Origin of the sequence: Sulfurovum sp. TSL1 (assembly GCF_019972135.1) — a bacterium.
Classification (GTDB): Bacteria; Campylobacterota; Campylobacteria; order Campylobacterales; family Sulfurovaceae; genus Sulfurovum.
The window spans coordinates 1-57,671 of the sequence record NZ_BPFI01000004.1; the positions used below are offsets into that span (position 1 = coordinate 1).

Consider the following 57,671-nt stretch of genomic DNA (forward strand, 5'->3'; position numbering starts at 1 on the left):
CATCGCCGATAATACTGCAGGCTACGTCTGTGGAAATGTAGGTCGCTGCCACTTTGAGTTTTATAGCACTCCTTCAATCTTTTTCATCAATCAAATTCTTAACAATAATCATTAAGATCTTATCTTTTTAATGTTTCTCTTATCTTCCATTTATTGTATGTTAGTCATTTAAATCTTTGATTAATGCTCTATTTACTCCTGGTTAACTCCCATCGTTTATAATGTCCTTAGAAAGGTAACCAACTCCCTTTCCAAGAGATTTGTTTTACTCCTTGTCCAAAATTTGTAATAACTTCCTTGTTTCTCTTGGTCCCCGGTTGCCTTTTTTACCGAAGAGCCTATCCCTCCCGATTTAACTCCCTTCCTTGGGCTCTTCGCTTTTTTCTATGACGGACAATCCTTCTTAAACGTACTTTACGATAAAATACTTTTAATTAACTACATTCAGGAAACAATCATGTCTAAAAAAATTGCCTCTGCAAGAATCTCTGAAAAGAGTTCACAACTCCTACAAGATCTCAACAATTCACTGCCGTTTGATAAAGTGCTTTATAAAGAAGATATCGAAGGGTCACGTGCACATGCCTATATGCTTTGTGAGCAGGGTATCATCTCCGAAGAGGATTATGAGAAGATAGAAGGCGGACTGTATGAGATTCTGGGTGAGATAGAATCCGGTACATTTACATTGGATGGTGATGATGAAGACATACACATGGCCATAGAAGGAAGACTGACTGAAAAGGTCGGTGATGCAGGGAAACGCCTGCACACAGCACGTAGCCGTAATGACCAGGTGGCACTTGATTTTAGAATGTATGTACAGAACAACACAAAAGCCATCGCTGATCTGCTTTTAGAGAACATTACAACGCTAGTAAAGGTCGCAGAAGAGAATGCAGAGACGATGCTTCCGGGTATGACACACCTGCAGCATGCACAGCCTATAAATTTCGGTTACCATATGTTGGCCTATGCCAGTATGTTCAAACGTGATTATGAGCGTTTTATGAGTTCTTATGAGCGTAACAACTATTCTCCTATAGGATGTGCTGCATTGGCAGGTACACCACACCCGATCAACCGACAGACCACTTCAGATAAACTTGGTTTCAATGCGCCGACTCTGAACTGTTTGGATACGGTAAGTGACAGAGATTTTGCCTTAGAGATACTTTTTAACATCTCTACGATGATGATGCATATGAGCCGCTTGAGCGAAGAGCTCATTTTGTGGTCTGCAAGTGAATTCAGATGGGTAACGCTTTCTGACAGACATGCCACAGGTTCTTCCATCATGCCACAAAAGAAAAACCCGGACATCCCTGAACTTCTCAGAGGAAAAACAGGGCGTGTGAACGGTAACCTTGTCGCACTCCTTACAGTGATGAAAGGGTTGCCACTTGCATACAACAAAGATATGCAAGAGGACAAAGAGGGAGTCTTTGACTCTGTAAGAACAGCAACACTTTCACTACAGGTGCTTGAAGAGATGATCGCAGAGATGACTGTGAACAAAGAAGCCATGGAAGCTGCATGTATGATAGGCCACCTCTCTGCAACAGACCTCGCAGACTACCTCGTAAAAGAGCAGGGGCTTCCATTTAGAGATGCCTACCACATCACAGGTAATGCCGTGAACCTGGCAGAGGAGAAAGGGCTTGACATTTCTGAACTGAGCCTAGAAGACCTACAAAGTGTAGATGCACGAATAGGTGAGGGTGTGGTAGCACTACTTGATAACCGTGCTTCGATGAATGCCCGCCAGTCTGAAGGTGGAACTGCCACTGTTAGGACTTTGGAACAAGTGGATAGTATGAAGGCTTGGTTGGAGAAGCAAAACTAAAACCATTTTTTGTATAGAAAAAAGTGCTAATAAATAGTTATATATTATAAGATATATAGTAAAGGAAAATCATGTTTATTATTAGTGATAGTAGATGGAATAGATTACCCATATCTGATTTTAGAGGAAGGTTTTTTGTAGAAACTTGTTATGAATTACTCCATACTGAAACACCACCATTTCATCAATCAAGATTAATGAACATTATTTCTTCAGTTGAAGAAGTTTTATTTTCTATTGAAGATTTTGAGTATGAAGTAAAAAACTTTAGTAATTTACAAAATGCAATTGATGAACTAAAATCGTGCTTTCAAATTGATTTTATTGCTAAGGAGATTTTATCAGAGGATATATTAAATCTTAATGGAGTATTTTCAGATATTAAGACTTATAATGAAGCTACTTTAAGTAGGTTAAAAAAAGTAAAATTATTATGTAATAATATATTATATAAAGAAGCAGATTATTCTCAACGTCTTACACAAAAACTACAAGAGATTGTTATTGGAGATTCTGTGAATGTGGAGCAAAAACATCGTCTTACAAAAGAGATATATAAAACTACGAGTTTATATATCACATACCTGCTATCTAAGGGGTATTCACCTAAATATTTATATAATAGAACAGAGTCTTTTACAAGATTAAATAATTATAGACGTGGTAGAAACTTTAATGAACAATTTTCAAATGTTATTGCTAAATTAAATAGCCGTATTGATAAATATACTATTTGTTTTGCATTATATACAAGTCATATTAGTGACATTGATACTTATAGTGAAGTATTTGGAGTTAGCATTTTAGATGATGTTAGTCATCTCTTTAATGCTGGAGATATACGGAAGATTAATCCTGAAAATGAATATAATATGTATATTTTAATTAATGTTGAAACAACAGACTATGTTAGTGCCTCATTTGAGGCAAAAGAAATTTTTAATTCAATTATTGATAGTTTTAGTTTTAATGATTTAATATATAATAAAGATATAAATGATGTATGTTTAACTCATGTTACTATTAATAGTAACATATATAGGCGAGAACTTGATTTGGGTACATTATGGCACTTTGTAACAATCAGCCCAAATAAAGAATATTATAGACACCTTGATTTAATGTTAAATTTAGATACTTATTTAGAAAAAACAAGTTCAGAGAAACTAAAACGTTCATTACGTTATGTACGATTAAGTAAAGATGCAAATTCACTAGAACAAAAGTTATTAAATCTTTGGATTGCTCTTGAATCATTGTTTGATAATAAACAAAATACAATAATAGGTAATGTCTTAGATTATATACCTGAAGTATATGCTGTTAATTCAATTGAAAATAGATTAAAATATATTCTTGAACTTCTATCAAAATATAAAGTCACCGTTCCTATCGATGTGAAAAATAAATATACTATTATAGACAGTATATTTTCAGAAGATATATCTTTATCAGTGTTTACTCGACTCTTTTATGATGAAGATTCAATGGTTAAAGTATTTGATTCTTGTGGTGAGAAAGAATTTTTAAAATATAGACTTTTGACAATATATGAGGAATTAAATAACACTAAAAAAATAATAGCAAGAATAAAGAAAACGAGTTTAGATGTACGTAGACAATTGAGAAGAATATATGTTATACGCAATAAATTGACACATCAAGCTTATCATAGAGATATTAAAGGTCAAATTGTGAATCACCTTTTTGAATATACAATGATGTGTTATAACGCTATTTTTATTACAATGAAGAACTCTCAAGAAGCTAGGAAGATAACAATTGATGATGCTTTATTAGCATATAAGTTGGGTAGTCAAAATATATTTAAACATTTAAGTGAGATTGATGATGAAACAACTACTATTGATTACTCTCTGATAAATGTAAAACCTGTGATATAATATTTTATTTTTTACTGTTCCCTCTCTGTACGTGGGAATGAATGCATCAGTTTAAACTTCTTTTACACCTGACAGTTAATTAATCACTTTTATATTTTTTTACAAATTTCAATTACTCCATCGCTAGATGGCAGGAACACATTTTACTATTCATTCTAATTTAAAGTATGGGAACGACCGAAAGGGAAAAAGATGAAAAACAATATGCTTCTCATCGTCCTCACGAGGAGCAGGAGAGACAGATATTTTTGTGTTCCTCTGGTGTCTCCCCAGCAAAATGTTCAAACTCCGGTAGTTCATCATACGGATGCATTGCGATATGTAGCAGTGTTTCTACCATAGAGAAGTCTCCTTTTTGAGCAAGGTCTATCGCTTCTTGGAGCATATAGTTTTTTAGCACATATTTTGGATTTGTCTTTAGCATTGCTTTTTGGCGCTCTGACTGTGTGCATATCTCTTTTGCTAAACGTTTGTCATACAATTCAAGCCAGTTGTGAATGACCACTGGGTTCATGGCGATGTCATAGAGAGGCATTCTGTCACCATCATAGTGACTGAGCGTTCGAAAGAAATTGGTATAGTCGACATAGGCATCTTGCAGTGCACCTACCAGATCTGTGATGAGTTCAACATCCTCATCCAGTTTCAAAACCAATCCCAGTTTTTCACACATGACATCAATATAGGCATCAGGGTAGAGGAAGTTGCCAAAATCATCGAGTTTCTTCTGCATCCTGTTTTGATCGATAAGCGGGGTGAGTGCTTTGGAGAGCATGGTAAGGTTCCAGTAGGAGACATTGGGCTGGTCACCGTAGCTGTAGCGGCCTGCTTTGTCGGTTTTGTTGCAGACAAAGCCGTAGTCAAAATCATCCAGCATCGCATACGGCCCATAATCGATGGTAAGACCTGCGATGGACATGTTGTCTGTATTCATCACGCCGTGGTTAAAGCCTATCCCCTGCCACTGTGCGATCAGCTTTGCCGTACGCTCAACGACCTCACAAAAGAACTTGTAGTAGCGGTCTTCATCATCCTGCAGGTGCGGGTAGGATTCGGCGATGACATAGTCGGCAAGGGATCTGAGTTTGTCGTACTCTTTAAAGTAGTAAAAGTATTCGAAGGTACCAAAACGCACCCAGCTCGGCGACATACGCATGACGATCGCCCCGCGTTCTATCTGGTTTCGTAAGATTTTTGTTTCAGACCCGATGATGCCAAGGGCACGTGTTGTGGGAATGCCAAGATGGTGCATCGCTTCGCTCATCAGATACTCGCGTATGGAAGAGGGGATGGCCGCACGGCCGTCTGAGGTACGTGAGTAGAGTGTCTCTCCACTCCCTTTGGTCTGGATGTGCCAGCCATTGATGCTTCCCAGGTTGATAGCCCTACCGTCTCCCAGACGCGGTGCATAATTACCGAACTGGTGCCCTGCATAGCACATGGAAAAAGGACGTGCCCCTTTGGGAAGGTAGGTACCGTTGAGCAGTGCTACAAAACGGGGGTCCTCTTTGGTACTGCTGTCAAGACCGATCAGTTCTGCCGCATTGGGATTGAAACTGATCAAGTAGGGATCATCCAGTGGTGTGGGTTCGGTCAAGTCGTAAAATTCGCTGTCGAGCGAAAGATACGGGGTTTCAAAATTAAGGTTATCAAGTGTCATACAGAGGTTTTACATTTCTTATCCTTAAGATCAGATAAGCTTTGATCTTTGGAGGTGATTTTCCTTTGCGTATTCTTGTATAGGTTCCTATATAAATACGGAAATGATAGAAATACTTTACCAGGATGTATAGGGGTTCTCCACCAAATTCGCATTAAAATACCGCACATCCTCCGTTACCTCTTTAGCGGTCCACTCGGGCAGAGAAAACACTTCCTCTTCACTCTCCAGCTCTATTTCGGCGATGAGGAGTCCTTGATTGGATCCTTCAAATATATCGACCTCCCATGTATGACCCTCATGCGCTACAAGGTAGCGAGTTTTTTCGACGAGTGAGGCGTGGCAGAGGTTTGTGAGCATCTCCTGTGCATCATTCAGAGGAATGGGGTATTCAAACTCCAACCGTGTGGCACCTTCGCTTTTGCCTTTGATGGTGAGAAAGGCTTCTGTGTCACGGATGCGTATGCGTACGGTGGTTTGATCTACCGTTTGGATGTAGCCTTGTTTGATGGTGTATCCATTGTTCAGCGTGGGCAGTTTGGTTTCGTCTACGAGGAATTTGCGTTCTATTTCTACACCCATGATGTGCCTTTTGCAGTAAAATATAAGTCATATAGTGTACACTATCGCAAATAAATCTTAGGAATGAATATGAACGTATCAGTAGAGTATCTTGGCGATAAAAAATTTAAAGCGAACACCATAAAGTCTTCTTTCATTTTAGACTGCAAAGAGATCACCCCTGTGGAGTATTTTGCAACGGGTATCATAGGGTGTACAGGGATCGACCTTGTGATGATGGCGGAGAAGGACGGGTATGAAGTGAGTAATTACTCAGTGAAAGCTGAGATAGAACGAACGGAATCTGTACCGATGAAATTTGCATCTATGCACATCATTTACGCGTTTGACGGAGCGTTTGATGCCATGAAAGCAAAACGTTATATAGGGGCATCTTTGGAGAGTTACTGTACTACGGTCAACTCTATCCGCGATTCGGTAAAAGTAAGTTATTCGATCATTCAAAACGGTGAGAAGATAGCTGATAAAGAAGAGCTCATCTCTATGAGCGTGACGCTTGAAGATGGATTCGGGGGCGCTTGCTGTTCATAGGTTTCAGAGCGCCTCTATCTTTGAGATGAGCTTTGAAATGCGTTTGGCCGTCTGTTTCTTTCCATCTACTTTTGCGACAGGCTGATGCTTACACACTTTGCACATATCGATACATGACTTCACGACGACCGTATCATCAGGAAAAGCTTCGGTAAGTTTTTTCTGAAGCTTATCGACTTTCGAGAATTTTTTACATAGTTGTATCTTCATAGTTTACTATAGCATATTTTTTCTGCTTCAGATACTTTTTACTGTAAGGGGAGTATCATAATAGTAGAGCATAGACTAAAAGGACATAGTATGAAGCCTGAAGAACAAGATATTGCAAGAAGAAAAAATGAGATCATAGCAGAAGTGAATGCACTGTTTAAGGCCAATATGAAGTTTACCGACTGGGATGTTCCCGAAGCGGATGATGCACTTGCGGCAAAACTGATCATAGAGATCATGCAAGAGGCGCTTGACGGGTTGAAAGCAAAATTGGATGCGGGTGAGTTCAAATAATGATCCTATCAACAATGCAGGATATCATTTGATTTACTCCTGTTGATACAGGAGTGAAGATTTTAGAGAAGTCCCAGTTCTGCAAGCAGCGCTTTGATCGTGGGTGAAAGTTTACTGAGATCCTGTATGAAAGTACCTGAGGACATATCTTCCCTGTACCACTCTTCAATGCGTTTCATGGAGTCACTTTTCTCTTCTTCTGTGAGCGCATCTGATCTATCGATACTCTCTTTGATCTTTTCCAGGTGTTTTAAGTTACTGCCACTCATTGTGTATCCTTTTAAAAGATGTCGTAGATTATTATAGAACGATAATACTTTCAAACATCTATGATACGGCCTAATACACATTTCGCTATAATGCTGACCCAAATAATGTCATAGGAATTATAAAACTAGCATTTGTCATTGCGTCTAGGATATTTACAAAAAATCATCACTTAACCTATGGGTTAACCTCAAATTTTTTGCAAGCACCCTAAACACAAGCCCAAACACTATTTTCACAATGCCATGACATTATTTGGGTTAACAAATTCCCCATAAATGGATATGCATATGATACAACTTACAAACCTCTCAAAAAGCTTTGGGGGACAAACCCTTTTTAAAGATGTCAATCTCAAACTTTCACAGGGACAGAAGATCGGATTTGTCGGACGCAACGGGTCTGGTAAATCGACGCTTTTCAAGATCATCCTTGGTGAAGAGAGCTATGATTCCGGAGATGTGAGTATCCCCAAGAACTACATGATAGGCACACTTCGCCAGCATTTGGAATTTACAGAGCCTACGGTCCGTGAAGAGTGTGCACTGGTACTTCCTGAAGATGAACAGTGGAACTTTTACAAGATAGAAAAACTGCTTTTTGGACTGGGGTTTACGGCAGAAGATCTGGAGAAGGACCCTATGAGTTTTTCAGGGGGGTATCAGATACGTATCAACCTTGTCAAACTTTTGGCAACAGAACCGAACATGTTACTGCTCGATGAGCCTACCAACTACCTAGACCTCCCTTCATTGCGTTGGCTGAGAAGCTTTATCAAAGAGTTTGAGGGTGAAGTGATACTCATTACACATGACCGTGACTTCATGGACTCTGTCACGACCCATACAATGGGTATACAGCGTAAAGGTCTTCGTCTGGTGCAGGGTGACAGCTACAAGTACTACGCTACACTTGAGATGGAAGATGAAACCTATGAAAAAACGAAGGCAAATCAAGACAAAAAACGTAAAGAACTTGAAGAGTTCGTCGCACGTAATAAAGCCAGAGCCTCGACCGCTGCACTGGCACAGTCCAAGCAAAAAGAACTGGATAAAATGGATGACATGGAAGATCTGCAGAACGATGCGACCTTATCTTTTAATTTCAAATATAAAGAGACCCCCGCAAAAATTATTTTCCGTGCGGAGGATCTGGGCTTTGGGTACAACCCGGAAGAACCGCTGTTCCAAGGCATTACTTTTGCTTTGGAGAAGGGTAAACGTCTGGCGATCATCGGTAAGAACGGTAAGGGTAAGTCAACACTGCTGAACTACATCGCGGGAGAATTGCCGCTCCAACAGGGCAAGCTTGACTTTCATCCTGCCACCACATTCGCGCACTTTGGACAGACAAACATCGAAAGACTGAATGTCAAAGCAACGATCATTGAAGAGATCGCTTCGGTCCATAAAGATATAGGTATACCGGAATCACGCAGTATCGCCGGGCGTATGATGTTCTCGGGTGACCTTGCCGATAAAAAGATAGAGGTACTCTCGGGTGGAGAGCGCAGCCGCGTCATGCTCGGAAAGATCATCGCAACCCCTGCAAACCTTCTCTTCCTTGATGAACCTACCAACCACCTGGATATGCAGTCCATTGATGCGCTGGCAGATGCCATAGAGGAGTTTGAAGGCTCACTTATCATGGTGACGCACTCAGAGATGCTTTTAAGAAGGTTGGCTGACGCGCTGATCATCTTTCATAAGGGTGGTGCAGAGTATTTTGACGGTACCTATGATGAATTTTTGGAAAAGATAGGTTGGGAAGAGGAAGAAGGGGCAGCGCCTAAAAAGAAAAAACCTAAGATCAACCATAAGGAACGCAAGAAACTGCGTAAAGCCGTGACACAGGAACGTAATGAACTGCGTAAGCCATATACCAAAGAGATCAAGCTGTGTGAAGAGAAGATTGAAACGCTTGAAACAGAGCTTGAAGCTAAAAATGCAGCACTTGAAAAAGCATCAAACTCCGGTGACAACGATGCTATTATGGAACTTTCACGTGAAGTAGGTCTGGTACAGCAGGAAGTGGATGCACTCTTCGAACGTCTCGCAATAGCTGCGGAAAAAGATGATGAGATCGTGGCTGAGTATGAGCTCAAGCTTGAGGAGATTGATGCATAATTAATCTGCGTATCAGTTAGTTTTGCAGATTGCCTTACCTCTTACTTGTGGTGTTGTTTCTCTCTTCATTTTTTTAGAAAAAACGAAGCAAAAAAGCGTCGTGGCTCTCGAATCGCTTTGCTTACGAGGGCGTTCGCCACGACATTATTTTATTAATGCATAGACTATCGTTATGTATTGACTATTTTTATTTAGAAATTTTATTGAATCATACATAGTGTGCTCTGTCACTGTGAACACCCTTGAAAGCGAAGCGATTTGAGAACAGTGACGACTTTTGTTTACTTTTCTAGAAAAGTAAGGAGAGAGGCAATTTCACAAGTAAGATGTTGAGGTAGTATGTGAGATGCAGGCAATAAATCCCCCAAGAGTTTTTACAAACTTTTGTGCGGGTCTTCGTGGCTGTGATCCCAGGTGAGTTTTCCTCCGCCTAACAGGTGGAAATGTAAGTGGTAGATCTCTTGTCCTCCGTCTGGACCGTTATTGGTGATGAGTCTGTAACCTGATTTATCAATACCGACTTTATTCGCTACTTCCTGTGCAAAACGGGTGAGTCCTGCCATGGTCTCGGGTGTTACATCCTGAAAAGAATCTACATGTGTTTTAGGAATGATGAGAATATGGATAGGTGCCTTAGGATAGAGGTCATGAAATGCTAAAAAATGTTCACTCTCATGGACAGTGTTATTGGGGATTTCTTTGTTTACGATTTTGCAGAATATGCACATGTCGTGATCCTTTGATCGGTTGATTTAGTTTCTTTTTGTTTTATCATATCAACTTGTGTATACGCATGTCAAGCACGAATATGACGGTGGTATGATCAAGTTTAATATAGGCAAAGTATAGCACAGATAAGTAGTAATAAATCCCATTGTTAGTAATTTTTAGATAAAATCACAACAATACACAGAAGTCATATAGAGGTTAAATGGAAAATTTAGAAGAGAAGATCATTCAGGCCGATTCGCTTGAAGCATTGGAAAAAGTACGTGTTGAGCTTTTTGGGAAGAAGGGTGTTTTGGCAGCAGAGTTTGCCAAGATGAAAGATGTACCCGGTCCGGAGAAAAAAGCATTTGCAGAGGGGTTGAACAAAAACAAAGCCGCACTGCAAGCAAGTTTTGATGCACGTTACGCAGGGCTGAAATCTGAAGAGATAGAAAAAGTACTGAAAAGTGAAGCGATAGATGTTTCACTCTATGGTACATTGGCTCAAAAAGGTGCACTCCATCCGGTGATGGAGACGATGGACAAGATCATTGACTATTTTGTGGCATTGAACTTTGCTGTGGAGAGCGGTCCTATGGTTGAGGATGATTTCCATAACTTTGAAGCACTGAATTTGCCAAAATACCACCCTGCCCGTGACATGCAGGATACATTCTATTTTAAGGATGGCGGACTTTTGCGTACCCATACCTCTCCTGTGCAGATACGTACGATGATGGAGACCAAACCACCTATTCGTATGATCGCACCGGGGTCAGTCTTCAGACGTGATTATGACCTGACACATACACCTATGTTCCATCAGGTTGAGGGGCTTGTCGTAGATGATAAAGGCAAAGTGAGTTTCGCAAACCTCAAGTCTATATTGACAGATTTCCTACAGTATATGTTCGGGGATGTTGACGTGCGTTTCAGACCTAGTTTCTTTCCGTTCACCGAACCGTCTGCCGAAGTGGACATCTCTTGTATCTTCTGTGAGGGTGAAGGATGCAGGGTCTGTTCACATACGGGGTGGCTCGAAGTACTTGGATGCGGGATCGTTGACCCGAATGTCTTTAAGGCAGTGGGATACGAAGATGTGAGTGGTTACGCCTTTGGTTTGGGGGTAGAGCGTTTTGCCATGCTTATGCATAAAATACCTGACCTGAGATCTTTATTTGAAGGTGATATTCGTTTGTTGGAGCAGTTTAGATGATAGTAACAAGAAGTTGGTTAAGTGAATTTATAGACCTTAGCGGTGTCTCTAATGAAAAGCTTTATGAAACGTTTAATGCTATAGGACTTGAAGTTGACAGTCTCACACAGATAGAGGTAGCGGAAAAAGTGGTGATAGGAAAGATCCTTTCTTGTGAAAAACATCCTGATGCTGATAAGCTCAATGTCTGTAAGATCAATGTGGGAAGCGGCACAAGACAGATCGTCTGTGGGGCTGCCAATGTGGTGGATGCGGAGTATGTGGCAGTAGCGACCATAGGTGCTGTGCTGCCTGGCGACTTTACCATCAAACATGCGAAGCTTCGTGGTGTTGAGAGTGAAGGAATGGTATGTGCCTCTTCGGAACTTGGATTACCTGATACAGGCAAAGGGATCATGATACTCGATGAAAGTATCGGTGAACTTGAAGTGGGTAAAGAGTTACGTTCTTATGAAACGATTGCAGATACGATCATTGAGCTTGAACTCACAGCCAACAGGGGTGACTGTCTGAGCATCTATGGTGTGGCAAGAGACTTGAGCACAGCACTTGACATTGAACTGAAACCTTTCGAGTACAAACAGGAAGAGAAGATCAAACTCGGTATCGCCAGAGAAGCAGAGCTTCACCATACAGGTGAAATGGATGCAGATCTGCATTACAAACTTGCAACGATAGAGCAGATATCCAATAGTTTTCTTGTACAGTTACGCCTGGCTATGGTAGGTATAGAAGCGGAAGGAAAACTTGCAAGTATGCTGGCGTATGCAACACACACAACAGGGGTAGTGTTACGTGCATATAACAGTAAAATGTTCCGTAATGATGAAAATAAGATCTCTGTACAGACGGTAGGAAAAGCAAAAGGGATCATCGAGATCACCGGAAAGGAGAAAGTACTTTCTGTTGTGGGTGTGCAACAAGAAGCAGAGTGTATAGCCAATGATCAGACGAAAGAGCTTTTGATCGAAGCCAGCTATATCAATCCTGATACTTTGGTTGAGGCGGTTGCAGCCACTTCTTTAAAAACGGATGAGCTTTATTATAAGACATCCAGGGGTTCCAATCCTGATCTTCAATTCGGGTTATCGTTCCTGGCTTCTATGATGGACAATTATACGGATATCTCCTGTTATGAAGGTTCACTGATCGTAAGTGCTGAAAAAGAACATGAAACCGTTATCGTAGATGCAAAAGAGATCTCTGCTATCATCGGTATGGATATTGAAATAGGAAGGATCGTAACGAAACTTCAAAAACTTGGATTTGAGATCAATTCTATGGGGCATGATCTTATCGCAGCAGTGGTACCGCCTTTTAGACATGATATCAAACATTTACAAGATATTGCAGAAGAGATCGTGCGTATTATCGGTATCAATAACATAGAAGCCAAACCTTTTGTGTTTGCTGAGAAACCGCGTCTTAACGCGACAACCGATAGATATAAGACAAAAAAAGCGTTCAAGAATCGTGCAGTAGGTGTCTCATTCTATGAGAATGTATCATATGTCTTTTCTGAAAGAGCACTTTTGGAAAAATATGGTTTTTCTACGCTTGATGAAGCATTGGAACTGGCAAATCCTATCGCAGAAGAGCTCAATACATTGAGATCTACGATACTGGTCAATTTGCTCAATGCAGCGAAGCGTAATGTGAGTTACAGTAAAAAATCGATCCCTCTGTTTGAGATAGGTGCAGTGTTTGGAAGCCAAAGAGAACAGAAAGAAGTGATCTCATTTGTGTTCTCCGGACAGGTTGAAGGTGAAAATGTAAGAAATGCGGGTAAACCGCAGATGATCGACTTTGCCACTTTTACACAAAAAGTGGGCGCAGTTGTCGGTGCCTTTGAACTGGTACCCTGTACGTATGAAAATGGGCTTATCCATCCCTATCAATCTGCCAATATTGTTGTAGATGGTAAAGTGTGCGGATTTATTTCAAAGCTGCACCCGACGGTGCAGGAAAGTTTTGATCTCCCTGTGACATTTATCGCTGAACTTGATTTTGATGTGTTTTTACCGACACATATCAATGCGACACCTGTCTCCAAGTTCCAAGGTGTCTATAAAGACCTCTCTGTAGTGATCGATAAATCTTTGAATTACTATGAAGTGGCTAAAGTACTCAATGCACTGGAACTTCCAATGCTTAAAGATACCTATCCTGTAGATATCTATGAGGATGAAAAATTGGGTGATAAGAAAAGTCTTACGGTACGTTTCTTCATCCAATCTATGGAAAAAACACTTGAAGAGAGTGATATAGAAGCAGTGATGGGTCAGGTCATGGCTGCACTTGAAACTGAATGTAAAGCAGAATTGAGATAAAGATGAAAATACAATTAGCTTCAAGTTATGGATTTTGTTTTGGTGTGAAAAGGGCTATTGAGATAGCGGAAGAACACCGAGGTTCTGTCACATATGGTCCTCTGATCCATAACAAAGATGAGATCAACAGGCTCAAAGAAGGGTTCAACATCGGCCTTGCTGAACGTCTTGAAGATATAGAGACGAACGGTGCAGTGGTGATCCGTACACATGGGATCCCAAAAAATGAACTGGCTGTCTTGAAAAGTCAGGACCATAAAGTGATAGATGCGACCTGCCCTTATGTCACAACTCCGCAAAATATTGTGCAAAAGATGAGTGTTGAGGGGTATAGCATCGTGATATTCGGTGACAAGGACCATCCGGAGATCAAAGGTGTTGTGAGTTATGCGGAAGATCCGGAGGATGCGTTTATCGTGCTTGAACCGGAAGAGCTGGAAGCACTTCCTCTTAAAGGGAAGGTTGCCGTCGTTTCCCAAACCACAAAAAAACCTGAAGATTTTGCCAAGATCGTAACAGCCCTGATGGCAACACGTAAAGAGGTCAGGGTATTCAATACGATCTGTACTGCAACCTTTGAAAACCAGGATGCAGCAGCAGAACTGGCTAAAAAGGCTGATGTCATGATCGTCATTGGAGGAAAACACTCTTCCAATACCAAACAGCTGCATAGTATCTGTGAGCGTGATTGTAAAGAGAGTTACCTTATAGAGAATGAGCAAGAGCTGGAAGCCGGCTGGTTTGACGGTAAAGCGCTTTGCGGTATCTCTGCAGGTGCTTCTACCCCTGACTGGATCGTACAGAATGTGATCAACAAGATCCAGAAAATGAAAAAGGTAGATGAGGTTATATGAACACATTAACACTCAAGCCTATTTCCAAAATAGAGGGAGAGATCAATCTTCCGGGATCTAAAAGTCTTTCAAACAGGGCTTTACTGCTTGCAGCCTTGGCAGAGGGAACCACCAGGATCACCAATCTGTTAGAGAGTGACGATACAAGACATATGCTCAATGCCCTGAAGCAGCTTGGCATTCAGTATACCCTCTCTGACGACAAAACAGAATGCACCGTGACCGGTAATGCAGGGGCGATACACAGTACTACCCTGCAGGAACTCTTCCTGGGGAATGCAGGTACCGCTATGCGTCCGCTCTGTGCGGCATTGTGTCTGGGGTCAGGTTCATATCTGCTTACAGGCGAACCTCGAATGAAAGAGCGACCTATAGGGCATTTGGTAGATGCTTTAAGAGAGGCAGGTGCAACGATCAGCTACCAGGAGAATGAAGGGTATCCGCCGCTTTTGATAGAAGCGCATGGTCTCTCTGGGGGTGATGTGAAGATCGATGGCGCTATCTCAAGTCAGTTCTTAACGGCATTGCTGCTTGCGGCACCTCTTGCAAAAGAGGATATGACCATTTCTATTATCGGGGAGCTTGTCTCCAAACCTTATATCGATATTACACTGCATATTATGAAAACGTTCGGTGTAGAGGTAGAGAATGACAAGTATCAAACCTTTAAGGTCAAAGGCGGACAAACCTATAAAGCGGTAGAAACTTTCATGGTAGAGGGAGATGCTTCTTCTGCTTCTTATTTTTTAGCGGCTGCTGCGATCAAAGGCGGTACCGTAAAAGTGACTGGTATAGGAAAAAAGAGTATCCAGGGGGATGTACAATTCGTTGATGTACTTGAAAAAATGGGTGCGATCGTAGAGTGGGGTGATGATTTTGTAGCGGTAAGCAGGGGTGAACTGCATCCCATAGATATGGATTTCAACCATATTCCTGATGCCGCAATGACCATAGCTACCACAGCACTTTTTGCAGAAGGTACTACGACACTGAGAAATATCTATAACTGGCGTGTAAAAGAGACAGACAGGCTCTTTGCCATGGCAACGGAACTGCGCAAGGTCGGAGCAGAAGTAGAAGAGGGTGAAGACTACTTGAAGATCACTCCGCCTAAACAACTTAAACATGCCGCGATTGATACGTATGACGACCATAGAATGGCCATGTGTTTTTCTCTTTTGGCACTCGATCCGGTCTCTGTAACGATCAACGAACCTGAATGTACTGCCAAAACTTTCCCTACTTATTTTAAAGTATTAGAGAGTATTTCTTCTTAAAAAAACCTGCAAAAAACAGTAGTACAGACATCCCTAAGTAGCAAGGAATGTAGGCAAAGAGCCTATATTCGCCTGCTATGGATACAGGGTGTGACACTTTCCCCTATAAGCCATATTTATGGTTAAAATAGTATAATAACGCAAAATTAGGCACACATAAGGATAGGTATGAAGTTCGAAGATATCGAAATAGAAGATGTAGATTTTGAGGCGATGCTTGAGGAATCGTTTAAAAAATCAGAGTCAAAAAGTGATTTGGTTACAGGTACAGTTGTTAAAATAGATGAAAAAGATAATATATCGGTCATCGACATTGGTGGTGGTAGAGATGCAACACTTTCACTTGATGAGCTAAGAGATGAAGAGGGTAACATCACGTTTAAGGTAGGTGATACAATCGACGTTGTGAACCTTGGAAGAGGTCGTATTTCTCATAAAGCTGCATTAAGCAGAGTGGCATTGAATGAATTTATCGCTGAGTATGATGAAGACCAAGAGTATATCATCGAAGGTGTTATCACGAAAACAAACAAAGGTGGTTATGTTGTGGACTGTGACGGTCTGGAATTCTTCATGCCACGTACACTCTCTTACCTTTCTTCAAAAGTGGATCCTACAGGTAAAAAAGTAAAAGCGGTTATCGTAAAAGTAGATAAAGATAAAGGTTCAGTGGTTGTTTCCAGAAAAGAACTGATCGAACGTGACAAAGCAAAAACTGATGAGATCGTTGCTGAACTTCTTGAGAAAAAAGAACCGGTAGTCGGTACGATCAAGAAGATCACTTCTTACGGTATGTTCGTAGATGTTGGCGGTATTGATGGTCTTGTCCACTACTCTCAGATCTCTCACAAAGGGCCGGTGAACCCATCTAAGTATTTCTCTGAAGGTGATCAGGTAAATGTGATCGCTTTAGATTATGACAAAAAGAAAAGACACCTTTCATTGTCTATTAAAGATGCAAACCCTGATCCTTGGGCAGATATTGATTCAATTATCGGTGTGGGTGATACAGTGACTGCTACAGTTTCCAACATTGAACCTTATGGTGTATTTGTTGACCTCGGTGAAGATCTTGAAGCATTCCTTCATGTATCTGAGATCTCTTGGGATAAAAATGTGAAACACCCGAAAGATTACCTTGAACTTAATTCAGAGATCAATGTTGAAGTGATCGAAATCGACAAAGAGGGTAGAAGATTAAGAGTGAGCCTTAAAAATCTTCTTCCTAAACCTATGGACGCATTTACAGCTGAACATAAAGTAGGTGATGTAGTCACCGGTACAGTCACATCGATCACTGATTTCGGTGCATTTGTAAAAGTAGGTACAGTGGAAGGTCTTCTTCACAATCAAGAGATATCTTGGGACAAAGCTAAGAATGCAAAATCTGAACTCAAAGTGGGTGATGAAGTTGAAGTGAAGATCATCAAAATTGACAGAGATGCAGGTAAGATCTCATTGAGTAAAAAAGCACTCGAAGATTCACCGGTAAAAGCATTTGCACAAACGCATAAAAATGGTTCTATCGTAACAGGAACTGTCAAAGATAAAAAAGATTTCGGTGTGTTTATTTCACTTGAAGACAACATCGATGCACTTATCAGAACAGAAGATCTTCATCCGCTTAAATTTGACGAGGTCGAAAAAGGTCAGGAGATCAAAGGTGTGATCAGCTTTATCGATCCTGACAACGACAGAATCAGAGTTTCTGTAAAAAGACTTGAGCGCCAGGAAGAGAGAGATGCAATGGAGCAGCTTAATCTCGAGCAAGATGACAGCATGACCCTTGGTGATGCATTTGGTGATAAGTTTAAAAAATAATTCTAAAATAAAGTTTTAAATTCTCAAAATAAGGGATGTGTACTTGAACACATCTCCTTCATTTTGATTCCTAATATTGAGTTGCCTTCAGTAGGTGGTTCATACGATTCATCGTATCCTCCCGTACTTTATGGTGCTTAAATTTCACAAAATAAAGGTTATAAGATGTCAAAAAAGACGATTGTTGTTTGTGACCATATCCACCAGGATGGATTGGATATTCTTGCTAACGATAGTGAAATAGAATTTATCAATGCAGCAGATGAGCCTAAAGACAAGCTTCTTGCCGAGTTCATCCCTTTAGCAGATGTTGCTATCACGCGTTCTTCTACAGACGTTGATGAAGCGTTTTTGGCACAAGCTAAAAAAGTAACAGCAGTAGTACGTGCCGGTGTGGGTGTGGATAACGTAGATATCCCTGGATCAAGTAAACAAGGTATCGTTGTGATGAACGTGCCTACGGCAAATACGATAGCAGCGGTGGAACTTACGATGACGCATATGCTTTCATGTGTCAGACAATTTCCTTATGCGCATAACAACCTTAAGCTCGATCGCGTATGGAGAAGACAGGACTGGTACGGTACGGAACTCAAAGATAAAAAACTCGGTGTGATCGGTTTTGGTAACATCGGTTCACGTGTGGGAAAAAGAGCGAAAGCATTTGAAATGGATGTGATTGCCTATGATCCATACATTGATTCAAGTAAAGCAACAGATCTTGATATCGGGTATACGAAGAATTTTGAAGATATTTTGGCATGTGACATCATTACGATCCATACACCTAAAAACAGTGAAACGATCGGTATGATTGGTAAAGATGAAATAGCGAAGATGAAAGACGGTGTGATCCTTATTAACTGTGCTAGAGGTGGCCTTTATGATGAAGATGCACTCTTAGAAGGTCTGACTTCCGGTAAGATCGCCATGGCCGGTATCGACGTGTTTAACAAAGAGCCTGCTACGGACCATCCGCTTCTTGATCTTGATAATGTAACTGTGACACCTCACCTTGGTGCCAATACAAAAGAATCTCAAAAAAACATTGCGATCCAGGCAGCTGAAAATGCGATCGCAGCGGCCAAAGGTATTTCATACCCGAATGCACTCAATTTGCCTATTAAAGAACATGAACTGCCTGATTTTGTAAGACCGTACCTTGAACTTATACAAAAAATAGGTCATTTGTCTGCACAGATCACAAAAAGTGCTGTGAAGTCTATTAAAGTGAGTGCAGCAGGTCCTGTGGCCGATCATTTGGAATCTATGGGAACTTTTGCAACGGTAGGTGTGCTTACAGAGTCTTTAGGTGACCAGATAAATTATGTCAATGCGGAATTCGTTGCAGATGAACGTGATATAGAGCTCACCAAGGAAGTGAAGCCGAATAACAGCGGATTTACCAATAAAGTAGGTGTCAAACTGACAACAGCTGCGGGAACCATTTCTATCGCAGGTACTGTATTTGATGACACTGAACAACGTATTATTGAGATCGACGATTATATCCTGGATGTTGATCCAAAAGGAACCATGATCTTCTTTAGAAATACAGATACTCCGGGTGTGATCGGTGATGTAGGTAGGATCATAGCAGAGAACGGTCTGAATATATCTGACTTTAGACTGGGACGTGACAGCAAGAAACAAGCACTTGCTGTTGTACGTGTGGACGGTCAAGTCAAGAAAGCACTTCTCGAACAACTTGCTTCACTGGAAGCATGTATCAGCGTTGCGCACGCAACACTTTAAAAACTAAGTGGGTCCTCCACTTAGTCTCTTTTCCCTCTCCTTTTTATTTATAGATACGCGATTCCCTGCACTTTCACCCGATAGGGGCTTGATTTAAATATATTAATTATTGTATAATCTTATGTATATTATAATACTAACTTATTTTATTTTTGATTGTGGTAATCATGTGCTACTTTAGTTATAATATAGGAAATCTTGGATAAATGGAGTCTCTCTTATGAAAAAATATCTCATTTTTCTTGTGGCATGGCCCTTATTTGCCGGTTTAGAGAATCTGGGCATCGATCAGGCTATTTCCATGCTCAAAAACAAGAATCTGGAATTAAGAATTTCCCATTTCAATGAACAGATGAAAGCCTATGAAACTGCTGCTGCCAAAGGGAATCATTATGGAAAACTGGATGTGTCAGTTTCAGGGATGCGATCCAACGATGCGGGGAATGTATTTGGATTTAAGTTACAAAGCAGAGAGGCTACATTTGGAGATTTTGGTGCCGAAGAATTTGTGATTAATTCTACTGCATGTCAAAATGGAGATAATCAAGCATGTAGTGATATGTTTAATAAGCCTCCAAGTGCTTTGAATTACCCGGAAGCAAGAAATCATTATCAGACAAAAATTTCCTATATGCTGCCACTCTATACGGGTGGAAAACTTTCAGAGTATGGACGTATCACAGAAGCCATGCAGCGTATGAGCCAATGGGATACACAAAAATTGATGAATGAAAAGATATTTCAGACGAAAAAAGCATTCTATGATATCTCGTTGGTAGAGAACTATATCGTAAATCTTTCCAAGATCATTCAAAACATCAGCCGTTTGGAAACGATCGTCAAAAGTATGGGCGAAGAAGGGTACGCACAGGCGATTGATCTGCTTGAAGTTCAGGCCCGTAAGGCAGAGGCAGAGAGCATGTACAACCAAGCCAAACTCAACAAAGACCTTGCTTACCAATTTCTTTCATTTTTATTGAACACGGAAGTCAGTTCCATCAAGAAGGTCAGTGAAATGGCACCTCTACCTGAGGTGAACACTGCAGCGGTAGAAAATCATAATATAGATATACAAAAAGCACTCTTGGGGTTGCAGATCAGTGAAATGGCAGTCAACGTTGAAAAAGCAAATTATTTACCTACGATCGGTGCCTTTGGGGAGTATGGAAGTGCAGATGATGAAATGTGGAATGAATTCAGGGACAAAGACGCTTACACGGTTGGGATCCAGTTGAAGTGGAATATATTCAATGGCGGAATCGATGCAGCAAATCTTGAAAAAGCAAAAGTGAATCATCTTAAAGTGCAAAATGAAGTTTCACTGGCAAAATCCGGTATTGCGTTGAAAGTCAAAAAGCTTGAAACGGAGATCCTGAGCAGGAATGCAGATGTAAAGAGTTACCAAAAACAACTCAGTTTTGCAAGAAAAGTCTATGAAAACTACCGTTCAAGATACCAGGAGGGTATTGTTTCTATTTCAGATGTACTGATGAAGCAATCCAAAGAGCTGGAAGTATTGCTCAAGTTGCTTACGTTAAAGAATGAACGTAATACCAAGATATTTGAGCTTAACAGTATCTTGAACAGAGGAGGAAATGTATGAATCACTTTATGAGGCTAATCGTTTTGGTATTGCTGGTCACATCCGCGAATGCTATAGAGATCGAATTAAGCGGTTCTGTTATTTCTGATAATCAAAAGATACTCACCAGCCGCTATATGGGGTATGTAAAACATATGGCCGTATCCGAGGGTGACATTGTGAAGAAGGGGCAACTGCTTTATGAGATCGATTCAAAAGAGATAGAGTCTGCAGAGAGACAGGTGGACCTGGCCATTTCACAAGCAAGACTTTCTCTACAGATGAATGAAAATCAATATAATAATGTGCTGACCAACCTTGCAAGGCATGAAAGACTCTATGAGAAGAAAATGGTTTCCAAGTATGAATACGAAATGCTGCAGCTTTCTGCCAAAAATCTGAAAGATATGGTTGCCATTGCCGAACAACAGGTGAAACAGGCATTGGCCAAAAAAGATGAAGTATTGAACCAGTACAATTATTTGAAGATCCATGCACCCAATGACGGTGTCATCGTCGATAAGCGTCTCAATGAAGGAGAGATGGCGATTCCCGGTATGCCGGCAGTCATCTTAACAGACCTGAGCAATTTGAGTATCGTAGCAGAACTGAGTGAAACACAGTTAAAGTACATCAATTTAGGTAAAAAGGTTGACATAGAGATACCTTCCATCGGTTTCAGCACGGTGGGTGAAATAAGTTCGATCATCCCAAGTTCAAACCCTATGACCCACAAATTCAAGATCAAAATGAAATTTGATCGCAAGGGAAGTGCTTCCGTTTATCCTGGTATGTATGCCAAGATCATGATCAAGTAGGCATAGATGGAACATACACAAGCGTATAAAATAGTCAATATAGCAGGAAGACTCGCACAAAGTTTTTTACGTAACCCCTTAACGATAGTTCTGGGTGCAATGTTACTCCTTATCGGATATATGGCGCTTACGACAATGCCCAGAGAAGAGGATCCGCAAATTGCTATATCCGGCGGTGCCGTGATCGTTGCGATGCCGGGTGCTACACCTCAAGAGGTAGAAAATGTCATTGTCAATCCATTAGAACGCAAACTGCGTGAAATACATGGGATCGAGCATATCTATGGCATGGCGATGGAGAACGTAGGAGTTGTGAATGTTATGTACTATATTGGTGAAAACAGGGAAGATTCAAATTTAAAGCTTTATGACAAAGTCATGCAGAATATGGATCTAATGCCTAAGGGTGTCATGCAGCCCAGTGTCAAACCTTTTGATATTGATATTGATATCCCGATCGTCACTGTGGCATTCTATCCAAAAACAAAAAGCACTATAGACGAAGTCGAACTTTTTAAAACGGTCAGAAAGGTCCAGCAAAAAATAAATGCTGTTGACAATGTGGCGAAAACATTGCTCAAAGGTGAGAGAAAAGCACAATATAATATTGAGGTTGATATGGGGAAACTCTCAGCCTATCATCTCTCTTTGGGGCAGATCATGCAGGCGGTACAATCTCTGGCTGTTTCCGTACCTGATGTAAAAGGTAGAACGAGAGAGAATCACTTAGTGGTGTTTGGTGTCAAAAATGCCATTGAAAGTGTCGATGATGTGGGGGATGTGATCGTGGCACAGTATATGGGGTCACCTATATACCTCAAAGATGTTGCCAAGGTAACCGAGGGAGTTGATATCCAAAACTTTCAAACAGCGAAGATCTTATTAAAAGAAGAAAAGGGTCAGGAAAACAGCGTAGATCATGCATCGTCATCCTTAAAACAAAGTATGAGTGAAGAGAAAAATCAAATTACACTCACCGTTGCAAAACTTGCCGGTACCAATGCTGTGTTTGTGGCTGAAGATGTGCTGGATGTGCTCAAAGGGTATGAAGCTGAGTTTGAAAGATTAGGTATAGGGTGCCTGATCACAAGAAACTATGGTGTACGGGCAAATGAAGCAGTCACTGAACTGATGCATCATTTGATCATTACGATCGTGATCATTGCTTTAATGCTGGTGTTTGCTTTGGGTTGGAGAGAGTCGATCATTGTAACCTTTACCGTACCTGCCATTTTGGCAGTGACACTCTTTACGGCATGGATGACAGGGCAGACGATGAACAGGATCACACTCTTCGCACTCTTGTTGTCCCTGGGATTGCTTGTAGATGCTGCGATTATCGTGATTGAAAACATTCACAGACATTTACATAGCCATGGGGTTGAAAGCAAAGAGATGGATGCACTATTGGTTGAGGCAACGGATGAGATCGGTGCACCGACAAATATAGCAACATTGGCGATCATCCTAACGATGGTTCCTATGGCATTTGTTGGCGGTATGATGGGGTCCTTTATGAAACCTATACCCTATAATGTACCCGTAGCACTGGTCGCTTCATTGTTTGTAGCCTATATCTTTACGCCTTATTTGAGTTTAAAGTTATTGAAAAAACCAGAGCATGGCAAGCATGATACACCGGATGATGAAGGATCGAAAGAATGAAAAAACTTGAAAGTTTTATTTATGATATTCTTGATAATAAATCAAAGAAAAAACTGGTGATCGTTTTAACAGCTGCAGCATTTTTCTTGGCGCTTTTAATGTTCCCGACTAAATTGGTACTGGCAAAAATGTTGCCGGGAAAAAGTGATAATACATTTTCTATTTATATTGATACGCCTACAGGTTCCTCTATCGAACAGACCAAAGCGGTGAGTGACTGCGTGATCGATTTCCTCAAACAAGAAGATGAAGTGCTGAATATAGAGCTTTTCCTGGGACAGGGTATTCCGCTTGATTATGCAGGTCTGGTCAAAGGTGCGAGTATGAAACGTACTGAAAATGTTTCAGAAATAGCTGTGAACCTCACGGATAAACATCATCGTGAAGAACCTTCATTCCTTATGGTACAACGCTTAAGACCTAAGATACAGAAAGGATGTACTTCTTTAACAAAAGGTACGAATATTAAATTCATAGAGCAGCCATCCGGACCTCCGACCATGGCATCCATCGTGGTTGAAGTACATGGTGATGACCTACAAAAAATAAGATCTCTTGCTGCGGATGTAGCAGATGTGTTATCCCAAACAGAAGGATTGGTCGATATTGATCTTATGGCAGATGAACAATATGAAAAATATGAATTGATACCTGACAAAGATAAAATTGCCAGAAGCGGTTTAGGCGTGGACCAGGTGAACAATATCATCTATCTTGCTTTTGAGGGGAGGGTCATAGCACATAAGAACTCTCAAAATTCACCCGACCAGATACCTATATTTTTGGTATTGGATAATAACAGTAAAAAATTACCTGTCTCAAATGAAGATACATTGCAAAGCAAACTCTCATCATTGAACTTAATGAATAAGCAGGGTATGATGGTTCCCGTGAGTGAAGTCGTGACGATCCGTAAAGTGATGTCAAATCCTATGATCATGCACAAAAATCTTTCTCGTATGGTGAATGTGATCGCTGAAACCGATATGGTTTCACAGGTATATCCTCTTTTGGAAGCGCGCAGTATGATGCTTGAAAAATTTGAAAAAGAGTATGTTATTACTACCGCCGGATTATCAACGCATATGTTTGATTTTACTTTGGAAGACAAACAGACACATGAAAGATTCCTCATCTCCTGGGACGGTGAAATGAAAGTGACCCTTGATACTTTCAGGGATCTGGGTGCAGCTTTTATCGCTGCTTTGATACTTATCTTCTTGTTGCTGGTCATTTACTATAAGAGTTTTGCCATCAGCGGTATAGTGCTGTTAGGTTCATTCCTCTCTCTTATAGGAGTGATCGTAGGACACTGGGTTGCAAACTGGTTCACTTCTGAGACCTTCTTCCTGACCGCTACTTCGCTTATCGGTTTTATCGCTCTGATAGGTATAAGTTCGAGAAACTCACTGCTTCTTATCGATTTTGCAAAATCTTTGATGGAGATAGAGGGTATCAAAAAACGTAGAGCTATAGCGATCGCAGCAGCAACCAGGGCAAAACCTATTGCTTTGACCGCCGTGGCGATTATTCTGGGTTCTGCTCTGCTTGCAGGGGATCCGGTGTTCGGCGGACTTGGTGTTTCACTTATTTCAGGTACGGTTGCAGCGGTATTTGTTTCACTTCTTTTTATTCCTGTACTGATGGATAATGCAAAAGCGATGGATTTTGAACCCGTAGGCCATTCTGAGGAACCTCATAATATTTCCATCACCAAGTGATCCTCTTTTGGCACCTATTTAGGGTGCCACTACAATTTTTTACCAAGCATTTGCTATAATCACTCATAATTTTTAAGGAGCTACAATGGCTACAATTGGAATGGGTGATATCAAAAAAGGTACAAGACTCGAGATTACAGGAAACCCGTATAAGGTGACAGATTTTCAGCATGTGAAACCAGGTAAAGGTGCAGCATTCGTACGTATGAAGATCAAAAACCTTGCTACGGGAAAAACGATCGAAAAGACCGTACATGCAGGTGATAAATTTGAGGTACCGGAACTTGAACAAAAAACGATGCAATATCTGTATGATGATGGTGAGATGCTTCAATTCATGGATACAACAACGTTTGAACAGATCGGGCTTACACATGAACAGGTAGGTAAAGATACATTTGATTTTATGATAGACGGTATGGAAGCGGAAGTCCTGTTCCATGGAGGCCAAGCGATCTCCGTTGAGATACCGCAAACCGTTGTACTTAAAATAGTAGAAACACCGCCTAACTTCAAAGGGGACTCACAAGGTGGGAAAAAACCGGCTACGCTTGAAAGCGGTGCTGTAGTACAAGTGCCTTTCCATGTGCTTGAAGGTGAAATGATCAAAGTGGATACGGTTGAGGGTAAATATTTGGAGAAAGCCAAATAAACAGTTTCCAGCCTTCATCTGAAAACCTCCTTGACACTGTGTCACCATCCAAAGGTGTATCTTTTGGATGGTTCTCTCACATATTGTTATCCTTCTTCAATACTTTTTAAAAATCATCTATCAATAGTTCTTGTAGGCGAGTCATATATTTGTATCAACCTAGGCATATAGACTATGAAGTATATAGTTTGGCGTTAAATATGTATAAAGTTGTTCATCTACATTACAAGAATAGTTGGGATTAGAATAGAAAATAGAGAGAAAGATATTTTTTTGATGCAGTGTTCAATACTGCCAAAACTGAGGGGGCAAAGAAAATATAAGAAAGTAAAGCCTTCTTATATCTGAATCTTCTACCGCACTGATGCTTAACTGTGTGTAGAGGTAGATGCCTCAGTTGTTTTAGACTCAGCAGAAGCTTTCACTGATGTCTCTTGAGAATCTTTAGTGAGTGTGAGTGCAGCCTGTTTCATATCTTCGAACATCTCTCCAAAGCTAAAGTCTGCTTGTACATTTGTTAATAAAGCCGTGAATGCTACTGCTGTAACGATGATTTTTTTCATATGTGTAACCTTTTTTATAAATTATTTATAAATACTATCCATTATTATTTTATATGTATCTTAAAATTAAAGAATAATTATAATTTTTATGAATATAATATTATTATCTAATAACTATATTAACTTGAAACTATATGTAATGACCATGGCTGATCATATCGGACTTGATATTATGGTTTACTAATAGCTAAGTGGTTATAATCATGACATTACAGCGTTCTTTTAGAATGGTACAGCGCTAAGAAAAGGATGACATATGGCAAGTGTATTACTACCTATAGCAAAAGGTTTTGAAGAACTGGAAGCGGTTGCTCTCATTGATGTGATGCGCCGCGGGGGAATAGAGGTGCGTGTCGCATATTTGGAAGATGAACTGCAGGGTAACTTGGTCCTGGGAGCAAACGGGATCACACTGCAGGCTGATACTTCTATCAAAAATGTGATCAGTGATGACTTTGATATGATGGTGCTTCCAGGCGGTTGGGGCGGAACACATGCCCTGGCTGAAAATGCAAGGGTGATAGAGCTCCTCCAGGAGTTCAAAGCCACAAAAGTGGTAGGGGCCATGTGTGCTGCACCTTTTGCACTTAAAAAAGCCGGTGTTTTAGGCAATGAATATACCTGCTACCCCGGGGCCAAAGATGAGATAGACCATCCCGGATACAGAGAAGATATGAAAGTGGTGACCGATGGGAATGTCATGACGTCACAGGGTCCGGGAACAGCTGTCTGTTTCGGGCTTGCGATTGTAGAACGGCTTGTAGGGAAAGAGAGTATGCAGGCGGTAAAAGAGGGTATGCTTTTAGGGTATTGCTAAAATGCGTGCCGCTGAAACACTCTGATGAAGCAGCTGGATGCTGCTTCTATCTGCCTTTTAATTGTTTTTCATTAATTATTAGCAGCAATGATGCTTAGAGCCAACTGTTGGGCAGCCAGAACAGAAGTTTGTGTTGCAGCGATATTGACGCTCTGCAGTTCCTGGGTAAGAAGGATCTGATCTGCTGCCAAACCTATATTATCAGCCATCAGAAGGATCTGGTCGGCCATTTCCAAAATATTGTTGGAAAGTTTGCCGATATCCGAAGAGAGGCTAAGCATACTCCCCATCGCATCAAGAAGTGTACTTTCTCTTGTGAAGAGTTGTGAAGCTTGGATGGCAGTCCCATAGCCATCCATCACGATACCTATTGAGTTCATAATGATGGAAACACTAACCAACTTGTTCAATGTATCTGAGTTGATATAGAGGGTATTTTGAACCATATCTGTATTGAACAACGCTTTAAACTGTTCCACCTGAGCCAGATAGGTATTGACATCTGTTTGCACATCTTCCAGTGCGTTGGCCATGTTCCAAGGATTGAGTGCAACCAAAGACATTTGGGCCAATAGGATATTCCCTTCGGTGATCAGTGTGTCCAAAGAAAGGTCATAACTGGCAGTTTCGATCACAGATACCAGGGCAAGTGTATTGGTCTGTGTCTGTAAGAGTGTGTTCTGGGTCAGTATCAGGTTCTCACTCTGGATGGCCTGTGTCTCCAGGATACGATCTGCCATCAGGCCGATATTGTCTGACATGATCAGTATATTGTCCGCCATTTCACCTATCCTGTCCGCCATTTCTCCGATATCACCTGAAAGCTGCAACATGGCTGCTATGGCGTCAGCAAGTATGAAAGCCTCTGTATTGGGTTGAAGCAGTGTAATTTCATCTGACAGAAGGGATGTTTGGTTGGAGAGTGACGCTGCAGATACAAAGAGATCCTCTGTAAGTGAGAGTGTCTCATTATCGAGTGTGATCGGTGAAGAAAAACCCTCATTCATAAGGGCGATTGCATTCACAATAGCTTTGGCTTGATCGTTCAGTGAGATCAAGGATGCACACATCGTATTTGAAGTCAGCTCTGCAGTAGAGATACTGCTGTTGAGTTCCAGCATAGAGGTGTGGATGTTGGCCAGGTCCGTTTTAAGGTCTGCTTGAAGTAATGATGCCGAGAATGCAAGAGCTGCAAAAAATTTAAGTATATGATTCATTTTTACTCCCTATAGTCCAAAGTTTTTGATCACAGTGATCATGATAGACTGCGACGTTAAAAGTGATGATTTTGTCAGTGCGACATTTGTCATCTGAATATTCTGTGTCGTGACAATGTTGTCTGACATCAGTCCGATATTGTCTGCCATAATGTAGATCTTATTGGTCATTTGCATGATACGGTCAGACATGACCCCTATATCTTTAGTGAGTTGAAGCATGGTGGCTGTCGCGTCAGAGAGGATAACGGTATCGGTTAAAGGTGCAAGCTGTTCGATCGTATGGGCATAATTTTCCAATGATGCACTGAGTGCACGATGTATCACTGAAAGGTCACCCAGCATGGTGAGCGTATCGGCATTGATATAATGGCTCATTTTCGCACTGTTGGTTACCATGAGATCCAAAAGGGTTGTCATGTTTCCTAAGAGGGTTGTTGTTTGTGATTGAATAGATGCAAGTTCATTTTGCATATTACTGTTTGTAAGGTTGGTTTGGTTCATCTCATTGGAGAGAAATTCTGTATTATTGATGATCTGTCCCAAGGTCAAATTATAGGCAATGGTAGAGAGTGAATCACTCAAAAGTACCATATTCTGCTGTGTGAGCAAAATAGAACTTTGTGTTGAAGCTATGTTTTGATTTTGAATCATTTGTGTCGTGATGATCCTGTCTGCCATCAGACCGATATTGTCAGCCATGATCAATATACGATCGGCCATTTCCAAAATACGGTCTGCCATTGCACCGATATCTTGAGAAAGTTGCAAGATAGCATTGAGTCCGGCACTGTATTCAAAAAGTTCAGCAGTCTCCGTGATCGTGTTTAACTCCATAGTTAAACGCACGGACTCAACACTCATATTTTGACTTAAAGAAGATAAAGTATCTAATACATCCATATCCGTATCGGTCACTGAAAAAGAAGACATAGTCTCTGTCATGTTCTGAATGGTTAAAGCATGATCCTCAATAGACTGATTCAAGGTTCTCAACTGTGCACATGAACCCTCTTGATTGAAAGTAAAATTTTCCAACGCACTGTTCAGTGTACTGGTTTGGTTTAGCAGGCTTTGCAGATCTGTATGTATATCTGCACGTAATGGCATACTGGCCAAGAGTATGACAGTAAAAAACTTTACAAAGTTTTTCATATGATTTCCTTTTATAAGTGAATATTTTAATATAAATAATTCGGGATTATACTAAATGATTCTTAAAGGTATATGTTATGAATATCATTAATTTAAGTTATAGTTTTATATTTCGGCAAAACAATGATAAAGTAGTCGTTTATACCAAATGGTCTGAGAAGAATAGTTGGTTATTTTCAATCCATTTTTACCTAAATTTTGTTATATTAGGCTCAATATTTCTAAAGGTCACATATGTCAGAAGAACCAAAAGTCAAACCCCAATTTACCCATTTGCATCTGCATACAGAATACTCACTGCTTGATGGCGCAAATAAGATCAAAGCACTTGCGAAAAAGATCAAAGAGCAGGGAATGACCTCTGTGGCTATGACAGACCATGGCAATATGTTCGGTACCATTGACTTTTATAATACCATGCGTAATGAGGGGATAAAACCGATCATCGGGATGGAGGCGTATGTACACAACCAGGCAGACCTTGGAGATAAATCTATACGACAGCGTTTTCACCTTTGTCTCTATGCTAAGAATGAAGTCGGTTATAAAAACCTGATGTACCTGAGTTCACGTGCATATATCGACGGGTTTTACTACTATCCCCGTATCAACTGGGATCTTCTTAAAGAGAACAGTGAAGGTCTTATCTGCTCTTCTGCCTGTTTGCAAGGGGAAGTCAACTGGCATATGAATCTTTCGGAGAGAAATGTGAAGTTTGGTGCCAAAGGGTATGAGGAGGCAAAAAAAGTTGCCTTGAAATATAAAGAGGTCTTTGGTGATGACTTTTATCTGGAACTGATGCGTCATGGTATCGGTGATCAGCATCGTATAGACAAGCAGATCATACAGCTTTCACAAGAGACCGGTATCAAGATTGTAGCGACCAATGATACGCACTATACAGAACAGAAAGATGCAGATGCCCATGAAGCATTTATGTGTATCGCAATGAACAAACTCTATGATGATCCTAACCGTCTGCGTCATTCGGTCCATGAGTTTTATGTGAAATCACCGGAGCAGATGGCAGAACTTTTTGCAGATATTCCTGAAGCCATTGAACATACACAGGAGATAGCGGATAAATGTAACCTGGAGATCAAGCTGGGTGATCCTACCCCGCCTAATTTCAAATTCGCTAGAGAACGTGCAGCAGAGTCAGGCATCAGTATGCCTGAACCGGACAAAGAGTATTCACTGGAGAACGACAAAATCCTTTTTATTGAAGAGTCTAAAAGAGGACTTGAAAATCGTCTTAAGATCGTCCCGGAAGAGAAGCATGAAGAGTACAGAGCCAGGCTCCAAGTGGAGATAGATATCATCAACAATATGAAGTTCCCGGGGTATATGCTGATCGTTTGGGATTTTGTGGATGCGGCGAAGCAGATGGGTATCCCGGTTGGACCCGGGCGTGGTTCTGCTGCCGGATCTCTTGTAGCCTATTCTTTGGGTATTACAGATATCGATCCTATGCCTTATGGACTGCTCTTTGAGCGTTTCTTGAATCCTGAACGTATCTCCATGCCGGATATCGATATGGACTTCTGTCAGGCACGTCGTCAAGAGATATTGGATTATGTGGTTGAAAAGTACGGACGGGTCAACGTGGCACAGATCATCACTTTTGGTAAATTATTGGCCAAAGGCGTGATCCGTGATGTGGCGCGTGTCCTTGATATGCCCTACTCCAAAGCAGATGCCATGGCGAAACTTATCCCGGATGAACTGGGGATAGATCTGAAAAATTCTTATGAAAAAGAACCTAAGATCAAAGAACTCCTAGAGAGTGATCCGCAGGCAAAACGTACCTGGGAGTATGCACTCGCGCTTGAAGGACTGAATCGTAATGCAGGAACACATGCTGCAGGTGTGGTTATCTCCAATGAACCGCTTTGGCAGAAAACCCCCCTGTTTAAACCTACAGGACTTGATACGCTTGCAACACAGTACAGTGGAAAATATGTAGAAGATGTGGATCTTATCAAGTTTGACTTTTTGGGACTCAAAACCCTTACCGTCATAGAAGAGGCACTGAAGCTTGTAGAGAAGAGACATGGCAAGCGTATCAATTTCGTCGAAGAGGACATTGAAGACAAAGAGGTCTATGACTATATCAGTACCGGTGAGACACTGGGATTGTTCCAGATAGAATCTGCCGGGATGCAGGACTTGGCCAAAAAACTGAAACCAAACGGTTTTGAGGATGTGATTGCGATGCTCGCACTTTACCGTCCTGGACCAATGGAGTCAGGGATGCTAGATGATTTTGTCGAGCGTAAGCACGGACGGGCAGAGATCACGTATGCTTTCCCTGAACTTGAACCTATCCTCAAACCAACCTATGGGGTCATCGTTTACCAGGAACAGGTGATGCAGATCGTGCAGACCATCGGTGGATTCAGTCTTGGGGGTGCGGACCTGGTACGTAGAGCGATGGGTAAGAAGATCAAAGAAGAGATGGATAAACTCAAAGGGCAGTTTGCCGATGGTGCTGCTAAAAAGGGCTTTGACAGAGAAAAAGCCGCAGATCTTTTTGATCTTATCGTAAAATTTGCAGGCTATGGTTTTAACAAATCCCACTCTGCTGCGTACGCGATGATCACCTTTTATACTTCTTATTTGAAGCATTATTATCCTACAGAGTTCATGGCGGCTATCCTGACACTCGAAAAGAACAATACAGACAAAGTGGTCAAATATGTAGATGAACTCAAACGTATGGGTATTCAACTTCTCCCGCCGGATATTAACCGTTCAGGGCTTGTATTTGAAGCGCGTAAGGTTGATGGTGATGAGGTCGTTATGTTTGGTATGGGTGCCATTAAAGGTGCAGGTGATATCGCCCTTAATACGATGCTTAAAGTGAGGAAAGAGGGAGAGTTCAAGGACTTTTCTGACTTTGTCTCACGTATTGATTCAAGTAAAGTAAACAAGAAAGTTATCGAGTCACTCATTAAAGCGGGTGCATTTGACAGCTTTGGCTACAGTCGTAAAGCGATGCTTTCACAGATAGAAGAGATCATAGAGACAGCGAAAAAAGCAGGGGATGCGAAGAAACAGGCAGTGGGTTCACTGTTTGGTGAGGCTGCAGAGATGACCTCTGTTACTTTAGAACTTTCTCACATGACAGAGTTTGAACCCATGGAAATTCTGGAGATGGAAAAAGAATCACTAGGTTTCTATGTTTCCGGTCATCCCCTGGATAAATACCGTGAAACACTGGATGAGATCAGCTACACACTTAGTTCAGAGATAGACGATCTAGCGGATGGATCACAGGCAATGTTCATCGGTAAAATAGAACATATCACCCAAAAGGTAAGCAAGAAAGGGAACAAGTTCGGTATCGCCAATATCATGGACCTGCACGGGAACATCGAACTGATGCTCTTTGAAAACCGTCTGAAAGAACTCGAAGAGGATTTTGATCTGAGCAAACCCATTGCTTTTAAAGTGAAGATCACCAAAGACGGTGACTTTACACGTATGAATATATTGAAAATTTCAAGTATGAAAGATGCGAAGAAGACGAAGGTCAAAGTAGAAAAAGAGGTGAAACATGTCGAAGAGCCTGTGCAGCCTCCGCTGATTCTCTCGCTTAACCTCATGCCTGATGCAAAAATAGTTGAAGAGTTGATGTGTCTGGTTGACAAATACCCTGGAAAACGTCCGTTAGAAGTTCATATCAAGTCGAAACTTGCAGATGTAGTTATAGAGTCAAAGTTAAAAGTGAGTGAACTTATTATGGAAGAGGCAAAAGAGCTTGGGGTTTATTTGGAGGAGCATTTAGCTGTCGAAGGATAAACTCATTCAACCAATATGTTTATAGTTCAAAAGGAAATAATATGCTCAAAAATATGTTAGTGATTCTATCTTTATTTACTTTCGCGTCTGCAGAACAAAATACAGCTATGATACATGCACATAGTATTGATATTAGCTACACTGCAGAAGATGGAAAAGTTAAAAAAACGACAATCGCCAGAGACTCAGACTTAAGATGTCGTAAGATACCTTTTAATGCAAGAGAGTATTGGGATGGCTCGTATGCCAGTAAAGATGTGGCAGAATATTGTAAAAAAACATTTATTACTGCTGCGGGAAAACTCTCTCCGATGAAGATGCATAAAGATATTGAAACTTTTGGAGAGCTTGAAGTATTGGAGTTTCTTGAAGAGATGCAGGATGACAAGGAAATGTTGTTCGTTGACAGCAGAAAAACACAATGGTTTAAAAGTTTGACCATACCTTCAGCTATCAATATACCTTTTATCTACTTTACCGAGCGAGACAAGTGGATTGAAGAGAAGAAAGAAGCACTCAAACGTTTTGGGGTTAAAGGTGACAAGGCATCTTATGATTTCTCAAAAGCTAAGACTATCCTATTCTTTTGTAATGGTGTTTGGTGCAGACAGTCACCACAAATGATAGAGGCTCTTTTAGAATTAGGATACCCACCGAAAAAGTTGAAGTGGTATCGGGGTGGCATGCAAAGTTGGTTGAGTGTCGGTATGACCTCTACTCGGACAGCAGAGTAACTAGTTAATCATAACTGATTTTAGGTAAAAATGATGCAAGCGTATTGCAAGTTGTCAATTAAGGTTATACCAGGCCTTTAATCTTCTTTTTATTAATATCTATTATAATAATCCCTTATTAACACTAAAGGACAAAAATGAAATTTATTAAAGGTTTGTTTACATTTGTAGGCGCAGTCGTTGTGATTGGTTTTATTTTCGCATTCGTGAAGTTTGATCTGGGTACAAAGGTCGGGCAGGTAAGTAAACTTGATCCTCAGGCGTTACCGGAGTACATGAAAATGTTTGATAAAGTACTCGAAACAGGAGATCCTGCTAAAGGGATGATCCGAAAAGTAAAAATGGTCATACCCGAAGGTATGACAAAACAAGAAGCATTTGAAAATGCTTTAGAGATCATGGATGAAACAGCAAGTGAATATGGTATGGCATTGGTAGACAGTAAAACGATGCCTAGACATGGAAAGCTGTTTAAAGATGGTGGGCTTCTTACGCATATTCGTTCCTATTGTTCTCCTTATATTGCAGATAAGTTTTTAGGACATTCTGCAGAGTTTATCGGTTTCATGCCATGTAGAATCGGTTTTGTAGAAGAGCCAAACGGAGATATCTATATTTATACGATGAGTATGGAACTGATGATAAGTGGCGGTTATACTTTATCACCTGACCTTTATGAACTCGCAAATGAAGTAAGAACAGGTATGTATACGATGATGGAAGATGCCGCTGCCGGAGAGTTTTAGCAGATGTGTACAGCTTTATCAGGAATTCTATGTCTGCGTTAGAAGATGAAAAAGCATTTACACTCTTAGAGCAAGCAGTCTATAGGGCTCAGGGGCTCCTTGAACAAACGAAGTATTTTCAACCTTTCTTGATGTTACTAAATGATGCGGGAGAGGTCGAACTTTTCGAAAATGAAGTGAAAGATACGACCGAGAGTTATGCGTTATTGGAAGATACATTAAAAAAACGTATCAAAGAGGGTGGTGTAGATGTCATGGTGTTGGCGGTGGATACACTCATACCTGAAAATTTTGTTCAAGATGTTCCAAGTGGTATACGTCTGCATTTAGAAGAAAAAAGTCAAATAGGCAAGAAGATCGCTGCAAGATTTCTCTACGTCCCCTATGAACTATGCAGGGCAGGTGAGGGTGAAATGTTCGTGAAACTCCACAGTCCGATACCGGTAGGTTTTCCTGCGGAATATATTGTAAGTTAAATGGCTGTATAATTCGAAGATACAGCTCATTTCAACTACATAAAGGCCCAAATTTGTGTAGTATAGAAACAAATAAATAATATAACTTTTTGATAACACCCCATTTCAATCCAATCATACTAAAATAGTGCTACAATCTCTCCATTAACAATCAAACTAAGGAACAGATATGTCAAACTTACCAAAAATCATATGGTCAAAAATCGATGAAGCACCGGCACTAGCTACGTATTCATTGTTACCAATCGTAAACGCGTTTACTCAGGCAGCAGGCGTAGAAGTTGTAGAGAGTGATATCTCATTGGCAGGAAGAGTACTTGCAGCTATGGGTTTAGCAGAAGATGAACTCTCTAAACTAGGTGAAGTGGTTTTACAACCAGACGGGAACATCATTAAACTTCCAAACATTTCAGCTTCTGCAGGTCAACTTAAAGATTGTATCGCTGAGCTTCAAGGTCAAGGTTACGATATCCCTAACTACCCTGAAAATCCAACAACGGATGAAGAGAAAGCGATTCAAGCTAAATATGCTACTTGTTTAGGTTCTGCTGTTAACCCGGTACTTAGAGAAGGAAACTCAGACAGACGTGCTGCAAAAGCTGTAAAAAGATTTGCACAAAACAACCCGCACAGACTTAAGCCTTTTGCTGAAAACTCAAAAGCATATGTTGCACACATGGAAGGTAAGGGAGATTTCTACGGAAACGAGAAATCTGTGACTATGGATAAAGCGCAAAAAGTGACTATTGCTTTTAACGGTAAAGAGTTAGCAACTATCGATGCACTTGCTGGTGAAGTACTTGATGGAACATTCATGTCAGTGGCTGCACTTAGAACATTCTATAAGCAAACGATCGAAGATGCAAAAGCAAAAGATCTTATCTGGTCACTTCACTTGAAAGCGACTATGATGAAGATCTCTGACCCTATCATGTTTGGTCACGGATTTGAGATCTTCTTTGCAGATGTATTCGCTAAATATGCAGACACATTTAAAGAAGTTGGTGTGAATCCAAACATGGGTATGTCAGACTTAGAGAAAAAGATCGCTGGTCATGCACAAGAAGCTGAGATCAAAGCAGCGTTCCAAGCAGTAGTTGATGCAGACGCTCCAAAGATCGCAATGGTTGATTCTGATAAAGGTCAAACAAACTTTAACGCATCTAACGATGTCATCATCGATGCTTCTATGCCTGTAGTAGTTAGAGAAGGTGGTAAACAGTGGGATAGAACAGGTGCTGCTCTTGAAACTGTAGCAGTTGTTCCTGATTCTACTTATGCAATGTTCCATGCTGAGATGGTAGCTGACTGTGTGAAGAACGGTCAATTCGATGTAGCGACAATGGGTACAATGCAGAATATCGGTCTTATGGCTCAAAAAGCTGAAGAGTACGGTTCTCACCCAACAACTTTCGAACTTGCTGAAGCAGGTAAAGTAACTGTAACTGCTGAAGATGGTACAGAATTGATGAGCTTTGATTGTGAAGCGGGTGATATCTGGAGAATGTCTAGAGCTAAAGATATCCCGATCAAAGACTGGATCAGACTTGCGTTTGAAAGAGGTCAGATCGAGCAGATCCCAGTTGTATTTTGGCTAGATGAGAACAGAGCGCACGATGCTCAGATGATCGCAAAAGTTAAAAAGTATATGCCAGAGTTCAACACTGAAGGTCTTGAGATTCACTTTATGGATATCACTTCTGCAACAAGATTTACTAACACAAGAATCAGAGAAGGGCTAAATACCATCGCTGTAACTGGTAACGTACTTAGAGACCACTTGACTGACATGTACCCGATCCTAGAGCTTGGTACTTCAGCTAAAATGCTTTCAATCGTTCCATTACTTGCAGGTGGTGGATTGTATGAAACCGGTGCGGGTGGATCTGCTCCTAAGCACGTGGATCAATTCCTTGCAGAGGGTCACTTAAGATGGGATTCACTTGGTGAGTTCTTGGCATTGGCTGAGTCATTGAGATTCATCGGTCAAAAACATGACGATGCTAAACTTAAAGCACTTACAGAAGCTTTAGATGAAGCAAACAACGGTTACCTTGACAACAGTAAAGAGCCAGGTAGAAAAGTAGGAGAGCCAGACAACAAAGCGTCTCACTTCTACCTTGCACAGTACTGGGCAGAGGCACTTGCAAACGGTTCAGACGCTGAACTGGCTGCGAAATTCGCTCCGGTTGCAGAAGCACTGAAAGAGAATGAAGCGAAGATCATGGAAGAGCTTCTTGCTGTTGAAGGTAAAGCTCAGGATGTTGGCGGATACTTCCACCCGAACGATGCGTTGGCAGCTAAGGCAATGAGACCATCTGCTACACTTAATGCGATTATTGACGCTATATAAGTAGTTAGCTATATAAGCATTGTACTTTTTTTGTACAATGCTCGTAGCCAAAATAAAACAAAATTGCGGTATTCTACGCATTTATCAGAACATGGTTCTGAACACTTCTTAATTATCTAGTGTAAAAAGATACTTTCGGCACGGGTGTGTCATTAAACATAGGGTTGATGTAAACCTCTTTTATCGCAAGGCATAATTGATAACAAAAGTTATGAGTTATGTTTTGCTCTGGGGTCCCCTATAGTTCTCACTTAAAAGGATTGTAATGGTAAAAAAAGGTAAAAAAGTAACGGTTATCGGTGCAGGAAATGTTGGAGCGACTGTAGCATTTATTCTTGCAATGAATGGTGCATGCCACCATGTTGTATTGAGAGATAGAAATACGGAGATCGCTAAAGGTAAAGCGTTGGATATGTCACAGGCAGCGAACGCGGCAAGATCACACACTATTGTCTCTGTTGCCGAAGATGCTTCGGGTATGGCAGGATCAGATGTGGTCGTGATCACGGCAGGAAGTCCTAGACTACCAGGAATGAGTAGAGATGATCTCCTTATGATCAATGCAGAGATCACAAAAGAAGTGGTTGCAGATGTAAAAAAATATGCACCTGACTCGATCATCATTATGGTTTCAAATCCTCTTGATGTAATGACCTATGTGGCATTGAAAGAATCAGGTTTTCCAAAAGAGAGAGTCGTTGGAATGGCAGGTATTTTGGATTCTGCAAGAATGGCACACTTTATTTTTGAAAAAATAGGTTACGGTGCAGGTCAGATACGTGCTTCTGTGATGGGTGGACACGGTGATGATATGGTACCACTACCAAAATTCTCAACGGTTGCAGGTGTACCGTTGGTAGACATTTTATCTGAGAAGGATATTTGTGAAGTGGTCGAAAGAACCAAGCATGGTGGAGCAGAAATAGTCGGTTATCTTAAAACGGGATCTGCATATTATGCACCGGCAAAATCCACAGCGATCATGGTCGAAGCTATCTTGAAAGACACAAAACAGATTCACTCTTGTGCTGTATATCTGGATGGTCATTACGGATATTCTGATGTGGTTTCAGGTGTACCTGTTGCACTGGGAGCAGGGGGTGTTGAAAAACTTTTTGAAATGACATTGAATGATGATCAAAAAGAAAGATTTGAAAAAAGTGTTGGTTCTGTAAGAAGTATGATCGATGTACTTAAAGAGAAGAATTTTTTTGGTTAAAGGGTATAGATGAGAGAAATTGAATTTGATGTTGTTGTAAAAGCAGTAAAAGATATGATCATGCATTGTGGTACAGATCTACCACAGGATACGTATGATGCACTCCAAGCTGCTATGGAGGCTGAAAAGTCACCAGTAAGTAAAGAGGTGATACGCCAAATACTTGAAAATGCCAACATCGCGAAAGATGAAAAGAGACCACTCTGTCAAGATACAGGTTTGGCAGTATTTTTTGTAAAGGTCGGTGAAGATGTGCGAATTAAAGGCGGTCTTTTAAAAGATGCGATCAACAAAGGAACAGAAGAGGGGTACACGGAAGGGTATCTAAGAGCTTCAACATGTGAACCGTTCAGTCGCTTGAATTTAAAAGATACCGTAGGATATAACCTTCCGGCTATTATCCATTTTGATATCGTTGAAGGAGATAAGATCGACATTGAATACGCTGCAAAAGGTGGTGGTTCAGAGAATGTTTCCCGTGCAAAAGTACTGCCTCCTGCAGCAGGGAAAGATGGCGTGGTTGAGTTTGTAAAAGAGGTGATCTCTGATGCAGGCGGAAACCCATGCCCTCCTATTACTGTGGGTGTGGGGATCGGCGGAACATTTGAAAGAGCAGTTATCTCCTCCAAACATGCACTTTTTAGAGATCTTGAAACAACACACGAAGACCCTGAGATGGCTGAACTCGAAGAGAGAATTTTAACTGAGATCAACCATCTTGGTATTGGTGCTATGGGTATGGGTGGAACGAAGACGGCATTGGCTGTACATATTGAGTCAAACCCTTGTCACATCGCGTCACTTCCTGTCTCTGTCAATGTTCAGTGTCACTCATCAAGACATACACATATCACGATATAAGAGGAAGGAATGGCTACGTATACATTAACAACACCACTCACTTCTGAAGATACAAAAAAACTTGTAGCTGGAGATACTGTTTTACTGAACGGTACTATATACACGGCTAGAGATGCTGCACATAAGAGACTTGTAGAGCTCATCGAAGCAGGTAAGGAACTTCCGTTTGATCTAGAAGGTTCTGTGATCTATTTTGTTGGTCCAACACCTCCTAAGCCAGGTGACCCGATCGGTAGTGCAGGTCCAACGACTTCTTATAGAATGGACTCTTATTCTCCAACGATGTTAAAGCATGGTTCAAAGGGAATGATCGGAAAAGGTAAAAGAAACCAGGAAGTAAAAGATGCGTGTGTTGCATATGATGGTATCTATTTTGGTGCTACAGGTGGAGCAGGTGCTTTACTTGGTAAACAGATCCGTTCAGCAGAAGTCATCGCGTATCCGGAACTTGGCCCGGAAGCTGTAAGAAAGATCACAGTCGAAGATTTTCCTGTCACTGTTGTCAATGATACCAAAGGTAATGATATCTATCAGATGGGCCGTGCACAGTACGAGGTTAAGGATTAAAATCCAATGCATTTGAAGGGCTAAACCTCGAATCGTATAGCTTAAAAAAGATTTCAATTGGGTAACACTGTATTTAACTATATCCAGTGTCACCTACTTCCTACCACATCACTATTCACATTTTTTAGCTTCGCAATATTTCATTAACCGAAACATAGTACCATAGTCAATAATGATGATGGGAAAGGATCACCTATGGATTATAGAATAGAAAAGGACACGATGGGGGAGATGCAGGTCCCTGCTGACAAATACTGGGGTGCACAAACACAACGATCCGTGCATAATTTTGAGATAGGCAATGAAAAAATGCCTCTTGAAGTCGTTTATGGTTTTGCCAATCTAAAAAAAGCCTGTGCACTGGTCAATCACTCTTTAGGTCGCCTCGATGATGAAAAAACAACGGCGATATCCAAGGCATGTGATAGGGTTCTCTCGGGTGAACTGGATGACAATTTCCCCCTTGTCGTATGGCAGACAGGATCAGGTACACAGTCGAACATGAATATGAATGAAGTCGTTGCGAATAAAGCAACAGAGATCCTGGGTGGAGATTTTACACAAGAAAATCTGGTGCATCCCAACGATGATGTAAATAAAGGTCAGAGTTCAAATGACACGTATCCTACTGCGATGCGTATCGCTGAAGTTGTAGCGGTCACAGATAAGCTTCTTCCCGCACTCAGCCAATTGAAAAACACACTGGATGAAAAAGCAAAAATGTTTTCTGACATTGTGAAGATAGGTCGTACACATCTTCAAGATGCAACTCCACTGACACTGGGACAAGAACTTTCCGGGTATGTTGCTATGCTAGAGACAAATCTTAAGCAGATCAATGATGCACTTCTCTACTGTAAAGAACTGGCGATCGGCGGTACGGCTGTAGGTACGGGTCTGAATTCTCATCCTGAGTTTTCACAAAGAGTAGTGGTGCAACTGAACCAGTTTATGGCAAAAAATTATGGATTTGTTTCGCAGGCCAATAAGTTTCATGCACTTACGGGACATGATGCTGAAGTTGTATTGAGTGGAGCACTTAAGGCACTTGCTGCAAATCTTATGAAAATCGCCAATGATATACGATGGTTGGCATCAGGTCCAAGATGTGGTTTAGGAGAGATCGAGATTCCTGCAAATGAACCGGGTTCTTCTATCATGCCGGGTAAGGTCAATCCGACACAGGCAGAAGCGATGACCATGGTGGCGGTACAGGTGATGGGTAATGATACAGCAGTGGGGATCGCCGCATCCCAAGGGAATTTTGAACTCAATGTCTTCAAACCGGTGATCGCGTATAATGTCCTGCAATCCATTCGGCTTCTCTCTGATACCTTAAGAAGTTTTGATCTGAACTGTGCAGTAGGGATCGAGCCGATCAGAGCCAATATTGACAAATTCTTAAATGATTCACTCATGTTAGTGACTGCATTGAATCCTCATATCGGGTATGAAAATGCAGCAAAAATCGCGAAGCAGGCGCATGCAAACGGTACGACACTGAAAGAAGAAGCTGTAGCACTTGGCCTGATGTCTGCAGAAGAGTTTGATAAAAATGTGAAACCCGAAGAGATGGTTTCCCCCAAAGCTTAATGTTTTACCTCCCTTTTGTTACCAAAAGGGACAATATGATGGCTACACTATAAAATCTGAGAGAATCTCTCTAACTTAAATGTGTAAATACATAACAGTTTTCTAAAATCACTATCTTTTATAGACAAATTAATCAATTCTTATTCTCTTTCATCGTATAGTATTCCAATTTTATTAAAAGGAGTACACGTGAATATTCATGAGTATCAAGCGAAACAAATATTCCAAAAGTATGGTGTTCCAACACCTAGAGGTATTATTGCAAATACACCTGATCAAGCTGTAGCAAATGCACAAGAACTGGGTGGTAATATTTGGGTAGTAAAGGCACAGATCCACGCTGGTGGTAGAGGACTGGGCGGTGGTGTCAAACTTGCTAGGTCTGAGGAGGAAGTAAGAGAACTTGCCAAAGAGATCCTGGGTATGACTCTGGTCACACACCAAACTGGACCAGAAGGTAAATTGGTTCAAAAAGTATATATCGAAGAGGGTGCAGCGATTGCCGATGAGCTTTATCTTTCTGTTGTACTTGACAGAGCCGCTGAAATGCCAATTATCATGGCTTCAACTGAAGGTGGTATGGATATTGAAACGGTAGCACATGATACTCCTGAAAAGATCATAAAAATCAAAGTAGATCCTGCGATCGGGTTCCAACCTTACCATGGTAGAGAACTTGTATTCGGTCTTGGTATCACAGATAAAGATGAACAAAAGAAGATGATGGATTTCGCTTCTAAACTGTATAAGCTTTATATGGAAAATGATGCCGAGATGATCGAGATCAATCCGTTGATCAAAACAGAGTCTGGTGACTTCCTGGCACTCGATGGAAAAATGGGATTCGATGACTCTGCTCTTGGACGCCACCCGGATATCGAAGATATGAGAGATATCTCAGAAGAAGACCCTGATGAGAGGGAAGCGAGCCAATATGGTCTTTCTTATATCGCACTTGATGGTGAGATCGGTTGTATGGTAAACGGTGCAGGTCTTGCAATGGGTACTATGGATACGATCAACTATATGGGTGGAACACCTGCAAACTTCCTTGATGTGGGTGGTTCGGCAAATGCTGAAACAGTTGCAAAAGGATTTGAGATCATTCTTAAAAATCCAAACGTGAAAGCGATCTTTGTAAATATCTTCGGTGGTATCGTAAGATGTGACAGAATTGCAAACGGTATTCTTGAAGCAACAAAACTTGTAGATGTACATGTACCTGTTATAGTGCGTCTTGATGGAACGAATGCAGCGGAAGCAGCAGAGATTCTTAAAAATGCAAATATTCCAAACGTTATTGCAGCAACAGATCTAGCAGATGGTGCAGCAAAAGCAGTAGCAGCGGCAAAGGGAGAGTAATAGATGTCAATTTTAGTAAATAAAGATACAAAAGTAATCGTTCAAGGTTTTACAGGTAAAGAGGGTTCTTTCCATGCTGAACAGTGTATAGACTATGGTACAAATATCGTAGGTGGTGTGACACCGAACAAAGGTGGACAAACACATCTTGGAAAGCCTGTATTTAATACAGTGAGAGATGCAGTAGAGACTACTGGGGCAACTGTTTCTATGATATTCGTTCCACCGGCATTTGTAGCAGATGCGGTCATGGAAGCAGCGGATGCGGGTATCGAACTTGCAGTCATCATTACAGAAGGTGCACCGGTTAGAGATATGCAAATGGCTAAAGCGCATGCCGTTAAGAACAATATGAAGACGATCGGGCCAAACTGTCCTGGTATCATTACAGCAGAAGAGTGTAAGATAGGGATCATGCCTGGTATGATCTTCAAAAAAGGGAATATCGGACTTATCTCTAAATCTGGTACATTGACGTATGAAGGCGCAAACCAGGTATGTAATGAAGGTTTTGGTATTTCAACAGCTGTTGGTATCGGTGGAGACCCGATCATTGGTCTTAGCTACAAGCACCTTCTTAAAGAATTCCAGGATGATCCTGAAACTGAAGCGATCGTTATGATCGGTGAAATTGGTGGAGATCTTGAGATCCAGGCAGCAGCATATATCAAAGAGAACATCACTAAACCAGTGGTTGCTTTCATCGCAGGTCAAACTGCACCGGCAGGTAAAAGAATGGGGCACGCAGGTGCAATTATCTCTGGTTCTGCAGGTACAGCAAAAGAGAAAATGGATGCACTTCAGGCAGCAGGCGTGAAAGTGGTTGTTTCTCCTGCTGAGATCGGTAAAGCTGTGAAAGAAGTTCTTTCTTAATTCATACGCTTTTAGTGGGCATACGTGCCCACACCTCTATCATCTATTTCTTTTCTACACTCATTTTTATCCCCCTTGTAATAATGTAATATTATATTTTTAATTTAGTTTTTTTGACTATAATACTACTAAATTTAATCGTCAGGAGTTATTTATGCAGCAATCATTTGAGGTCTTTAATGTCAAATGTGGCGGGTGTGCAGCTACACTCAAGAGTAAACTTGCCAAAGAATTTGGAGAGATAGAAGTCGATTTAAACGTACTTCCTCGAAAAATAACTTTAGATATAGACAACAAGGATATCGATAAATTATCCAAAGCATTGAAAGCACTCGGTTATCCTTTGGCTTCAGAAGAGATGGGTTTCATGGACAGTACTTCAGCAAAAGCAAAAAGTTTTGTTTCTTGTGCCATAGGTAAAATGAACAGTTGATCTGGAGAAATAATTTCTGTAATTTCCCTGCTTCTATAGAGTATATCAATTCTTATATTAATCATAACTCTTAACAATCACCTTTTTATATGGTATAATTGCATTAAGGTGAATAGGTAGTTGCTGGTGGCTTTATGCCACGAGAGGAAAGTCCGGGCTGCAAGTGAGACAGGACTCCATCTAACGGATGGCCAGAGTGATCTGAGGGCAAGTGCAACAGAAAGTAGGTAGCCACTTCGGTGGTGATAGTGAAAGGGTGGGGTAAGAGCCCACCAGTGCCTGTGGTAACATGGGCAGCTAGGTAAACCCTGTCCGCAGCAAGAAGTATATGGTATAAGTCTCACAGGCTGTTAGATCAGCACTCATACTTTGCTTGAACGTATTGGTAACAATACGTCTAGATAAATAACTACCCACGACAAAACCCGGCTTATCGTTCACCTTATCTTCTTATTTGAACTTTATCATCCCAAAAGCTATAAAAACAGTTGTTTTCAGGGTCTATTGGTATGGAAAGAGCCTTCCTGGAGATACTTCTTGGTATTTCATATTCAGCACTTAACTCTATTTTGATATAATCAGTGAAAAAAGAGATGGTGAATGAAAGCTTTTTTATTATTATTGACCCCATTAGTGATCTTTGCAAAAGTACATTATGCAAAAGTCGAACCCTATGAATCTGTAACCTTGAAGTCTGCTGTCAGTGCCTTGGTACTAGATGTAGATCTGGAAGCTGAAGGGAGTGTAGTGGATCAAAAACGTGTGATCTATCTGGATGATTATTTGGATAAGATCAACTTGAAAACATCCAAAGAAACTCTTCTCATTCTTCATGAAACGTTAAAACGAAAAGAATCATATTTTCAACGCATAGATAAGTTGAAAACAACATCTGCGGCCCAAAAAGACGAGGCTTTTTACAGTTTTGCTTCTGCAAAAACACAGTATTTGGATATGCAGTATAAGATTGCGCAGCTTGAAGACAGTATTGAAAAAAAATCTATTGTACTCAAGAATATGTATCTGTATGAAATAATGGTACGCAAAGGTGATTATGTATCACCGGGGTCACCTTTGGCAACAGTAGCGGATGTAAGCAGAGCAAAGTTGGTACTTTTTTTAGAACCTGAAGAGTTGGATCAGATAGGGCAAAAAACGGTCTATCTGAACGGTGAAAAAACAGCGTATAAGGTAGATAAAGTCTGGAGAGTAGCGGATGAGAAGTTCATCTCTTCTTATCGTGCAGAGATATACATACCCGCACCTGAGGGATCATTTTCCGAGCTTATGAAAGTAGAGATAAAATAATCATTACAAAACAACACTTTGCTATAATACTGTAAAGACTAATAGAGATGGGAAAAAATGAATTTAGAACAACAAGATAAACAATATGTGCTTCAAACTTATGCACGTGACTATACGAACTTTGTCAAAGGTGTAGGATCTACACTCTATGATGAGCATGGTAAAGATTATATAGATTTCGCTTCCGGTATCGCTGTAAACTCTGTAGGACATAACCATCCTAAGCTGGTTGAAGCTATCTGTAACCAGGCTAAAAACATCATACATATCTCAAACCTTCAAGTGATAGAGCCACAGGCAAAGCTGGCACAGAAGATGGTAGAGCTCAGCGGATATGATATGGGTGTATTCTTTGCCAACTCGGGTGCAGAAGCGAATGAAGGGGCGATCAAGATCGCGCGTAAGTATGGTGAGACGAAATTTGCAAACAAGCGTTATAAAGTGATCACACTTGAACACTCCTTTCATGGGCGTACGATCACGACAGTGAAGGCAACAGGCCAGGAGAGTTTTCATACGCCGAACTTTTCACCCTATCCGGAAGGATTCAGCTATGAAAAGAGTATCGAAGATGTCTATAAAGCCATCGATGATGAGACTGTAGCAGTGCTTATCGAGTTGGTTCAGGGTGAGGGTGGGGTCCAGCCTTTTGAAAAAGAGGAGATCCAACAACTCGCTAAGCACCTCAAGGAGAAAGGTGTGCTGCTTATCGTGGATGAGGTACAAACAGGTGTCTACCGTACCGGTGAGTTTCTCGCATCCAATCTTTATGAGATCGAACCGGATATCATCACTTTGGCCAAAGGACTTGGTGGCGGTGTACCCATAGGTGCTGTGATGACCAAGCATAAAGATGTTCTGGTCGCAGGAGATCATGGAAGTACGTTTGGAGGTAATTACCTCAGTACTGCTGCAGGTCTTGCAGTGTTAGATATTTTGCATCCTTTGTATGATGATGGTACCATTGATGAAACCTTGGTCTACTTTTCACAAAGATTGCATGAGATGGCTGAAACATATACGCATTTGTTTGAAAAAGAAGTAGGATTGGGATTGATGCGGGGACTCCGTGCCAAAAGTGCGGATGTTCAGGTAGGTGTGATAAAGAACTGTATGGCCGAAGGCCTTGTTGTCCTTAAAGCAGGACGCAATACGGTACGTTTTCTGCCAAGTCTCACCATCAGTAAAAATGAAATGGATGAAGGGTTTAAACGTTTTGAAAAAGCTATTTCTTCTTTGTAGTTTAGCAGCAGCATCACTGATACATGCCGACGAACTGGGCGACATACTCTCTGATAATAAAGAGCTGATCTTTGATTATCAGTTGGAAAGTAATGAACTTGAGAGCGATATACTTTCAAAGAGCTGGTTGAACCCGGTAAGAGTACAGTACAGCAAGAATTTCACGACGCAGTTTGTCGATACAACAAGAATAACAGGTGGTTATTCTATTGTTATAGACCAGCCTATCTTCAGGTCAGGCGGGATCTACTATGGTATCAAGTACTCACAGGCACTCCGTGATGCGACCCGAGCAGATATACAGCTTCAAGAACGTACCATGATCGGTGATGCGATCTCCATACTTTTCAATTTGAAGAAAACAAGACTTGAACAAGAAAAAATGAAGTATCAGATCAAAAATGATGTGATCGATATACGCCAAAAACGTGACAGTTATGATGCAGGTTTGCTGGACAGCAGTTTTTTGGACCAGGCAATTTTGAAAAAAAGTCAGGATGAAACAGCACTGCTTGAAATGGATCTGACACTGATGGAGCTCAATCAGAAGTTTGCACTCTTAAGTGACAAAGATCCCAAGGGTTTACGTCTCCCTGCATTAGAATTGATGAGTAAAACAGACTACAGTGAATCAAACCTGGAACTCAAAAGAGACAGGCTGCGTGCTCTACAGTCAGACTATAATCAAAAAGTGACATGGGCAAAGTACCTGCCCGAAGTTTCTTTACAGGGGCAGTATACGGATGCAGATGTAAACCCGTTTTTTCAAGGCATTTCTACCATTAAAGAGAAATATTATACATACGGTTTTACAGTCTCCATGCCATTGGATATCAACTCTTTTTCTGACATTGAGGCGAGTAAAGTCGAAAAGCTGAAGGCTGCAACAGAAGCGATTGACCGAAAAGAGACGGTAGATGAAGAGTATGATTGGATCCATAACAGTTTAAGTATTTTAGATAAAAAGATTCTCTTGGCCCAAAAAGACGAAAAGGTCTACAAAAGCCTCTATCGTCTTACGAAAAATCTTGCAGATGCAGGAGAGAAGACCTCTTTTGATGCGGAGATCATGCATAACTCTCTGCAGATCAGAAAGATTGATCAAAAAATCTATCAGATAGATAAACAACTGCAGTTGTTAAAACTTTATGTACGGGTGGAGAATGCAATTTAGCGACTATATGAATGCGTGGCTTTATGGCGAAGAGGGATACTATAAAAACTTTAAAGCGATAGGTAGATCCGGGGATTTCTATACCGCGGTCAGTACAAGCAGATTTTTTGGCGCAAGTATCGCCAATTATTTCTATGCTCTTTTGAAAGAGGGTAAAGCGGACAGGAACGGATGGTTGATAGAGATAGGTGCGCACCAGGGTTATCTGATCTGTGACATGATACAGTGGCTTTATACCTGTGATCCGACCTTGGTAACAACACTGAAGTTTGGTATCGTAGAACGCCAGCCTGAAGTACAAAAGGCGCAGTTGGCCTATATCAAAGAGCGTTTTGGTGATGATGTGCAGATCACACATTTTAACGACATTGCAGAAGTGAAGGCAGCCTACGCTTTTGTTGTGGCCAATGAAATTTTCGATGCTTTCCCTTGTGAACTTTTAAAAGATGAAAAGATGGCGCTGGTAAAAGCACATGAGATCGAGTGGGTAGAAGCGCCAGCGGAGATGTTGACCTGGGCGAAGAAATATCATTTAAAACAGGGCGAAATCGCCATAGGCTATGAGGCATTTGCGAAAGAGATGGCAAAGGGTATAGAAAAGTGTGATTTTGTCTCTTTCGATTATGGTGAAAAGTATGTACGCAATGACTTTTCCATCCGTGTCTACAGGGCACATGAAACTTTTCCTCTGTTTGATGAATCACTGATCCTGTCTGAATCCTATAAAAAAGATGACATCACCTATGATGTGAACTTTGGACATGTGAGTGAAGCATTTGCAACAGCAGGTTTTGAAGAAGTTGCCTATGAGACACAGGCACGTGCGTTGATACGTTTCGGGATCATTGATATTCTTGAAAGTTTTGCCAAACAGACTACACAGGCAAGATATATGGGTGAAGCAGATAAGATCAAAACACTGATATCTCCCACGATGATGGGAGACAGGTTCAAACTGATACATTTCAGAAAGTAGTCTTACTGCTACCTTGTTGCTTTGAGCATTTTACACCGTTTGATGGAAGCGGCTTCACTGCCGAACATTGCAGCGTATTTATCGAACTTCTCTTGCGTGATCATAGTGATGCACTCTTCTTTGTCCATGGTGTCTGAAGAGGCGCTGACCATCTGCTCAGCTATTTCTGTTTTTTCGTTTTTCTTTGACTCTTTGGGATACATGTAGGCAGTATCAAAATTGGTATCATCCACTTCTTTGAGCTTTATTTTTTTCTTTGGAGGAGGCGGAAGATAGGTCTGTTTGACTACATGAGGGGTCTTATTTTCTTTAGTTTCCACGGTAGGTTGGTCACATCCGCCCAAGAGCATCAAAATAGCGATAGTGACGATGCTATATCTCATATCTACTCCTTTATGTCATAATCATACGCTTATTGTAATATAATCCACTGATAATTACAATAATACTTTTTAAAATTTAAAAGATAAAGAGGCGGATCATTGGCTAATGACTGCAACGGCGATCGCAAATCCGCCATCATGACTGATGGAGAGTGAAGATGCTTTGATCCGGTGTTTTTTTTGTGCTTTTTCACTGAGTCTGAATTCAGGTGCGCCACGGCCATTTTTGGTGATGAGTATATCATGAAATGAAAGTTCACTGCCAATGCCGCAGCCCAATGCTTTTGAAATAGCCTCTTTCGCTGCCCAAAATCCTGCTATGGATGCTGTCTTTTCTACGAGCTCGATCTCTTGTGGGGTCAAAAAACGTTGTTTGAATTTATCCCCAAATTGTGTCAATGCTCTCTCAATCCTATGGATCTCTACGATATCTGTTCCTATTTTCATAGGCATATTATATCTATTACATCCACTCAACTACTTTAGAGACTTCATCGGCTATAAAACATTTGATGTTTGTTTTTTCAAGCGGTTTGTTGGGTATGACAGCTTTTGTAAACCCTTGTGTCTCGATCTCTTTGAGCCGTTGCGCGAGTCCGGAGACTTCACGTATCTCACCCGTAAGACTGACTTCACCCAGAAAAAGCGTCTCTGCACTCAGTTTCCTGTCTCTGTAGCTGCTTAAGATGGCTGCGATGATCGCAAGGTCTGCAGAAGGTTCATGGATCTTGATCCCTCCTGAGACATTGATAAAGACATCATAGGTACCAAGGGGAAGATCAAGTTTCTTTTCGAGTAGCGCCAAAAGCATACCCAGACGGTTGTTGTCAAAACCGGTAGAACTTCTTTTAGGATGTCCATAGGATTCTGAAACCAGTGCCTGTACCTCTACGATAATGGGACGGCTTCCCTCCATGATGACAGTGAGTGCTGAACCTGACTGGAGATGCTCTTTGTTGAAAAATTTGCCGGCCATACTTTTTGCATCGTTCAAGCCCTCTTTGTTCATCTCAAATATACCCACTTCATTGGTCGCACCAAAACGGTTTTTAAAACCGCGCAGTAGGCGAAGATCGGAGTTCGTATCTCCTTCGAAATAGAGCACCGTATCTACCATATGTTCAAGGACCCTGGGTCCTGCGATGGAACCGTCTTTAGTGATATGCCCGATGATAAAGATAGGTATCTGCAAAGACTTCGCGATACGCATCAGTTCAAACGTGATCGTACGCACCTGTGTGACTGAACCGGGTGCAGAGGGTGTTTCATCAGAGTAGAGGGTTTGTATGGAGTCTATGACGATAAGTTCATAGGCGTGATTGCCGATCTCTGAAAGGACAGAGCCAAGACTGATCTCGGGGAGCAGAAAAAGGTTTTCATGGTTGGCTTCCAGTCTGTTGGCCCTTAGTTTGATCTGTCCGGCAGACTCTTCTCCTGAGACGTATAAGACCTTTTTTGATGCTCTGGCCAGGTTCCCTGCAATCTTAAGCAAAAGGGTGGATTTTCCTACACCCGGGCTGCCTCCTATAAGGGTCAGTGAACCCGGAACTATGCCCCCTCCCAGTACCAGGTCCAGTTCTCCGCTTCCTGAAGTAAAACGGACGATATTGTCTTCTTCTATCTGTGTGATCGGTTTTGCTTTGGGGAGTGATGAACCTGAAGCGCTGGAACTTGAAGTCTCTTTCAAAAATTTAATTTGATCAGCGCTCAGTTCGACCATTGTCTCCCACTGATCGCATGAAGTACACTTCCCCATCCATCTTGGAGATTGAAATCCACATGCCTGACACTCAAATAATGTTTTTTTCTTTGCCATGATTAACCTTCTGTGCTATTGTGATGGTATTATAAGGGCTAAATGATATAAAAATGAGAAAAAATGTCATATTGACATCTTTTTAATCTATGCCATGTCAAAGACGGGCAGATGTAAAGGGTGGTATGCCCCTTGTCCATGGGTATATTTTTTAACTCTTTTGGCTATAATTTCGGCATATATGAAGGAAACTTAGTGACACTGAATACCATTAAACAGCTTTTTTACGGTCTTTATCTGACAAACAGTTTTGGATATCGATTAAGCAAAATCAATGACCCCATGGAAGTGAAAAGATTAAGGCTTGCATATTCGCAGGCACAGCTTGATGCTTTACAGATTTCCGTGAAGGTTGAAAATCCGGAAAAACTGCCTCAAGAGGGACAATACCTTATTGTGGCCAATCATAGAAGTATCATTGATCCCCCAATTATAGAAGTCGCACTGAAGCATACAAAGATCTTCGGTCCGTGGATCTCAAAAAAAGAGCTTTATAACTCCTTCTTCTTTGGACTGTTTGTCCGTAATGCAGGTTCGATACTCCTTGACAGAGAAAAGAGCCAGATGAGTGGTTTTTTTGCTGAGACAAAAGAAGCGGTCAAACGCGGAGAGTCCATTTTTATCTTTCCTGAAGGTACACGAAATAAAACGGATAAAGCGTTGACAACATTCAAAGAGGGGTCTCGTTTGATCGCTTTGAAAAACCGTTTACCTATCTTGCCTCTATATATTAAAACAGATGCGGACAAGGTATTGAAAAATGCATTAAATGACAGTAAATTGGCACAGGAAGTGACCATCGTCATCGGAGATGTCATAGACTACAAAGAGAAAACAAGCCTTGAGACCATGTACCGTAAAATGTTCTCTCTCGAGGAAGAGCAAACTGCCTAAATAAAGATCTCGTCGAGTATCGTATTGATATATTCATTCGCCTTGAACCGAATAAGGTCTTTGGGCTGTTCGCCCGTACCGATGTAAAAGATAGGCATTTTTAGTTCATCCGCGATACTGAGTACTGAACCACCTTTGGCGGTACCGTCAAGTTTTGTAATAATGATGCCGTCGATCCCGATCATTTCATTGAATGCTTTGGCCTGGTTGATGGAAGAACTCCCTTGAGTTCCATCCAGAATGAGCATTTTACGGTGCGGCGCACCATCCAGTGCCTTACCTGCGACACGGATCATTTTTTTGAGCTCTTCACTCAGGTTGGTCTGTGTGTGGAGTCTTCCTGCCGTGTCAATGATGATGTTATCATAATCTTTGGCTTTAGCAGACTCTATCGCATCAAAGACCACAGCAGAAGGGTCATGCCCCTGTTGTGTCGCAATAATAGGGACCTCTAACTTGTCAGCCCATCTTGTAAGCTGTTCTATCGCCGCAGCACGGAAAGTATCTCCTGCCCCCAGCATCACCTTTTTACCCTCTTGTTTGTAGCGATATGCCAGTTTGGAAATGGTCGTTGTCTTTCCTGCACCGTTGACACCTATGATCATCTCTACAAAAGGTTTGGCATCGCTCTCTTTGAAGTCCGCTTTATACTGAAAAACCGAGATAAGCGAGTTGAATGCCTGGATCCTATTGATCTTGTCCGGCAATCCGTTCAATATTTTTTCTACAAGTTCATAATGTACATCCGCTTCAAGCAGGATATCTTCAAATTCATCTTTGGGGATCTCTTTTCGTTTCGTTGGTGCAACATCTTTGATCGCGTCACTGGTTTTACCCAATACTTTTTTTAGTAAATTAAACATGCGCTATTACCTTGTTTCTAGTTGTTTTTTGGCTTGTTGTATATCGTAGTCTATCATCTCGACGGGAACGGCACCTTCATAATGCGTAAAGTACTCTCCTCCCACATACATCACTGTAAGTGGAATGGAAAAGTTCTTAGGCAGGTCGAGTGTTGTTGCCAGATGATCTGCAAAGGTATCGTTTTCTGTACCGTTGGAGATAAAATAATTGATCTGGTTTTTTGCCATAAAGCTCCCCAATGCATCTTGTGTGATCGTGTCATGGGTAAGTATACCTATGACAAAAAGCTCTTCTTTGTATTTTTTCTGAAGATCGTTCAAATAGGGTATTTCTCCGATACAGGGCGGACACCAAGTGGCAAAAAGATTGACAATGACAATCGGCTGTGTCGTATCTTGAAAAATGACCTTTTTGTCAGAGATGGCAACTTTATGACTTTTCACTTTCGTGTTGATGAGCGTAAAGACCGTTGAGGGTGTTTCCGGTAGCGATGACTTGATTTTTGGAAGCACACTTTCTTGTACCGGTGTATCTTTTTTCACAATCACTTCGGTCGTGTTCTCAGTGGGAAGAGGGGTGGATTCCGGTTGCTTCTCTTCTTTCCAGATGAAGATGATCAAAATAATGAGCAGTAATAGTAATAATGAAAGCAGCGCAGCTGTTTTTTTATGCACATAGACCCTTTTGGTATAATTAGTCTGGCGATTATAGCCAAAGAGCAATAAATAATAAGATGAATAGATGGATGAGTATGACAAAAGAGGCTAAAAAAAAGAGATTTAGATGTGAGAGCCTGGAACGATTAAAGAGGGTTTCCGGGTGTGGCAGTTATAAAAAAGATAAGACCATAGTGCATGCACTGTATCAATATATTGTGGAAAACAAAGCTCACACGGTGATGCTTTATATCCCTTTAGGAACAGAGGTGAATATCTATCCTCTCATACAGAGATTGCGTAGAGAAAAGAAACTGCTCTATGTACCATTTATGGAAGGTACAAGTTTTAGGCTGGTAAAATATAGGCTTCCACTAAAGAAAAAGAAGTTTGGGATCAAAGAACCCAACGATTCAAAACAATACAGAAAAAAAAATATAGATATCGCTATCGTACCTATCGTGGGAGTAGATGTGACACTGAGACGTGTTGGATTCGGAAAAGGTATGTATGATAGATTTTATGAAAAACAGAAGAGATATATCAACAAAACAGTTTTTGTAGCGCGTGAATTGTGTTACAGCGAAGAGATCATAACAGACGATTATGATGTGAAGGCAGACATGATCATTACCGCTTAAAGAGGTTTTGCCAAAAGCAAAACTTGGATGATCGCATGGCATGGGAACTTGGTTCGTATGCCAGGGGACATGTAATGACCGAAGGATAAGTAATGTTAGGGATAATAGGCGTTTCCGGTATCGCGGGCGCAGTTATGGGCACAGGTGTGTGTTACCTGTGGTTAAAAAAGAGCACGAAGAATAAATTTTCATATATAGAATCAGAAGCAAGAGCCAAGGCCAAAGCGATAGAGAAAGAGACGGAACTTTTACTTAAATCTGCGCATGTAAAGATCAAAGAGAACGAGTTGGAACAAGAGCGTGAATTTCAACAGCGTGTGGCTAAGGTAGATGAACGTCACCGTACTCTGATATTGAAAACCAAAGAGCTGACTTCTAAAGAAGAGAGCCTAAGACTCTTGGAAAAGAGAGTCTTGGAAAAAGAGACCCAGTTAGAAAAACTTGAGAAACGAAAACAAGAAGAGATCGTCAAAACGGTAGATAAAATGCAGCATATCGCCTCTTTGACACAAGAGGAAGCCAAAGCGTATATCTTAGAAAAGGTGGAAGAGCAGAGCCGTGCAGATGTTGCCAATATCGTACGTAAGTATGAGCAGATGGCAAAAGAAGAGGGTGAACGCAAAGCCAATTATATTTTGGCACAGGCTACAACACGTTATGCGGGTGACTTTGCAGGGGAGCGTCTTATCAACCTTGTGAATTTACCTAGTGATGAGCACAAAGGACGCATCATCGGCAAAGAGGGCCGGAATATCAAGACACTGGAGATGCTCTTAGGGGTAGATATCGTGATAGATGAAACACCGGGTGTGATCCTTGTAAGCAGTTTTAATCTCTATCGAAGGGCAATTGCAACCAGGGTGATAGAGATACTGGTAGAAGATGGACGCATACATCCGGGCCGTATAGAAGAGGTCCATGCAAAAGTGGAAGCGGAGTTTGAACAAAAAACGTATGAAGAGGGCGAAAATATACTGATAGATCTAGGGCTTTTCCCTATGCATGAAGAGCTTGTGAAACTTTTGGGCCGTATGAAATACAGAGCCAGCTATGGACAGAATGCTCTGGCACATACCTTGGAGGTAGCCAAACTTGCACGTGTCATGGCAGCGGAGATGGGCGGAGATGAAAAACTTGCGCTTCGTGCCGGTCTCTTGCATGATATCGGCAAGGCACTGACACAGGACCTGGGGGGTTCTCATGTAGATATAGGTGTAGAGCTTTGTCGTAAACATGGGGAACACCCTACGGTCATCAATGCGATCTATGCCCATCATGGATATGAAGAACCAGACTCTGTAGAGAGTGCTGCGGTGTGTGCTGCAGATAAACTCTCTGCAGCAAGACCTGGGGCCAGAAGAGAGGTGCTTGAAAGCTTTACAAAGCGGGTGAAAGAGGTTGAAGACATTGCGCTAAATAAGGAGTATGTCACGCAAGCCTATGCCATTAATGCGGGTAGAGAGATACGTGTATTTGTCAATGCCCAGAAGATGAATGACAATGAAACCGTACTGTTGAGTAAAGAAATTGCCAAAGAGATACAAGAAAAAGTACAGTATCCCGGTGAAATAAAAGTGAATGTGATCCGCGAAACCCGTGCTGTGAATTATGCAAAGTAAAATTTTAAAATGGTTATAATTTTGAGAATTTAGTTTAAGGATAGATAGATGAAGAAAATTTTAGTGGCGATACTATTGATAGGTTTGGCTGTTCAAGCCTATGCAAAAGATACGATTGTGGTACTTGAAACCAATGTAGGAAAAATAGAATTAAAAATGTATCCTGAGGTGGCACCGCTTGCGGTTGAAAACTTTACCACACATGTGAAAAACGGTTATTATAACGGGCTTATTTTCCATAGGATCATTAAAGGTTTTATGATCCAGGGAGGTGACCCTACAGGTACGGGTAGAGGCGGTGAGTCTATCTGGAAAAAAGATTTTGAAGATGAATTCGCACCCAATGTGGTATTTGACAGACCGATGTTGTTGGCTATGGCAAACCGCGGGCCTAAAACAAACGGAAGTCAGTTTTTCATTACACTTGCACCCACCCCTTGGTTAAACGGTAAACATACGATCTTCGGTGAAGTGGTGTCGGGTGAAGAAGCGGTACGTAAGATGGAAAATGTTTCTACGGGCAGAGGGGACAGACCCATGTTCGATCAGATGATCAAAAAAGCATACATAAAACAATAGATGGATTTAAACAGTTTAAGGGAAGAGCGTAAGAAATGGCTTACGTGGAAAAATATCACACCTTTTCAGGAAGCCATCGGATCGCTTAAAACGTATGAGGATGTTGAGGTAAAGCTTGGAGACAGGGTCGAAGTTCAGATCAAGGACCTCACCCCCCAGGATGCCCGGCAGATAAAAGAAACGGCACTTTTGATGAAGCCCTGGCGAAAAGGGCCGTTTCAGATCAATGATCTGTTTATAGACGCTGAATGGCAAAGCCAGATCAAATACAATCTGCTTGAACCGCATTTCAACCTGAAAGGCAAGATCGTTGGTGACATAGGATGCAACAATGGGTATTACCTGTTCCGTATGTTGTCTCAGTCACCTAAAAAACTGATAGGTTTTGATCCCTCTGCGATCTACTATTCACAGTTTCAGTTCATCAACCATTTTATCAAGTCTGATATTGTGTATGAACTTTTGGGGGTAGAACATGTGGAGTTCTACGAACATAAGTTCGATACACTGTTCTGTTTGGGAGTGCTCTATCACAGGTCCGACCCTGTCGCCATGCTGAAATCACTTTTTAAAGGACTCCATAAAGGCGGGGAACTCATTTTAGATACCTTTATGATAGACGGTGAAGGTGAGATGTGTCTGACACCCAGAGACCGTTATTCAAAAATACCGAATATCTATTTTGTCCCTACGGTCAATGCTTTAAAGAACTGGTGCTTCAGGGCAGGGTTTGAAACCGTTGAAGTGTTGGAGATCATGAAAACAGAACCTACTGAACAGAGAAAAACAGAATGGATAGAGACACAAAGCCTGGAAGATTTCCTGGACCCTGATGACCATACAAAGACCGTCGAGGGGTACCCTGCACCTAAAAGAGTCTACATAAAGGCAATGAAATCACTTTAAAACAGCTTAAAAAACTTCATT

51 protein-coding genes and 1 other RNA gene are annotated in these 57,671 nt (G+C 41.2%); 39 read left to right on the plus strand and 13 right to left on the minus strand.

Annotation, left to right across the window (positions count from 1 at the left end; genetic code table 11):
* Positions 1–457: 457 nt before the first annotated feature.
* Together argH and LDM98_RS11165 are read left to right on the plus strand one after the other, a co-directional pair.
* Positions 458–1,846 (plus strand): argininosuccinate lyase, encoded by a 1,389-nt coding sequence (gene argH, locus LDM98_RS11160; RefSeq protein WP_223899491.1) that lies wholly within the window; start codon positions 458–460, stop codon positions 1,844–1,846.
* A 71-nt stretch (positions 1,847–1,917) separates the two neighbouring features.
* Positions 1,918–3,750: a hypothetical protein gene (locus LDM98_RS11165; RefSeq protein ID WP_223899492.1), complete on the plus strand. Its 1,833-nt coding sequence runs from the start codon at positions 1,918–1,920 to the stop codon at positions 3,748–3,750.
* A 220-nt stretch (positions 3,751–3,970) separates the two neighbouring features.
* On the opposite strand, the gene LDM98_RS11170 is transcribed toward LDM98_RS11165, so the two are convergent.
* Positions 3,971–5,410, minus strand: coding sequence for a YdiU family protein (locus LDM98_RS11170; RefSeq protein WP_223899493.1), 1,440 nt, complete (start codon positions 5,408–5,410; stop codon positions 3,971–3,973).
* A 117-nt stretch (positions 5,411–5,527) separates the two neighbouring features.
* A complete protein-coding gene (locus tag LDM98_RS11175) occupies positions 5,528–5,992 on the minus strand; it encodes a CYTH domain-containing protein (RefSeq protein WP_223899494.1) in 465 nt (154 codons plus the stop codon).
* A gap of 69 nt (positions 5,993–6,061) precedes the next feature.
* On the opposite strand from LDM98_RS11175, the gene LDM98_RS11180 reads away from it, so the two are divergent.
* Positions 6,062–6,523 (plus strand): OsmC family protein, encoded by a 462-nt coding sequence (locus LDM98_RS11180; protein ID WP_223899495.1) that lies wholly within the window; start codon positions 6,062–6,064, stop codon positions 6,521–6,523.
* 3 nt (positions 6,524–6,526) lie between these two features.
* Here LDM98_RS11180 and LDM98_RS11185 read toward each other — a convergent pair whose 3' ends face one another.
* The gene (locus LDM98_RS11185; protein ID WP_223899496.1) at positions 6,527–6,733 is read right to left on the minus strand and encodes a DUF1450 domain-containing protein; all 207 of its coding nucleotides are present in this window, start codon (positions 6,731–6,733) and stop codon (positions 6,527–6,529) included.
* Between the two features lie 90 nt (positions 6,734–6,823).
* On the opposite strand from LDM98_RS11185, the gene LDM98_RS11190 reads away from it, so the two are divergent.
* Positions 6,824–7,027 (plus strand): hypothetical protein, encoded by a 204-nt coding sequence (locus LDM98_RS11190; protein WP_223899497.1) that lies wholly within the window; start codon positions 6,824–6,826, stop codon positions 7,025–7,027.
* Positions 7,028–7,089: 62 nt separating this feature from the next.
* Here LDM98_RS11190 and LDM98_RS11195 read toward each other — a convergent pair whose 3' ends face one another.
* The gene (locus LDM98_RS11195) at positions 7,090–7,296 is read right to left on the minus strand and encodes a hypothetical protein (protein ID WP_223899498.1); all 207 of its coding nucleotides are present in this window, start codon (positions 7,294–7,296) and stop codon (positions 7,090–7,092) included.
* 288 nt (positions 7,297–7,584) lie between these two features.
* Here LDM98_RS11195 and LDM98_RS11200 point away from each other — a divergent pair, with 288 nt between their 5' ends.
* Entirely contained in the window at positions 7,585–9,420 is a 1,836-nt protein-coding gene (locus LDM98_RS11200) for an ABC-F family ATP-binding cassette domain-containing protein (protein WP_223899499.1), read from the plus strand.
* A 374-nt stretch (positions 9,421–9,794) separates the two neighbouring features.
* Here the strand turns inward: LDM98_RS11200 and LDM98_RS11205 are convergent, their stop codons facing one another.
* Positions 9,795–10,148, minus strand: a complete 354-nt coding sequence (locus tag LDM98_RS11205) for a histidine triad nucleotide-binding protein (RefSeq protein WP_223899500.1) — start codon at positions 10,146–10,148, stop codon at positions 9,795–9,797.
* Positions 10,149–10,351: 203 nt separating this feature from the next.
* Here LDM98_RS11205 and pheS point away from each other — a divergent pair, with 203 nt between their 5' ends.
* The 11 genes from pheS to efp all read left to right on the plus strand — a co-directional run bounded on the left by pheS (position 10,352) and on the right by efp (position 25,819).
* Positions 10,352–11,344: a phenylalanine--tRNA ligase subunit alpha gene (gene pheS / locus LDM98_RS11210; protein ID WP_223899501.1), complete on the plus strand. Its 993-nt coding sequence runs from the start codon at positions 10,352–10,354 to the stop codon at positions 11,342–11,344.
* The gene (pheT, locus tag LDM98_RS11215; protein WP_223899502.1) at positions 11,341–13,674 is read left to right on the plus strand and encodes a phenylalanine--tRNA ligase subunit beta; all 2,334 of its coding nucleotides are present in this window, start codon (positions 11,341–11,343) and stop codon (positions 13,672–13,674) included. Before pheS ends, pheT begins: the two co-directional genes overlap by 4 nt.
* A gap of 2 nt (positions 13,675–13,676) precedes the next feature.
* Positions 13,677–14,528: a 4-hydroxy-3-methylbut-2-enyl diphosphate reductase gene (locus LDM98_RS11220; RefSeq protein ID WP_223899503.1), complete on the plus strand. Its 852-nt coding sequence runs from the start codon at positions 13,677–13,679 to the stop codon at positions 14,526–14,528.
* Positions 14,525–15,805, plus strand: coding sequence for a 3-phosphoshikimate 1-carboxyvinyltransferase (aroA, locus tag LDM98_RS11225; RefSeq protein WP_223899504.1), 1,281 nt, complete (start codon positions 14,525–14,527; stop codon positions 15,803–15,805). Before LDM98_RS11220 ends, aroA begins: the two co-directional genes overlap by 4 nt.
* 168 nt (positions 15,806–15,973) lie before the next feature.
* Positions 15,974–17,626, plus strand: coding sequence for a 30S ribosomal protein S1 (locus LDM98_RS11230; protein ID WP_223899505.1), 1,653 nt, complete (start codon positions 15,974–15,976; stop codon positions 17,624–17,626).
* 165 nt (positions 17,627–17,791) lie between these two features.
* The gene (serA, locus tag LDM98_RS11235) at positions 17,792–19,381 is read left to right on the plus strand and encodes a phosphoglycerate dehydrogenase (protein ID WP_223899506.1); all 1,590 of its coding nucleotides are present in this window, start codon (positions 17,792–17,794) and stop codon (positions 19,379–19,381) included.
* Between the two features lie 220 nt (positions 19,382–19,601).
* Positions 19,602–20,984: a TolC family protein gene (locus LDM98_RS11240; protein WP_223899507.1), complete on the plus strand. Its 1,383-nt coding sequence runs from the start codon at positions 19,602–19,604 to the stop codon at positions 20,982–20,984.
* Positions 20,981–21,781 carry an efflux RND transporter periplasmic adaptor subunit gene (locus tag LDM98_RS11245; protein WP_223899508.1) on the plus strand — a complete coding sequence of 267 codons (801 nt, stop codon included), beginning with the start codon at positions 20,981–20,983 and terminating at the stop codon, positions 21,779–21,781. The genes LDM98_RS11240 and LDM98_RS11245 overlap by 4 nt, the downstream gene beginning before the upstream one ends.
* 6 nt (positions 21,782–21,787) lie before the next feature.
* Positions 21,788–23,446: an efflux RND transporter permease subunit gene (locus tag LDM98_RS11800; RefSeq protein WP_255593537.1), complete on the plus strand. Its 1,659-nt coding sequence runs from the start codon at positions 21,788–21,790 to the stop codon at positions 23,444–23,446.
* Entirely contained in the window at positions 23,443–25,167 is a 1,725-nt protein-coding gene (locus tag LDM98_RS11805; protein WP_255593538.1) for an efflux RND transporter permease subunit, read from the plus strand. The genes LDM98_RS11800 and LDM98_RS11805 overlap by 4 nt, the downstream gene beginning before the upstream one ends.
* Before the next feature lie 85 nt (positions 25,168–25,252).
* Positions 25,253–25,819, plus strand: coding sequence for an elongation factor P (gene efp, locus LDM98_RS11255; protein WP_223899509.1), 567 nt, complete (start codon positions 25,253–25,255; stop codon positions 25,817–25,819).
* Between the two features lie 368 nt (positions 25,820–26,187).
* Here the strand turns inward: efp and LDM98_RS11260 are convergent, their stop codons facing one another.
* Complete coding sequence (locus LDM98_RS11260; protein WP_223899510.1) at positions 26,188–26,382, minus strand: hypothetical protein; 195 nt, start codon at positions 26,380–26,382, stop codon at positions 26,188–26,190.
* Between the two features lie 256 nt (positions 26,383–26,638).
* Between LDM98_RS11260 and LDM98_RS11265 the strand changes: the two genes are divergently transcribed.
* Entirely contained in the window at positions 26,639–27,199 is a 561-nt protein-coding gene (locus tag LDM98_RS11265) for a DJ-1 family glyoxalase III (protein ID WP_223899511.1), read from the plus strand.
* 71 nt (positions 27,200–27,270) lie between these two features.
* Here the strand turns inward: LDM98_RS11265 and LDM98_RS11270 are convergent, their stop codons facing one another.
* Positions 27,271–28,416, minus strand: a complete 1,146-nt coding sequence (locus tag LDM98_RS11270) for a hypothetical protein (protein ID WP_223899512.1) — start codon at positions 28,414–28,416, stop codon at positions 27,271–27,273.
* 9 nt (positions 28,417–28,425) lie between these two features.
* Complete coding sequence (locus tag LDM98_RS11275) at positions 28,426–29,571, minus strand: hypothetical protein (RefSeq protein ID WP_223899513.1); 1,146 nt, start codon at positions 29,569–29,571, stop codon at positions 28,426–28,428.
* A gap of 234 nt (positions 29,572–29,805) precedes the next feature.
* Here LDM98_RS11275 and dnaE point away from each other — a divergent pair, with 234 nt between their 5' ends.
* From dnaE to LDM98_RS11360, 17 genes are all read left to right on the plus strand, one after another.
* Positions 29,806–33,375, plus strand: coding sequence for a DNA polymerase III subunit alpha (dnaE, locus tag LDM98_RS11280; RefSeq protein WP_223899514.1), 3,570 nt, complete (start codon positions 29,806–29,808; stop codon positions 33,373–33,375).
* Positions 33,376–33,416: 41 nt separating this feature from the next.
* A complete protein-coding gene (locus tag LDM98_RS11285; protein ID WP_223899515.1) occupies positions 33,417–34,109 on the plus strand; it encodes a rhodanese-like domain-containing protein in 693 nt (230 codons plus the stop codon).
* A 137-nt stretch (positions 34,110–34,246) separates the two neighbouring features.
* Positions 34,247–34,855 (plus strand): DUF302 domain-containing protein, encoded by a 609-nt coding sequence (locus LDM98_RS11290; RefSeq protein ID WP_223899516.1) that lies wholly within the window; start codon positions 34,247–34,249, stop codon positions 34,853–34,855.
* Between the two features lie 29 nt (positions 34,856–34,884).
* On the plus strand, positions 34,885–35,331 hold the full coding sequence (locus tag LDM98_RS11295; protein ID WP_223899517.1) for a hypothetical protein: 447 nt from the start codon (positions 34,885–34,887) through the stop codon (positions 35,329–35,331).
* A gap of 169 nt (positions 35,332–35,500) precedes the next feature.
* Complete coding sequence (locus LDM98_RS11300; RefSeq protein ID WP_223899518.1) at positions 35,501–37,684, plus strand: NADP-dependent isocitrate dehydrogenase; 2,184 nt, start codon at positions 35,501–35,503, stop codon at positions 37,682–37,684.
* A gap of 265 nt (positions 37,685–37,949) precedes the next feature.
* Positions 37,950–38,903 carry a malate dehydrogenase gene (gene mdh / locus LDM98_RS11305; RefSeq protein ID WP_223899519.1) on the plus strand — a complete coding sequence of 318 codons (954 nt, stop codon included), beginning with the start codon at positions 37,950–37,952 and terminating at the stop codon, positions 38,901–38,903.
* Positions 38,904–38,912: 9 nt separating this feature from the next.
* Positions 38,913–39,764 carry a fumarate hydratase gene (locus tag LDM98_RS11310; protein WP_223899520.1) on the plus strand — a complete coding sequence of 284 codons (852 nt, stop codon included), beginning with the start codon at positions 38,913–38,915 and terminating at the stop codon, positions 39,762–39,764.
* A gap of 9 nt (positions 39,765–39,773) precedes the next feature.
* Positions 39,774–40,331: a Fe-S-containing hydro-lyase gene (locus tag LDM98_RS11315; protein WP_223899521.1), complete on the plus strand. Its 558-nt coding sequence runs from the start codon at positions 39,774–39,776 to the stop codon at positions 40,329–40,331.
* A gap of 195 nt (positions 40,332–40,526) precedes the next feature.
* Positions 40,527–41,924, plus strand: coding sequence for a class II fumarate hydratase (gene fumC / locus LDM98_RS11320; protein WP_223899522.1), 1,398 nt, complete (start codon positions 40,527–40,529; stop codon positions 41,922–41,924).
* Positions 41,925–42,113: 189 nt separating this feature from the next.
* The gene (sucC, locus tag LDM98_RS11325) at positions 42,114–43,286 is read left to right on the plus strand and encodes an ADP-forming succinate--CoA ligase subunit beta (RefSeq protein ID WP_223899523.1); all 1,173 of its coding nucleotides are present in this window, start codon (positions 42,114–42,116) and stop codon (positions 43,284–43,286) included.
* Between the two features lie 3 nt (positions 43,287–43,289).
* Positions 43,290–44,159: a succinate--CoA ligase subunit alpha gene (sucD, locus tag LDM98_RS11330; RefSeq protein WP_223899524.1), complete on the plus strand. Its 870-nt coding sequence runs from the start codon at positions 43,290–43,292 to the stop codon at positions 44,157–44,159.
* Positions 44,160–44,313: 154 nt separating this feature from the next.
* Positions 44,314–44,592 carry a heavy-metal-associated domain-containing protein gene (locus tag LDM98_RS11335; protein ID WP_223899525.1) on the plus strand — a complete coding sequence of 93 codons (279 nt, stop codon included), beginning with the start codon at positions 44,314–44,316 and terminating at the stop codon, positions 44,590–44,592.
* Positions 44,593–44,696: 104 nt separating this feature from the next.
* An RNA gene (gene rnpB, locus LDM98_RS11340) (RNase P RNA component class A) lies at positions 44,697–45,041 on the plus strand.
* 151 nt (positions 45,042–45,192) lie between these two features.
* On the plus strand, positions 45,193–45,900 hold the full coding sequence (locus LDM98_RS11345; RefSeq protein WP_223899526.1) for a hypothetical protein: 708 nt from the start codon (positions 45,193–45,195) through the stop codon (positions 45,898–45,900).
* Positions 45,901–45,957: 57 nt separating this feature from the next.
* Positions 45,958–47,142: an aspartate aminotransferase family protein gene (locus LDM98_RS11350; protein WP_223899527.1), complete on the plus strand. Its 1,185-nt coding sequence runs from the start codon at positions 45,958–45,960 to the stop codon at positions 47,140–47,142.
* Positions 47,117–48,316 (plus strand): TolC family protein, encoded by a 1,200-nt coding sequence (locus tag LDM98_RS11355; protein ID WP_223899528.1) that lies wholly within the window; start codon positions 47,117–47,119, stop codon positions 48,314–48,316. Before LDM98_RS11350 ends, LDM98_RS11355 begins: the two co-directional genes overlap by 26 nt.
* Positions 48,306–49,292, plus strand: coding sequence for an SAM-dependent methyltransferase (locus LDM98_RS11360; RefSeq protein WP_223899529.1), 987 nt, complete (start codon positions 48,306–48,308; stop codon positions 49,290–49,292). The genes LDM98_RS11355 and LDM98_RS11360 overlap by 11 nt, the downstream gene beginning before the upstream one ends.
* An 8-nt stretch (positions 49,293–49,300) precedes the next feature.
* On the opposite strand, the gene LDM98_RS11365 is transcribed toward LDM98_RS11360, so the two are convergent.
* The 3 genes from LDM98_RS11365 to radA all read right to left on the minus strand — a co-directional run bounded on the left by LDM98_RS11365 (position 49,301) and on the right by radA (position 51,491).
* Entirely contained in the window at positions 49,301–49,675 is a 375-nt protein-coding gene (locus tag LDM98_RS11365) for a hypothetical protein (RefSeq protein WP_223899530.1), read from the minus strand.
* Between the two features lie 96 nt (positions 49,676–49,771).
* Positions 49,772–50,122: a holo-ACP synthase gene (gene acpS, locus LDM98_RS11370; protein ID WP_223899531.1), complete on the minus strand. Its 351-nt coding sequence runs from the start codon at positions 50,120–50,122 to the stop codon at positions 49,772–49,774.
* 16 nt (positions 50,123–50,138) lie between these two features.
* Positions 50,139–51,491, minus strand: a complete 1,353-nt coding sequence (gene radA / locus LDM98_RS11375; protein ID WP_223899532.1) for a DNA repair protein RadA — start codon at positions 51,489–51,491, stop codon at positions 50,139–50,141.
* A gap of 195 nt (positions 51,492–51,686) precedes the next feature.
* Here radA and LDM98_RS11380 point away from each other — a divergent pair, with 195 nt between their 5' ends.
* A complete protein-coding gene (locus LDM98_RS11380; RefSeq protein ID WP_223899533.1) occupies positions 51,687–52,385 on the plus strand; it encodes a lysophospholipid acyltransferase family protein in 699 nt (232 codons plus the stop codon).
* On the opposite strand, the gene ftsY is transcribed toward LDM98_RS11380, so the two are convergent.
* The gene (gene ftsY, locus LDM98_RS11385; protein ID WP_223899534.1) at positions 52,382–53,248 is read right to left on the minus strand and encodes a signal recognition particle-docking protein FtsY; all 867 of its coding nucleotides are present in this window, start codon (positions 53,246–53,248) and stop codon (positions 52,382–52,384) included. The genes LDM98_RS11380 and ftsY overlap by 4 nt on opposite strands.
* 6 nt (positions 53,249–53,254) lie before the next feature.
* The gene (locus LDM98_RS11390; protein ID WP_223899535.1) at positions 53,255–53,923 is read right to left on the minus strand and encodes a TlpA disulfide reductase family protein; all 669 of its coding nucleotides are present in this window, start codon (positions 53,921–53,923) and stop codon (positions 53,255–53,257) included.
* 59 nt (positions 53,924–53,982) lie between these two features.
* Here LDM98_RS11390 and LDM98_RS11395 point away from each other — a divergent pair, with 59 nt between their 5' ends.
* The 4 genes from LDM98_RS11395 to cmoB all read left to right on the plus strand — a co-directional run bounded on the left by LDM98_RS11395 (position 53,983) and on the right by cmoB (position 57,650).
* Complete coding sequence (locus LDM98_RS11395; RefSeq protein ID WP_223899536.1) at positions 53,983–54,546, plus strand: 5-formyltetrahydrofolate cyclo-ligase; 564 nt, start codon at positions 53,983–53,985, stop codon at positions 54,544–54,546.
* A 92-nt stretch (positions 54,547–54,638) separates the two neighbouring features.
* Positions 54,639–56,165, plus strand: a complete 1,527-nt coding sequence (gene rny, locus LDM98_RS11400; protein WP_223899537.1) for a ribonuclease Y — start codon at positions 54,639–54,641, stop codon at positions 56,163–56,165.
* Positions 56,166–56,213: 48 nt separating this feature from the next.
* The gene (locus LDM98_RS11405; RefSeq protein ID WP_223899538.1) at positions 56,214–56,744 is read left to right on the plus strand and encodes a peptidylprolyl isomerase; all 531 of its coding nucleotides are present in this window, start codon (positions 56,214–56,216) and stop codon (positions 56,742–56,744) included.
* Complete coding sequence (gene cmoB / locus LDM98_RS11410) at positions 56,745–57,650, plus strand: tRNA 5-methoxyuridine(34)/uridine 5-oxyacetic acid(34) synthase CmoB (protein ID WP_223899539.1); 906 nt, start codon at positions 56,745–56,747, stop codon at positions 57,648–57,650.
* Positions 57,651–57,671: the final 21 nt, after the last annotated feature.

What these genes read in the sequence shown, in the direction of transcription:
- rny (WP_223899537.1), top strand. Translation starts at nt 54,639, where the DNA reads ATGTTAGGGATAATAGGCGTTTCCGGTATCGCGGGCGCAGTTATGGGC.
- LDM98_RS11365 (WP_223899530.1), bottom strand. Translation starts at nt 49,675, where the DNA reads ATGAGATATAGCATCGTCACTATCGCTATTTTGATGCTCTTGGGCGGA.
- mdh (WP_223899519.1), top strand. Translation starts at nt 37,950, where the DNA reads ATGGTAAAAAAAGGTAAAAAAGTAACGGTTATCGGTGCAGGAAATGTT.
- acpS (WP_223899531.1), bottom strand. Translation starts at nt 50,122, where the DNA reads ATGAAAATAGGAACAGATATCGTAGAGATCCATAGGATTGAGAGAGCA.
- LDM98_RS11315 (WP_223899521.1), top strand. Translation starts at nt 39,774, where the DNA reads ATGGCTACGTATACATTAACAACACCACTCACTTCTGAAGATACAAAA.
- sucD (WP_223899524.1), top strand. Translation starts at nt 43,290, where the DNA reads ATGTCAATTTTAGTAAATAAAGATACAAAAGTAATCGTTCAAGGTTTT.
- LDM98_RS11245 (WP_223899508.1), top strand. Translation starts at nt 20,981, where the DNA reads ATGAATCACTTTATGAGGCTAATCGTTTTGGTATTGCTGGTCACATCC.
- LDM98_RS11335 (WP_223899525.1), top strand. Translation starts at nt 44,314, where the DNA reads ATGCAGCAATCATTTGAGGTCTTTAATGTCAAATGTGGCGGGTGTGCA.
- ftsY (WP_223899534.1), bottom strand. Translation starts at nt 53,248, where the DNA reads ATGTTTAATTTACTAAAAAAAGTATTGGGTAAAACCAGTGACGCGATC.
- LDM98_RS11260 (WP_223899510.1), bottom strand. Translation starts at nt 26,382, where the DNA reads ATGAAAAAAATCATCGTTACAGCAGTAGCATTCACGGCTTTATTAACA.
- LDM98_RS11285 (WP_223899515.1), top strand. Translation starts at nt 33,417, where the DNA reads ATGCTCAAAAATATGTTAGTGATTCTATCTTTATTTACTTTCGCGTCT.
- LDM98_RS11805 (WP_255593538.1), top strand. Translation starts at nt 23,443, where the DNA reads ATGAAAAAACTTGAAAGTTTTATTTATGATATTCTTGATAATAAATCA.
- LDM98_RS11230 (WP_223899505.1), top strand. Translation starts at nt 15,974, where the DNA reads ATGAAGTTCGAAGATATCGAAATAGAAGATGTAGATTTTGAGGCGATG.
- LDM98_RS11165 (WP_223899492.1), top strand. Translation starts at nt 1,918, where the DNA reads ATGTTTATTATTAGTGATAGTAGATGGAATAGATTACCCATATCTGAT.
- LDM98_RS11205 (WP_223899500.1), bottom strand. Translation starts at nt 10,148, where the DNA reads ATGTGCATATTCTGCAAAATCGTAAACAAAGAAATCCCCAATAACACT.
- LDM98_RS11295 (WP_223899517.1), top strand. Translation starts at nt 34,885, where the DNA reads ATGTCTGCGTTAGAAGATGAAAAAGCATTTACACTCTTAGAGCAAGCA.
- LDM98_RS11170 (WP_223899493.1), bottom strand. Translation starts at nt 5,410, where the DNA reads ATGACACTTGATAACCTTAATTTTGAAACCCCGTATCTTTCGCTCGAC.
- LDM98_RS11300 (WP_223899518.1), top strand. Translation starts at nt 35,501, where the DNA reads ATGTCAAACTTACCAAAAATCATATGGTCAAAAATCGATGAAGCACCG.
- LDM98_RS11270 (WP_223899512.1), bottom strand. Translation starts at nt 28,416, where the DNA reads ATGAATCATATACTTAAATTTTTTGCAGCTCTTGCATTCTCGGCATCA.
- LDM98_RS11345 (WP_223899526.1), top strand. Translation starts at nt 45,193, where the DNA reads ATGAAAGCTTTTTTATTATTATTGACCCCATTAGTGATCTTTGCAAAA.
- LDM98_RS11195 (WP_223899498.1), bottom strand. Translation starts at nt 7,296, where the DNA reads ATGAGTGGCAGTAACTTAAAACACCTGGAAAAGATCAAAGAGAGTATC.
- LDM98_RS11220 (WP_223899503.1), top strand. Translation starts at nt 13,677, where the DNA reads ATGAAAATACAATTAGCTTCAAGTTATGGATTTTGTTTTGGTGTGAAA.
- LDM98_RS11175 (WP_223899494.1), bottom strand. Translation starts at nt 5,992, where the DNA reads ATGGGTGTAGAAATAGAACGCAAATTCCTCGTAGACGAAACCAAACTG.
- LDM98_RS11405 (WP_223899538.1), top strand. Translation starts at nt 56,214, where the DNA reads ATGAAGAAAATTTTAGTGGCGATACTATTGATAGGTTTGGCTGTTCAA.
- LDM98_RS11190 (WP_223899497.1), top strand. Translation starts at nt 6,824, where the DNA reads ATGAAGCCTGAAGAACAAGATATTGCAAGAAGAAAAAATGAGATCATA.
- LDM98_RS11310 (WP_223899520.1), top strand. Translation starts at nt 38,913, where the DNA reads ATGAGAGAAATTGAATTTGATGTTGTTGTAAAAGCAGTAAAAGATATG.
- radA (WP_223899532.1), bottom strand. Translation starts at nt 51,491, where the DNA reads ATGGCAAAGAAAAAAACATTATTTGAGTGTCAGGCATGTGGATTTCAA.
- LDM98_RS11360 (WP_223899529.1), top strand. Translation starts at nt 48,306, where the DNA reads ATGCAATTTAGCGACTATATGAATGCGTGGCTTTATGGCGAAGAGGGA.
- LDM98_RS11200 (WP_223899499.1), top strand. Translation starts at nt 7,585, where the DNA reads ATGATACAACTTACAAACCTCTCAAAAAGCTTTGGGGGACAAACCCTT.
- cmoB (WP_223899539.1), top strand. Translation starts at nt 56,745, where the DNA reads ATGGATTTAAACAGTTTAAGGGAAGAGCGTAAGAAATGGCTTACGTGG.
- LDM98_RS11800 (WP_255593537.1), top strand. Translation starts at nt 21,788, where the DNA reads ATGGAACATACACAAGCGTATAAAATAGTCAATATAGCAGGAAGACTC.
- LDM98_RS11290 (WP_223899516.1), top strand. Translation starts at nt 34,247, where the DNA reads ATGAAATTTATTAAAGGTTTGTTTACATTTGTAGGCGCAGTCGTTGTG.
- aroA (WP_223899504.1), top strand. Translation starts at nt 14,525, where the DNA reads ATGAACACATTAACACTCAAGCCTATTTCCAAAATAGAGGGAGAGATC.
- LDM98_RS11275 (WP_223899513.1), bottom strand. Translation starts at nt 29,571, where the DNA reads ATGAAAAACTTTGTAAAGTTTTTTACTGTCATACTCTTGGCCAGTATG.
- LDM98_RS11240 (WP_223899507.1), top strand. Translation starts at nt 19,602, where the DNA reads ATGAAAAAATATCTCATTTTTCTTGTGGCATGGCCCTTATTTGCCGGT.
- pheT (WP_223899502.1), top strand. Translation starts at nt 11,341, where the DNA reads ATGATAGTAACAAGAAGTTGGTTAAGTGAATTTATAGACCTTAGCGGT.
- pheS (WP_223899501.1), top strand. Translation starts at nt 10,352, where the DNA reads ATGGAAAATTTAGAAGAGAAGATCATTCAGGCCGATTCGCTTGAAGCA.
- LDM98_RS11395 (WP_223899536.1), top strand. Translation starts at nt 53,983, where the DNA reads ATGAATAGATGGATGAGTATGACAAAAGAGGCTAAAAAAAAGAGATTT.
- dnaE (WP_223899514.1), top strand. Translation starts at nt 29,806, where the DNA reads ATGTCAGAAGAACCAAAAGTCAAACCCCAATTTACCCATTTGCATCTG.
- LDM98_RS11265 (WP_223899511.1), top strand. Translation starts at nt 26,639, where the DNA reads ATGGCAAGTGTATTACTACCTATAGCAAAAGGTTTTGAAGAACTGGAA.
- LDM98_RS11350 (WP_223899527.1), top strand. Translation starts at nt 45,958, where the DNA reads ATGAATTTAGAACAACAAGATAAACAATATGTGCTTCAAACTTATGCA.
- serA (WP_223899506.1), top strand. Translation starts at nt 17,792, where the DNA reads ATGTCAAAAAAGACGATTGTTGTTTGTGACCATATCCACCAGGATGGA.
- fumC (WP_223899522.1), top strand. Translation starts at nt 40,527, where the DNA reads ATGGATTATAGAATAGAAAAGGACACGATGGGGGAGATGCAGGTCCCT.
- efp (WP_223899509.1), top strand. Translation starts at nt 25,253, where the DNA reads ATGGCTACAATTGGAATGGGTGATATCAAAAAAGGTACAAGACTCGAG.
- LDM98_RS11180 (WP_223899495.1), top strand. Translation starts at nt 6,062, where the DNA reads ATGAACGTATCAGTAGAGTATCTTGGCGATAAAAAATTTAAAGCGAAC.
- argH (WP_223899491.1), top strand. Translation starts at nt 458, where the DNA reads ATGTCTAAAAAAATTGCCTCTGCAAGAATCTCTGAAAAGAGTTCACAA.
- LDM98_RS11185 (WP_223899496.1), bottom strand. Translation starts at nt 6,733, where the DNA reads ATGAAGATACAACTATGTAAAAAATTCTCGAAAGTCGATAAGCTTCAG.